Below are 57,671 nucleotides of genomic sequence, written 5' to 3' on the forward strand. Positions count from 1 at the left end.
TTTGGGTATCTCCACAATGGCTTTCAACTTGAACGGTTTCAACTTCAACCAATCGATTATCGACTCACAAGGTCGCGTCATCAACACCTGGGCTGATGTTATCAACCGCGCTAACTTGGGTATGGAAGTAATGCACGAGCGCAATGCTCACAACTTCCCACTCGACTTGGCTGCTGGCGAAACAACTCCAGTTGCTTTGGTTGCTCCTTCCATCAACGGTTAATTTTTAACCTTAGATTGACAAAAAGCGCTCCTAGAAATAGGGGCGCTTTTTGTTTGGGGAAAAATAATTTTGGGAACGATCAGACTCGGCGGTTGAAACCGCGTCTACACAAACAAAGTCTGCCTCCGCAGACTAAAGAATAGAATATTAGACTCGGCGGTTGAAACCGCGTCTGCATAAACAAAGTCTGCCTCCGCAGACTAAAGAATAGAATATTAGACTCGGCGGTTGAAACCGCGTCTACACAAACAAAGTCTGCCTCCGCAGACTAAAGAATAGAATATTAAGATAGACTCCAAGTTTTGGAAGTCGTATATTATGGAAGAGCGATCGTAAAAGGTAAGTCAAATGGTTGTCGCAATTTCTAAAGCAGGATTGGGTACAGGTGCGGCTTTCCTGTCAAACGTGACATGGGAGACTCTGGAAAAGTTGGATGCAGATTTGGCGGAAACAGGGGCGCGTTTAACTTATTTGGATGGGTGTTTAGAAATTATGGCTCCTTTATCTGATGCTCATGAAGAACCTAAAAATACTTTAGGTCAGGTTTTAGAAATGTATATGCGGACGAAAGACATTCGTTTCTATGGGCGCGGTAGTACAACTATCGGGATGAAGGAGTTGGGTGCACGGAAAGAACCAGATGAGTCTTATTGTTTGGGTACGCGCAAGTCGGTTCCAGATTTGGCGATCGAGGTGACAGTGACAAGTGGTGGAATTGATACGCTGGAAATCTATCGTCGGGTGGGTGTGCAGGAGGTTTGGTTCTGGGAGGATGGGGTAATTTCGGTTTATTGTTTGCGCTCTACGGGGTATGAGTTGGTTAGTAAGAGTGAACTTTTGCCGGAGTTGGATTTGCGATCGATCGAGTTTTATTCGCGGATGGCGGATCAATATGATGCGGTGAATGCTTTTGTGCGATCGATGATTTAACAAACCCGGCGGTTGAAACCGCGTCTACAAAAACAAAGTCTGCCTCCGCAGACTAAGAAATAAATGGGTGGAATGTTACTTGGATTGAATATATTCTTTAAATACAGGATTAATCTGAAATTGCGATCGCCCTCCTACTAACATTTTTTGCACTAAGCCACGCCGCGCTAAAGATTGTATGGCTTGCCACAATTGCGATCGGGATAATTCACTATCTGCTGGTGCGTGGGAAATATCTACCGCATCATCTTGACTTGCTAACCAGTAGAACGCCTTTTTTTCCGAGTCTGATAAACGCTCTAGGTGAGATTCTAAAAGGGGTTCTAAGTCACCTAAAAATAAATCTGTTCCATCCGCTAAAAACAGGGAAACGCTACCATCAAATAATTCCCAAATTGTTGCAGCGATGATATTTAGCCAGGAAGGATGTCCTTGATAAAAGGCGATCAAGTCTGACCATTTTTCCTCATCAGCTAATCCTTTTTCTCTGATAATTTCTGCGGCTTGTTCTCCTAAGCCTTTGAGGTGTAATGTTCGTGCGGGTCGGTTTAGTGCTTCTAAAGCAGTAATTTCTCTGGGTTTTTCCCAACTGAGGAGGATTAAACAACTCTGATGAGAGGATGTGGCAATTTGTTTGAAAAATTTGCCGTAATCTTCATAGCCTGTTAAATATTGACCTGCTAATTGACTGCTACTAAAAATATTTTGTACGTCATCAAGGATTACTAAACAGCGAGAGGATCGGAAATAATCGATGATTGTGGGTAATGGGGGTTGTGGCGATCGCCCAAAAAATTGCTTGAGTTCGGTTTGGAGGCTTAAAAGTGTGGGTGTGTTGGTGAGACTTAACCAAATAATATAATCAAATTCGGTTTGAATTTGTTCGATGAGTTTGAGGGCGATCGCGCTTTTGCCAATTCCACTTAAGCCGTAGACGGTAATCAGGCGGGTGTGGGCTTGTAATATCCATTGTTTGAGGGTGGAGAGTTCTGAGGTGCGATCGTAAAAGTAAGTTAATTCGGGTGCGTCTGTTAAATCGATGATTGGGGGTTGACTGTTGTTTTGGGGAGAGTTAGGGGGAATGGGCGATCTGATTTTTGTATCTTCAATAGTTTGTATAAATTGACCCCCGATGTTAATATTATCAATTTGTAATAAACAGTGACCTAATTGGGAAGCTTGAGAAACTCTATACTTTTTCTCTAACTTAGAACGAAAATTTAATTTATTAAGGTCTTCTCCTAATTCCTCACGCAACTTTTCCCATAACTTAGCCGCTTCTTTTTTTACGTGAGATTCACTACAATGGAAGTCTTTAGCGATTTGAGGATATTTTTGTCTTTGCCAAACACCCATCAGTATTGCTTCCTGTATAGGTGTAAGATGTTCTCCAGTTTTGTCAAAAATCGAATTATTCGCCCATTCTACAACATCTTCAACATTCATGGGTCTGGGTTGAGTGCGGTTGAATGTACTATATCCTACTAAATCCTACTTTGTCAACTGAATTGTACCAAATCCTACTAAATTGGTTCGGGATGGTTAGAAAAATTGGGTACTAAATCCGACTCTTTTGAGTTGTCAAAGCTAAAACCGACAAAATATAATCATTGAATAAAAATAAAACACAATCGAATTCAATAAAGTTGAAGTAGTGTTTTATAACCTATATAAATTATTCTGCTCTTGCTCAAGCCCAATTAATGACTTTTCTGAACAATGAGGATAGTCAAGAGAAATAACATTATGAAAAAATTGGCTATTATTGCGACCACACTCGGCTTTTTGTCTCCTCTGTTCTTTTCAGGTACAGCCCAAGCACAATCCCTTGCCTCCAAAAGAGTATGCCTCCAGAGTGGTAAGTATGTAGTCTTCGCTCAACAGCCTGTGTTTTTTGGTGCGTGGAATGTTCAGGGTTTATTGAATTACTGGCTTCCTCCAGAGCTAAGGAAACCAGGTGGAGATATATTACCAGGACAAGGTATTACAAATACGGAACTTTCCCACGAACATATCTTCTTCTGCGATAGTGGTGAGATAGTTGATAACATTGGTTTTGGTCCAGAAGGAAGGTTCAAATACTCCAAAAATTCACTTAACAGTGGGAAAGAACCTAACGGGGGTAACGTAAATAATTTCGTGCCAATCGATCGTGAGAAATATAATCCTAATATTGTGCGTTTAGTTGTGAGCGAGTTCCGTAGAATTCTTCCAGATCGATGTGTACTTCAACCAAGAGATGGTAAATACGAGCTAATCGGAAATAACTGCCAGAACTTCACAGCAAAGATTAGAGAGGAATATTGGCGTAAAATGTTTGTAGGTACATGGAGAGGAAATGGTTACACTTGTGAAAGAGGAGGATTAACAGAAGAAGTACAGATTTCTGTTAGTGGTAATTCTCTAGTTGCCAAAAAGATTATAGGTGATAACTGTGTACCAGCAGGAAATATAACTTTTCAAGGAACAATTCCCCAATCTGTATCAAAGGGTAGTTCTTTTTCTGTCACTTTTAAGACTGGTTGGCCAGATAGACCAGCTTGTTGCTCTGCTGAAAATCAGCTAAGTATTGTAGATGCAAATACATTTACTGCTTGGGGTATTAGGTTTACTAGAATTGATTAATTGAAATTAAATTCAAACTTCATAAGTAGCAGAAGAAGCGCGATCGCAATATCTATTGGTAATCAAATTGCGATCGCACTTCTTCAACAATCTCGACCAACCTCATGGGATGAAAAGCCGACTTACACCCATATAGCCATTAATACCAAGCACAATCTCTATTAGACTCTCAACACAACGTTCTCGATATTCCGAATCATTCAGTAATCTATCAGCATTTCCAATCGTAATCACAGGTAATGAATTAGGAGTATTTTCTTCGCGCATTACTTGTTCCAAAGAATCCTTACCTTTCATACTGCGATTAGCTGTGAGCAAAATCATCTTATTTTCTTGAGCAAGCCGCCAAACTACTCTATCATCGCTATTGATGGGTAATTCCATTTGTGCAAAGGTGACAAAACGAATTGGGATGATATCAAGCCAACCTTGATTAGCAATAGAACCAAAGAAAATTATGGCGTGTCCGTTGAGATTATGATCTATCAAAAAAATCATGCTTTAGCCTCACGTTTTGCCTTAGCCGCTCGAAGTTTTTCCCAAGCCACTTCCGTTCCTGGTTTTGGTGGTTGCGCCGCAATTCGAGCAATCAGATCGCGATTTTTTTCTTCGTAGTATAGTCGCAGTTCCTCAGCTTCCTTAAGAACAATTTGATACTCGGCTTCAACATCAGCGCGATTTGCCTCAATATAAGCTAAAGCTGCGTTAATTTGTTCTTCTGTAAGGTCAAATAATCCTCTGATAAACTTAGGCGGATATTGAGCCGTCACATAGTCCATGATGTCGTAGATAGTGATGCGCGTACCTGCGATGGACAGTCCTCTTTCTGTACGGATAATCGCTGTTTGTTCGTTCGATAGGGTTGTCATTTTTATAGCCTCCTAGAAGTTATTTTTATATGGCAATACGCTTGGGTTGACAAGGTAATTGCTCAGTACGCACCTTACTTAATTGAGAAATGCCATAATCTCTGCGATTGCTTCGCGGGGACAGCAATGACAAATAGCGCTAACCCAAGCCTATTTCTTTATATTGCTCGAAAACTCTGCACAAAATTCAGCCAGCGATCGACTTTATTACCAGTAATGTCTAAAATTGGGATAGAACGATTTCTCGATATTGGCCGCCCAGCCTCCTCCTGAGAATATTCGATCGCACTACGCTCTCGTTTGCCTAAACCGTAAGTGTTCGCAATATCTCCAGCCAACTGACAGGTGATTCGGAATGTCCCCATGCTAATTCTGCCATTTCCTGCCCTGTACTCCCAATCTCTAAAGCCAGCCCTAGGTATCTCCTGGCAATCAGCATAGGTCACCTCAAACATCTTAGCAATATGCACGTCATAGAGGCGCAACTGACCCCCATAGGCAGATTTTGTGGTGTCCGTCTCTGATACCGTAAGGGTATAGGTTCCTTCCCCGTGTTGCAGTCTCATCGGAAGCTTTGTCTGGGCGATCGCCCCCGGTATCCCCTCAATGACGGTGACATATCCCCAACTCATAGTAATAGCGGTCAAGCTGGTGAGGAATAATTCTTTCGCGCTTCTCATTTATCTCTTAAAAGCTATAGGCTACTTTTAACATATATTTAATTTTACTATAACTGTAATCTTTAATAAAAATTAAACCAGAAAGAATTGGTTTAAAGCCTGTCCCCGATCGGGAGAAATTAAAATCAGACTATTCATTACTCCAATCCTCGGACTTCCAGGTAGAGGTCGCTGTCCCAGGTCAACTGTCAACTGTCAACTGAATGAAGGTTATACCTAAATTTTATGTATTGAACCAACTGCCAAACTATAGGATCGTAACTATTGATGGGCAGATTTATTTCGTCAAAGGCGATCGGCTCGCTCAGCACTGAAATTGGACATCAAGAAATAATCAAACCAGGAGTGAGCCGTTGGTCAGACGCCGCTCCAAATATGCAATTTAAATGCAGAATTGTTTGCCAGCCAACGCTACTTGAATTTATCCTCAAACAAGCAACGCTGCTAACAGATTTTTTACCAGAAATAATTGGTTGAAAGCCTCTCACGAGTGAGGGAGAAATTAAAATCAGACTATTCATTACTCCAATCCTCGGACTTAAGGGTAGAAGTCGCTCTCAAACTGTCAACTGTCAACTGTCAACTGTCAACTGTTGAACACTTCCCCGCCTGAAGACACCTGGTGTTCGTGGTACTTTCTGTAACTTACGCTTTTAGGCTAAGTTAGAATGGCAAATTTCTACCAGTCTTCAAAACCATGCCATCAGCAGTACCAGTTAAGATCGTAATCACAACCCCAACCCCAACCAGCCCGGGTACCAGACCCGGAGGCTCTGCTACCGCTCGCAATGGCACCAGCGGCCCTGACTCCCTCAGCGGTACTGCCGGCGCTGACTTGATCTTCGGTTTGGGAGGCGCTGACAGCATTTTAGGTTTGGGGGGAGACGATAGCCTCTACGGCGGTGACGGCGACGACTCAATACAGGGCGACGCTGGTAATGATTTGCTGTTCGGCGGTGCAGCCCGCGACAGCGTTTTGGGCGGCGCGGGCGACGATACTTTCTACGGGGGGAAAGGTGCTGACTCGGTAAGCGGGGATGATGGCAATGATTTGCTGTTTGGCAACCAAGACAACGATACTTTGTTGGGCGGCGCGGGCAATGATACGTTTTTTGGCGGTGCCGGCGATGACTCGCTGTTTGGTGGCCTGGGCGATGATTGTTTGTCGGGCGATCGCGGCAGAGATACTTTAACTGGTGGCGCTGGGAATGATACTTTTTCGATCGGGCGATCGGCAGATGGCGATGTGATTACCGATTTTACTGTTGGTACGGATAAAATTCGCTTGAGAGCCGACCTCACTTTTGCCGAACTCACCATTTCTGCTGGGCCCGGAACCGTGCCGAGTACAATTGTTCAGTTTACAAGTACCAAGGAAACTCTGGCTACTGTATTGGGAGTTACTATCTCTCGGACGGACTTTATTTTTTAATTGGGAATGGGTAATGGGGATTGGGTAATGGCGAATTGGTAATTGGGCTGGCGGCTACTTGTAAGTTGTGAGTTGTGAGTTGTGAGTTGTTGATTAGTTAGACTAAAATGGTGCATCTCAATGCAAGCGAATATATCCGTAGGGGCGAAGCATGACCGCAGAAAATAGGAGATGATAACTAATAACTTATATCAGGTCATGCTTCGCCCTCTTCCTTGCGCCAGATGCACCCGACTAAAACTTGCCAAGGCTTGTAAGTAACGAAGTAATTTAAATAATTTTATTGTTTCTTGTTTCTTCTGCATTGTCAAGCCAGTTGTTTGATTTTCGACTATATCAATTAAACCTGTCACTACCCCTCTTCCCTTATATCCTAAGCAAAGCCTTTATAGCCCTCTTCGTTATTACCTAATTCCTTGACTCTTAAATCCGTTAAATCCGTTACATCCCGTACCTTGCTCTTGCTCGGGGAGCATCTCATTTTTGCAAAAAGCATTTTTTTTTACAGTGCGAGCTTAAGAGCTCGCGTATTGTACAATACGCGAGCTCTTAAGCTCGCACTACTACTCTCAATCTCAACAAACCTGCGGGCATGACATCTCACGACTGCGTGGGGCGAGTGCGCCGAATATTGACACTCAAACGAGTGGGGCACGGAGGAACTCTCGATCCGGCTGTGACTGGCGTTTTGCCGATCGCCCTGGGAAGAGCAACCAGACTGCTGCAATTCCTCCAACACCACAAAGCTTACCGAGGTACGATTCGGTTTGGCTTAACTACCGCTACGGACGATTTAGAAGGAGAAATCCTGAATTCTAAACCTGTCCCGGAGTTGAGTTTAGAACAAGTGCAAGCTGCACTGCCGAATTTTATCGGCAAAATAGAACAATTTCCGCCGAGTTTTAGTGCGGTTCAGGTGGGAGGAAAACGGCTTTATGAGTTAGCTAGAAAAGGCGAAACTGTGGAAGTTGCGGCTAGGAATGTTGAGGTGTTTCGGCTGGATATCTTGGATTGGCGGCCCGGCGATTTTCCAGAATTGGATTTGTCGATCGCCTGCGGGGCGGGTACTTACATTCGGGCGATCGCCCGGGACTTGGGCGCACTCTTGAATGCCGGCGGTACTTTGGCTGGTTTGACTCGCACCGAAAGCAGCGGTTTCTCGATCGACCAAAGTCTCACGTTTGAAGAATTAGAAGTGCAATTGCAGGAGAATACATTCAGCCCGATTTTGCCATCGGCGGTTTTGAGACACTTAGGTGCGATCGTCCTTTCTCCTGAATATACCAAACGCTGGTTTCAAGGACAGCGCCTCCCCATTCCCGAAATGGTGATCGCAGCAGAGGAAACTCTGAACAATTCCCCCGAAAACCCAATACCCGAACCTCCCTATCCCTTGCAGGTTTACGACCCTGATGGTAATTTTTTAGGTATTGGTCAAGTAGCAAACTCCGAAACAAGTACCATATTGTCTCCTCAAATTGTCTTTTAGCTATCCAAGAGGTAAAAATGAAAATAGGTATAATTGGCGCGGGAAATGTTGGCGGAACTCTCGGACGCATTTTAACAGCAAAAGGTCACTCCATTGTATTTGGCGTCAGAGATCCGCAGAGTGCAAAAGTGCAGTCTGCTGTGGAAGCTACAGGAGGAAATGCGCGAGCCGCTAGCGTTGGGGAAGCTGCAAGTCACGGTCAAGTTTCGATCTTAGCTACGCGTTGGAATGGCACGCAAGAGGCGATCGCACAAGCCGGAGATTTGACTGGCAAAATTATCATTGACGCAACTAACCCGATCGAGATGACACCCGCTGGACTTGCTGCTGGACTGACAATCGGATACACTACCTCCGCAGGCGAAGAAATTGCCAAATGGGCGATCGGAGCGCAAGTTGTGAAAGCGTTTAACAACATTGGCGCAAGCTGTGCGTGAAAACTTGCAGTTCGGTTCGCAAACAGCAACTGCTTTTATTTGCGGAGACAATGCAGATGCGAAGAAAATTGTCACCAATCTTGCGGAAGATATCGGATTTGAAGTTGTAGATGCAGGGACACTCAAACAAGCTAGATTGTTGGAACCTTTGGGGATGCTGTGGATTAACCTAGCTTTCAGCGGTATGGGACAAGATTTTGCGATTAATTTAATCAAGCGTTGAGGTCAAGATTGTGAAAGTATTGCTAATCGGATTAATTCGAGGCTACAAAATGGGGATTTCTCCTTATTTGCCTAACGCCTGTAGATTTCAGCCCACTTGTTCCCAATACGCGATCGAAGCCATAGAAAGATTTGGGGCGGCCCGCGGCGGAGCGATCGCAGTTAAGCGCATTTTGCGCTGTCATCCTTTTCATCCAGGGGGTTACGATCCCGTACCTCCCAAAGATAGTCATTAGTCATTAGTCATTAGTCATTAGTCATGTTTTGCTGTCCCCGCCGAGCGAACGTCCAACGTCCAACGTCATGTTTTGCCAGCGTCTCCCCCGAGCGAACGTCCAACGTCATTAGTTATTAGTCAACTGTCAACGCATCCTTATAGCTAAAACTCCCGAGGGGAATCATACCTTTTTGAGATTTGAGATTTAAGATTTCGGAATACCGGATCAATTAAGGATTTCGATCGCACTTATAGTTGCATTATTTTGGAGAAATTGTATGAATACCCGATCGGGTTAAACTAGCATCAGGTAATTTGTTATTTTGAACGCAATTCAGTAATATTACTGTTTTTTTCCCAAACTCAGCAGCGATATAATAGGGAAAACAGGAGTACAGGGAATGCGAGTTGATATGTCTGCTACCGCAATCGGGTACAAAATGCTTTCTCATACTTTGGCAGTCCTCAGCCAGAAACAAGCAACGGGAAAACTGCTATTAGAGCAAGGTGAGCAACAGTGGCAACTATACTTTTTTCAGGGTAGTTTGGTTTATGCCACAGGAGGAGCGCACAGAGCGAGGCGCTGGTACAGGGCTATTGGACAACACTGTCGCAACTTTCAAGTGGATCTTAGAGATCTCGAAGCTCGGGAACTGTGGGAATATCAACTGATTCAGCAAGGGCTAGCGGCCAGCGAAATGAGTTTGCAACAAGCTAAGGCGATCGTCCACAGCAGCGTTTCCGAAGTATTCTTTGCTCTGATCGGTCAATCGGGTTTGCGTCGGGAGTGGCGTCCGTCGGAAAAATATTTTTCTAAAGTAATCTCTTCTTTGCTGCTGTCTGTAACGGAAGTAGAACAAATTATGTACTCTACAGAACTAATTTGGCAGAAGTGGAAAGGCATGGGTTTGTGGCTGGTAGAACCAGAACAAGCACCCCTTTTAAAAGCGTCTGCCCAGTTGCAGGAAAATCGATTTAGTTCTAACTCTTTGATAGCTTTGGCTAACGTATTTAACGGCGAGAATACTCTTTGGGATATTGCATTGAAGAAAAAGCAGTGCGTGACAGTCGCAACTCGCGCTTTAGTTAATTACATGAAGCAGGGTTTAGTAAATTTCCGCACAGTACCAGACTTACCGTCGCCTATAGAACAGTGGCGCCTTGCTGCGTCGATGGCTGGGCAGGTTCGCCCTTTGATTGCCTGTATCGATGACAGTCCGACAGTATGCGAATTTTTACAGCAAATTTTATTGCCGGCGGGGTATCGAGTTCTAAAAATTCAAGATCCGATGGATGGAGTGGGCATCATTGCCAAACAAAAGCCTGCTTTAATTTTTATGGACGTGGTAATGCCGAAGACAAACGGCTTTGCTTTGTGTAATTTTTTGCGACAAACACCGAGTTTTCGGGAAACTCCGATCGTGTTTTTGACTGGTAAAGACAGTATAATCGATCGCACGCGAGCCAAACTTACAGGTGCTTCCGATTTTTTGAGCAAGCCGCCCAATCCGGAACAGGTTTTGCAAATAGCTCAGAAGTATTTAAAGGTAAAAGGCGATCGCAACCCTTTAGGAATTCGCCCCCACGATTTACTGAATTCGCGCCAACTTACTTTGGCAAATTCTTGAACCAAATTTATGCTCAAAAAGCATCGCTTATCCGGTGCGTCAGTCTCTGGCGCACCTTAGACGTATTATAATAAAGACGCAACTAGATTTGATAAATAAATCTTTGAGGCGCGAGTGTATAATTTTTCTGGATTTCACAGCCAGGGATTTTAGTAAATCCGCCCAGCCTGTATAGATTCTAATGCTTCGGACTTGATATTCATGATGAGCGATCGAACTCCGCAGGTAAGCGTGGTGATTCCGGCTTACAACTGTGCTGCTTACGTCGGCCAAGCCGTAGATAGCGTGCTGCACCAAACCTATACTGACTGGGAAATTATTGTAGTAGACGACGGTTCCCGAGACGACACCAAATTAGTTTTAGAGCAATATGGCGATCGCATTCGCTACATTTACCAACAAAATCAAGGAGTTTCCATTGCCCGAAATCGCGGCATCGAACTAGCGCAAGGAGAATTCATCGCCTTTCTCGATGCAGATGACTACTTTTTACCCGAGAAATTAGCAGCACAAATTGCTGTATTCAGAGCGCAACCAAATCTAGGAATAGTCCACAGCGGCTGGCGTCAAGTCAACAGCATAGGCGAACCTATCAAAGATGTCAAACCCTGGGAAAACGTCCCTAAATTAGACTTAGAAATGTGGCTGCGGTGGAAACCAGTATTGCCCAGCGCGATGATGTTTCGCCGCCATTGGTTAGAGCGAGCGGGCGGTTTCGATCCTCGATTTCCACCAGCCGAAGATACAGATTTAGCGCTGCGTTTAGCCTTAATGGGATGCGAAACAGAGTGGCTGCGACAAATAACAGTTTGCTACCGCCAGCACGAACAAAGTGCCATGTACAAAGGTTTACCGCAGGCTAAATCCTTGGCGGCGGTAATGGACAATTTTTTTGCGCGGCCCGAAGTGCCGGATAAAATACGTTTGTTGGAAAAGCAAATCAAGTACAGTACGTTGGTTTGGATTGCTTGGTATTTGCACCGCACCGGTCATCCTGTTGAGATGGCAGAATTTTTGCAGCGTTCTTGGAATTATACGCCTTATTTGCCAGTGGAAACAGTAATTAATTGGGCGGAGTGTTTTACGGAATTTTCGCAGGATACTGGCAATGAATTGGATGCAGATTTATTAACTCAATCTCCCGAATGGCAGCAGTTAATGCAGTGGACAATTCTCAGCAGCCATACTACAATAGGTTTGTAGTGAGGACTTTAGTCCTTCTTTCCGAGGACTAAAGTCCTCACTACGAACCTTTTTGTTACCAATTCCACCTCAGATTGGTAAATAAGGTTTTTTTAACGAACCGCGAAGACGCGAAGGACACGAAGAAAGAGAAGAGAAAAAGTGCTAAAGTTTTTTGGCAATATGAAATGCTGAAATATAGGAAGCTTTGATGATATTTTCGCAGTTTTTTGCTAACGCTTCCCGCAAACTTGCCAACAAAGAATTTTTCGTGCCATCGTCTAGCGCGATGTACTCTGAGTAAGTCTGCAAAAGATTCAGATAATCCTCAATGCTGTAGGTAATTTCACATACTAACTGTTCGTAAATTAAATCCTCGTACAGGCCTGAGTCGATGATATTTTGTCCGAGTTCTTTGATACTTTCTGCTTGATTGGCTCTTTCTTTGGCATGATATACTGCTAGAGACGGAGCTTGATTTTGATAAACTTCATCCAAAACTCGGTAAACTTCATCTTCTGGCAAAACTCCGGCATTCCAGAGCAAAATCAATGAACCTTTATCTTTTAATGCGGCGGCCGTTTTTTGATAGCGAATCTCCGGTGACACCCAATGAAAAGAAGTCGCCGCCAGTACAGCATTGAATTTATCAGCTTCTAATTCCCACTCTTCCAAAGTTTGATTTTTAATCTCTACAGATGGATAAGTTGCACAGTTTTGTTGTGCTAGCTGACAAGCTGGCTGACTGGGTTCGAGACAAAGCATTGCAAAACCTAATTCCGCAAACGGAACAGTGGCTATTCCGGGGCCACATCCGATTTCAAGAATGTTGGCATTTGAGGGGAGTTCGGCTAATTCAACAACGCGATTAATTAGTTGTTGAGGATAGCGCGGTCTAGTTTTGTGGTAGAAACCTGCGATTTGGCTGTACCAATTTTTTCGCTGTTCGTAACTGTAGGTGGCGATATATTCGCTATACCAATCTTGGGGTTTTTCTGATTTATTTGCCATTGTTAAATCTTTCTTTTCTCTTCTCCTCTCTTCCTTCGCGTCCTTTGCGTCTTCGCGGTTCGTTCAAACTACTTATATTAAAATGCGAGATTATCCTTCAGTTTCAGCTTCTGTAAAAATTGGCGGTCACAGTTCACAAATTGGCAATTCCCAACCAGGAAAAAGTTCTGATACCGTCAAAATATCTCCATTACCCAGAACAGTTGATTATTCTTTAGCAGAAAAGGAGTTGCCGCAGCTACAGCTTTGGGCTGCATTGGGATTGTGGAATCGGAAACCTCCGCCCATCAAGTCTTCTGAATAATCTAAGGTGAGCTCGTTGAGATATTTTAAGTGCTGGGGGTCGATCGCAACTTGAACTCCCTCGGACTCGCAGAGAGTGTCTTCTGGGACGGGTGCATCGTCAAATGCCATTGTATAAGACAAACCGGAACAGCCGCTCGATTCCACGCCCAGACGAAACAAAGCATTCGGGTTCGGATACTTTGACTTGAGGCGCTTTACTTCTGTCGCTGCTGTTTTGCTTAGATGAATCATTAATTTTATTTGGTTACTGGTTACTGGTTATTGGTTACTGGTTATTGGTTACTGGTTACTGATTGGTGCGAATAACAAATAACAAATAACAAATAACAAATAACCAGTTTATAGGTTATTTAGCCTTAGATTCTGTCCGCGCATAATCGTCTTGAAAGCGCACAATATCATCTTCTCCGAGATATTCACCATTCTGCACTTCAATTAAAACCAGGGGAATCACTCCCGGATTTTCCAGACGGTGAGAAATACACTGTGGAACATAGGTAGACTGATTTGTAAATAGAACTTCTTCGGTTTCGCCACAAGTAACTTTTGCAGTACCGGAAACTACGATCCAGTGTTCGCTGCGGTGGTGGTGCATTTGCAGGCTGAGGCGGTGTCCCGGCTTGACTTCGATCCGCTTAATTTTGTATCCCGGGCCTTCTTCAAGTGTTGTAAAAGAACCCCACGGGCGTGATTCTGTAGCGGAAATTCCGTTGGGTGCAGCAGATGCGAGCAGAGTTAATGTTTGAGAAAGTTCTTGAGTTTGAACCATGATTTTTTACTCCTTCGGGATTGCTTGTTGAAGCCTTTAGTAAACGATGTTGGTTTTTGAGGTGAGCTAATTAGTTGTTAAAATCGAACCTCACCTGCGCGGAAGGGTTAGCGAACTGTACATTTTACTGTGAAATCTGCTCTTCCCGATCGACCAGCCTTAACAACCATAGCAAAATCACTATATTAGTTGTCACCTGTGATGGGTGCGATCGGCCAAATCTACATCAAATCTTCATCTGGGAGTGCTGATTCTTTATTTAATGGGAACATTTTATAAGATTTATGGTTGTTTTGGATTTTTTTAACCGCAGAGGGCGCAGAGGGCGCAGAGGAAGAGCGGATGTAGCGATTTGATCCTATCACTGTTCAGCTCCCGATCGTGTCCAGCTTCATTCGGCGCGATCGCAGCTTGAATATCCTCTAGATGTGAGTCGCTATCACAATTACTCATCTCTCTTCTCTTCCTCTGCGCTCTCTGTGGCCTCTGCGGTTAAAAAAATCCAAATATCTAATTTATCAATTAATTACCAACAAACTGTTTTTTACTTATTTATGAACAGGCAAGATGCCTATTGCTGACAATGGCGTAACATCTCAGCTTTAACTATTTTTTCACCGTCACTCGATCGCACAAGCTTTGATTTTTTAGTGGATCTACCCAATGCAGTATATCCACATATAATACATGATACTAGGTCAGGGTAAGCGCACCTCAAACGCAGTTGCCATCTAGATTGTAGGACTGCTACTTTGAGAGAGTTCAGGAAGCGCTGCGACTAATACCTTCACCATATAGAACTCATTTGACATCTTTTCTTGACCGATAAGGCTTGCAAGTAAGCCGTTTGGTATAACTCAATAAACTGTTGACGATAGCTGCGTAACCAACTCTAGCAAAACAGCCAAAATCCATAGATCGCAAGGCTTGCAGTTATAGCAATATATCTCAAATGAGTTCTATGAGGCTTTGTAGATCTTAAGACCTACAAGTAGGCAAAGCCAATTGATAGTTCTGGCGTTTATGTACCCTTAACTGTCGTTTTTTTTAGGGTGCATTTATTATGTTGATTAACTAAGTTTTTTCGTAATTGCTCACCCCCCCTACGGACAAAAATAAAATCTCTGAAACCCTTTGTAGGCAAGTATTGCAAAGTTTGAACACAATTATTTCATTTTTCAGTTTCGATCGCTAAAACCCTCATTCTGTCCTTGATTTTATTGAAGAAGAAGCTTTTTGCTTAAAATTCACAATCTGAAACTGTCTCGCTTGAGGCAGTTTCAGGGGAGGGAGGGTAGTTGACCAATTACAATTCATGTTACGATCGTCCAGATTTGCTATTAAACTTAGCAAAGCCTTTTAGCACTAGCGTTTGTAACCATTTGTGTCTGAAACCCAGAAGCCCTCTCGTTCCCTAGCAGGGATTGCCGGTATTGTCGCAGTCGCCACTCTGATTAGCAAAGTCTTCGGATTGGTGCGCCAAATTGCGATCGCAGCAGCCTTTGGAGTCGGTGTCGCCGTCGATGCCTACAACTACGCCTACGTCATCCCCGGTTTCCTATTTATTTTACTGGGAGGCATTAACGGGCCATTTCACAGCGCGATCGTCAGCGTTTTAGCCCGCCGCGACAAAAAAGAAGCTGCACCCTTAGTCGAGACAATCACCACATTAGTTGGCGGCATATTGCTGTTGGTAACAATCGCTTTAATTATTTTTGCAGATCAGGCGATCGATTTAGTAGCACCCGGGTTAAATAGAACAGCAGAAGGTTTAGAAATCAAAGCAATAGCCGTCCAACAATTTCGGATTATGGCGCCGATGGCATTGCTTTCAGGCTTAATCGGCATTGGTTTCGGCACACTCAACGCCGCCGATATGTACTGGCTTCCTTCGATCAGCCCTTTATTTTCCAGCGTTGCACTTGTCGGCGGTTTAGGAATTCTCGCGCTACAACTCGGAGAAAAAATTACTCAGCCACAATACGCACTAATCGGTGGCTTAGTATTAGCTTGGGGAACTTTAGCAGGAGCAGTTTTGCAGTGGTTAGTGCAACTGGCGGCGCAGTGGCGCGCGGGATTGGGAAAATTGCGTTTGCGGTTTAATTTTAAACGCCCCGGAGTGCAAGAAGTAGTTAAGGTGATGGTTCCTGCTACCTTATCCTCGGGAATGCTGCAAATTAACGTTTATACTGACTTGTTTTTCGCATCCTACATCCCTCAAGCTGCATCTGCCATGGGCTACAGCGGCTTGTTGGTTATGACTCCTTTAGGCATTATTTCTAATGTAATTTTAGTACCATTTTTGCCAATATTTTCTCGCCTTGCCGAACCCAAAGACTGGCCGGAATTAAAAGATAAAATTCGTCAAGCTTTAATTTTGACTGCGCTGACAATGATGCCCTTAAGCGCTTTAATGGTGACACTGGCTACACCCATCGTCCGCATTGTTTACGAACGCGGTGCTTTTAATCTGTCAGCCTCGCAGTTTGTCATACCGATATTGATGGCTTACGGTATTGGAATGTTTGTGTATTTGGGCCGCGACGTTTTGGTACGGGTATTTTATGCCTTGGGAGACGGGGAAACCCCTTTTCGTGTCAGTATTATCAATATCTTTTTAAATGGGCTGCTGGATTATTTGTTAGTAGGAGCTTTCGGCGCGCCCGGATTAGTTTTGGCGACGGTGGGAGTGAATCTAGTTTCGATGATTATGTTTTTGTACTTATTAGATAAAAAGCTGGGTGGCTTGCCTTGGGGGGAGTGGAGTTTGCCTTTTTTGGGGTTAGCTTGTGGTAGTTCTCTAACTGCTTTCGTGTCCTTGGCTACTCTGCAAGGCTGTCAAAGAGTTTTGGGTACTGAAGGTTTGGTAATTCAATTAGTGCAGTTGAGTGTGGCGAGTTTGGCAGGGTTGGGAGTTTTTGCCATTTTTGTGCATCAGATGAAGTTGCCGGAAGTTGAGATGTTTGTCGATCGCATTCGCGGCCGTTTTGGTAGATAATATAGTTTCTGTTGGCATCTGAATCATGTTTTAGGAGCGTCCCACTGCCCCAGAGAATAATCTAAAAAGTCTCGACAGACAGACAAGACTTCCTGATTGACGAGGTTGACTTGCTAGCAACCCAAAGCCTCGTGAATGTTGCCGTAGTCGTTAATGGTATACTCTATTTGCAGCATCAAGCGCGGTTTCTCAGTTGGCTGCGTTCCTCTGTGAAAGCAAAGGGGATTTTCTACAAACCCAAAACCAGCTTTGCCACAGACATTCACCACATTTTCAGCGCCGTAATATTCAACAATCTTTTCGTCATCGATGTCTGCACAGCGCGTACTTATAAGCTGGTGCATCAACTTTTTGCCTTTGTGAGTTCCAGAAACATAAGTGTGCGGCCCGCTGAACATATCGACATCGGTAAGGTAGAAAAAAAACTTAATGAACCGATAGTCGTCTAAATCGTAGTGAAATACTTGGGCTGCCTTGCGTTGCTGGATGTGGTTTTCTGCTGGAACTGGGAAACTCCACGATATTTCGCTGCCCATGTGTACTGGTTCGGCACCCAGAAATTTAGCTGCAATAGCCAGTATGCCGGGGTCTTTTTCCAGTTCTTTCAGGGTTGAAGACTGGTTTCCGTTACTCATATAGCTGCAAACGCGGGCATTTTTGGGTAAGTCCGCACCTACTTTTTCTGTTCCTTTGTAGTGGTAGGGACGGTTGGCATCTCTGTTAATGTAGCCAACTGTAGAACTGGCAAATTTCAAAAGTTCTTGAACTGTATCTTCGGGTAGCTGAAGATTTTGATAACAACTATCGGTTTCGATCGTAGCAGCGATCGCATCTACATCCAACTTTCCCAGAACTGAAGCATTTTCTTGACTGATAACATGAGATTTAGCTGGACGCTTCAATAACATCGTTGCCCAGTCGCGTACAATCTCGAAACGAGCAAATTTACGCATCAAAAATAGTCGAGGGTTTTGAATCAGACATTGATAGTTTTTGACGAAATAATTGGCAAGCTTGTACCCGAAGCTTTCCGATTTCTGAATCACGCTTGTTGTGTTCATAGTTTGCGGTAGTTTTGTACAAAATTTGTTATTGTAGCTTGCACCTGTGATCTTTTTGTGATTGTAAGCTGTCTTTGTTTGCAAAAAAAAGAGATATAAAAGTTTTAGAGTTTGCCAATACTTTAGCAAACAAACTTTTAGGTCTCAAGACTTACGCATGAACCACAAAAAACATAGAGTTGAGATTGCGATGCACAGCAAAGAATGACAGATATGCGTTTTCTTGCGTAAGTCCTATATCTGTCACTTGCATTGTTCTAACCTGATTGTTTTACGTTGTCAAGTAAAACAGATTTTTTAATTATTGTTGCTCTCGATCGAGTCCATGCTTGAATTCGACTGTCTTGAATGTATTTACGGCTGGTTATTTCGCGATATCTGCTCTTGATACGATCTGAACTTATGTGTTGCTTTGTTTTAAGAAATGTTATCAGAGCGGTTTCAGTGTAGTGCCGTAAAGATATTCAGTGGAGACAAGTCAATGCCTTGTTTTTAAAGGATTTCAGGCGATCGCAAACCTCTATAATTGCGCGAGCAAATTCTGGCAAACCGCTATCTTAAAAAAATGTAAAAATATTGGGTGGCATTCCCGACAAGCCTCCCCATAGCATTTTTGATTGCAAAAATTACGCTGGATGTGACAATTAAATCTCTGGTGTCCGGGGCTATAAGGTGTATTTTTAAACTTCTCCTTCAAATTTAGATCCGCCTTGCATCCCCCTTAAAAAGAGGGACAAAAGAGGATCTTGCTTCACTCTTTTTTAGCTGTCAATTAAGTAAATGAGTATGAAAATATACAAGTATTCAAATAGCGATCGAGACGAAGTGAAGTGAAGTCAAGCAATTGCTCCCTGACACCCATACACATTCTGTTACACCGCACCGATTTATTGGCGCCTACTTACTTAGTCCCATTTTGTTTAATATTTACGATCGCGCCACCGCCCCACCATTCCCTAAATTCACCGCGATCAATAATCAGAAAAATATAAATAATTGTAAATAAGCGAACTCAATCACAGACAGTGCGATCGCACTTTGCTAATTTCCTAGTAATTAAAAGCCTAGGGTGCCATCAGCTACGAGATAGAAGTTGCAAAATGATAGTTTAATTTGCGGTAGCGGTAACAATCTATTTGTCTTAGAAGCCGATGGAGGATTTGATACGATCGCTGATTTTACCGTCAATCGAGATTCGATCGCACTAACCGATGGTTTGAGTGTTAGCCAGTTGGGAATAACTCAAAATACTCAGGGAACTCCGATCGAAAACCTCTTGACAGGGGAGCAGTTAGGTGTGATGGTTGGAGTAAGTGCGAATGCGATTACCCCTGCTAATTTCTGGTTGATTTAGGCAAATAATGAAAAGTGCGATCGCCCTTAAGTCAAATTAAGGGCGATCGCACTTAAATCCCAATCAATAATTGAGATCACATATCCCGTTGAAATTCCTCAAGAACATCCATCAATTGCACTTGACACTGCATCGGAATCAAATCTGCCAGCGGCACTTCCCGCTTACCGCCACCGAGCTTAACTGAAATACCTTGCAAAACTCGTGCAACTTTGTCATCATTTAAACTGCCATCTTCCAGCATCGGGTAAAGTTGTTGGGCAACAACGGTATGCAGGTGGGCATCACGGAGATATAAATGCCACTTGGCAATGTCAATGTAGACATTTTCGCCGATTTGGGCGGCTAAGGATTCGATCGCAACTGTAGTATTAGCCATATCTAAAAAAGCAAATTATTTGTGCTGGATTAAAACAGTTAACAAATCGCCGACAACTCCCTTCAACCAGAATCTTTGGTTAAAGGCGAATAATCGGCGATCGCAAAAATGAAAATCGCGTGGGCCAAAACTACTAGAGCCCATACACCCGTCACTGTAACTGCCCAAGGCCAATCAGCCTTTTGCAAATTTTGAACAAACCACAAACCAGAATTGGAAGCAGAAAAAAGACCGACGTGGATCGCAAAATTCATGCGATCGTCTAATTGACGGTACTCAGGGTCTTTGCGATCGGGTTTGCGGGGCCAACGAGGAGGCATAGTTTTTCACTTGATGTTAGTAGTTCTGTGCCTATTTTAAGCATAAGTGCTACTTTTTGAATTCTGCCTCCCCCCAAGGCCGGAACTTTATCCCTCTAAATTTTGATAGTCTCCCGATTTGCCGCCGCTTTTGCTTACCAGTCGAATCGATTCAATGGCGATCGACTTGGACAACCCCTTAGCCATATCGTACAGAGTCAGCGCTGCAATCGAAACCGCCGTCATCGCCTCCATTTCCACACCAGTTTCGCCCTTAATTTTCACCGTCGCCCGAATTTGATACCCCGGCAACCCAGCATCCGGTATCACCTGCACTTCCACGCTGCTAATGGGCAGAGGGTGACACAGAGGAATCAGATTCGCCGTCTGCTTAGCCGCCATAATTCCAGCCAGCCTTGCAGTGCCCAATACATCGCCTTTCGGCGCATTCCCCGCTTCGATCGCCGCAAACGTCTCCGGCAGCATCCGCACCCGCGCCGCAGCCACAGCTTGGCGCACAGTTGCCACTTTCGCCGAAACATCCACCATTTGGGCTTCCCCGCTGTTGTCGAGGTGAGTTAGCTGCGCGCGATCGGGCAATTTAGAAAAAGTTTCGGAAAGGTCTTGCATTATTTTAGTAAAGGTGTTACTGTTAGATTCTGTGAGAAAAGAACTTAATCAATTTTAGATTAAGTCTGAACTCGACAGGGGCTTGTAGCTTAGTTGGATAGAGTGCATGGCTACGAACCATGAGGTCGGGGGTTCGAATCCCTCCAAGCCCATTATCAAAAGCGACGCATCTTACAGTATTTTGTAGGGTGCGTTTGTTGTTTAAAGTTGCCAAGTGCGATCGACAACAGACAAGATTCCAAAAATAGCTAAGACGGGCTCTCCGGCCCATTCCACAAAACTTTTTTCTTGTGGGATGGGCCGGAGAGCCCGTCCCGAGACGAAGAGAGGAACGAAGCAATCGCAGAGTCTATTTTTCACATCGCTTTTACTATCTTGAGATCTTATCTAAACTGTATCGGACAATAAACAAGATTGCAAAAATAGCTAAGACGGGCAAGATGCCCATTCCATTTTTTTGTGGGATGGGCATCTTGCCCGTCCCCATCCTGTCACCTATTCAAAGCATAAACATCTTTGCCACGCCCGATCGCAAATTTAAGCGAATGAGACAAATTCTTGCTACACAAAGTAACAAAAATCAGCAAAGCCAAAGCAGCCAGAACAGCCGCCAAACCAAACATATTCCTGTAGCCAACTTGTTCAGCAACAAAACCCAAAGTCGGGCCAGCAAGCGCAATCCCCAAATCAAACCCACCAATACAAATCGAAAACAAACGACCTCTTTCTTGAGGTTCGCACCTATCCGACATCAGCGTCACCATCATTGGCATAACAGTACCGCCAGCCGTACCTTCAACCAAAGCCGCGATTAAAAAAGCACCGCTGCTGTTAGCAAAATACAACAATAACATAGACACGGCGTAACAGATTAAGCCGCCAGAAATAAACAAGCCGCGGCCGTATTTGTCCGAAGCCCGCCCCGTCACCAACCGCAAACTGAAACTGGCGATAGCCGCCGTAGAATAAAATAATCCCGGATTCAAATTAACCTTAGTTTCTTGGATAAACAAAGGCATAAAAGTGCTCAAAGTTCCGAATACCAAACCAACCAGCAATAACACCAAAGCCGGAATCCGCACCCGGGGATTCCACAGCATTTGCCAGTATTTTTGGCTGTTTTTGTCCTCAGATAGCGAGTCAGACTTTGTTAACTCAGCGAAATTCGGTTCCACAACTTTGGTGGTAATAAATAAAGCTGTGGTGGCGAAAGCCGCCGACATCGCAAACAAAGCAGGATAACCAACCCCAGCTTGGACAAATCCGCCCATCGCCGGGCCAAATGCCAAACCGATAGGGGCGGCCAAACTCATATAACCAATTAATTCGCCCCGCTTTCCGGGCGGCGACAAATCTGTCACCAAAGCGCTGTAAGCTGTAGTAAAAGCGGCGATGCTAATGCCGTGAAAAGCCCGGAGAAACAACAGTAATGGGACAGATTGAGCTAACAGGTAGCCGATAGGGGCAAGTGCAGCGACAGACACGCCTAGCAGCAAAACTTGTTTGCGCCCCCGGCTGTCGGCTATTTTACCCAACTGCGGCCTCGATAGCAAAAGCCCGATCGCAAATGCACCCATCACAAAGCCAATTTGCTGCTTGCTACCGCCCACAGATTGAACGTACAGCGGCAAAGTTGGCAGCAGCGAAGCCAAACTACACCAGAATAGCAAGCCTGCGGTAAATAAAGTTACCAAGCTGCGTTTGGGTTGGGGTTCGATGTCCCTAAAAATATTCAAGATGCAAATTCCCTTTAAATTTTATGATTACCAATTAGCAATTGCCAATTCCCATTACCAATTACCAATTACCAATTACCAATTGCCAATTCCCATTACCAATTACCAATTACCAATTACCAATTACCAATTCAGTAACTTGAGAATTGCCACATTTGTTTCTGTAAACTGTCAACCCTTCGACAAACTCAGCGCAAGCTGTCAACTATCAACTGCAAACTGTCAACTGTCAACTGTCAACTGTCAACTGTCTGTTTTACCAATCAACCTCGGCCCTTTCCTCCACCACGCGCTGATAAACCCACTCGGTTTCCATTGCCAACTTCGGCCAACTAAATCGACGTTCCAAATCCTCATAAGCATTGTCAACCAACCATCGCCCATAACCAGGATTTCTCAGTACCTCCAAAATCCCCCAGGCCAAAGAATCGCGATTGTTAGCCTCAGTAACAACACCAGTTTTTGTATGCTGCACCACCTCCGGTAAGCCACCCGCATTCGACACCACCACAGGTACTCTTGCAGCAAAGCTTTCTAATGCTACAATCCCAAAAGGTTCGTAAAGACTGGGGAAAACCGCGCAGTCAGCCACCGTCTGGAATTTGTCGAGATGTTCCTCAAACATGAAACCCGTAAAATAACACTTATTCCAAATTCCTAAATTCCAAGCCATAACTTTGAGATGGTCTGTATTGCCACCACCAACAATAACAATTTTTGCGTTACCCCCCATTTCCCTAATTACTTGAGGTGCTGCATTGAGAAATACAGCAATGCCTTTTTCGTAGCTAATTCTGCCTACATAATAAACTATTTTTTCGTCGTCTGCTGCAAACTTTCGGCGGAAATCCATCGCGTCAAATTCGTCCCTGCGCGGCTTTTTTTCCGATCTAATTCCGTTGTAAATTACCTCTATTTTGTTCCACGGAGTCGATAGTACAAGTTCGGCTTCCCGCCGCATATAGTCGCTGCAAACAATGACGCGCCAAGCGTTATAAGCGAGGTCGTTTTCCTTGGCGTTAATGTAGCGCTGCCCGTCATTGTGGAGGCCGCTGAAGCGCCCGTATTCGGTGGCGTGGATGGTGGCAATTAGCGGTACTTTAAAGGTATGCTTGAGGGCGATCGCCGCATCTCCCACCAGCCAATCGTGAGCGTGGATCAAATCAAAGGGGCCTTCTTCTAGCATTAGTTTGCCGCCTTGGTGCCCCATGCTTTGGTTGAGGTTCGCCACCCAGTGAAAAAAGTCCTTGGCGTGCCCGACTACTACACGATGCACCTCTATTCCTTCAACCACTTCGTACATCGGCGCGTGACCGAACTCTACTGTAATTAAGTGAATCGAGTGCCCTAGCTTCACCAATTCTGGATACAGTTCCGATACGTGGCGGGCGATACCGCCGACTATTCTGGGAGGAAACTCCCATGCCAATACCAAAATTTTCATCTTTCTCCCCTCCTAAGAATTTATATATCTTAATGTTTATTGTTGACTACTTTATTGTATGATCCACAGCCTAAAATGTTGATCGATCGCAAATCTATGCCCGAGGGCTGACTTTTGGCAGCAACAAGGACGGAAAATTATGCAGAAACCGGGTGTTTGCAGCAATTGCTCTCTGGCCCGGTTTCTGGAATATTTGGCCTAAACCGACAGTTTCGGGCGATCGCCCGCACCCTCAAGATTGCTTCAAAATCGGTTCCAACTCGCGGCGAAAACGATCCCAAGCAGCCACCGATGCAGAATTAGAAGCAGCGCCCTGACGCATTAAAATCGCACCGTCTTCAAAGCCAACAATTCCGTAGTCTCCAGATTTGGACATTCGATCGATCGCTGGCACGATTTGCTGCAACTGTCCGCGTTCCCGGCGAAACGCAGGTTGATACTGCTGCAACTGCCACATATCGGCAATTACATATTCCATCTTCACTGCCTCTCCCGCATCATTCCGCAGTTCAAACATCGGAAACCGGAGAATTTCCCGGCGGCTTGACAAAATCGGCACAATAGTATTCGTTGCAGCCACGCTAGCATTATCAGGAATTTGAGCTAACAGCGGGCGCACTTGAGACACGTGCTGCCACTGTCTGATGAGAGGAACCTGCACCCAAGGATCGATCGCATCGGGCAAAATAAACGAAAAAGTCCGATTAGGATTAGACGTGAAGGTAAAAAATAGCGACAAGCAGATGCAAAACCCCCAAAAGCGGCGAAACTGCGAAGACGAAGGGAAAGGAAACACCGCATTCGGAAAACGCAAAATTGTTTGTTCTCCCCTTTTAATTCTATCTTCTTCCTTTTGACGGCCAGCCCACCACAGGATTGCCCCATAAAACAGCCCCGGAACCACAGTCATCGCATAGCGAATATTAATTGCCAGCACAGATTCTCCTTTAGCTAAAAATAGCTTTAGCAGCGGGAAACCTGCGATCGTCCAAGATGCGGGCGCTACGGCAGGAACCAAAGCTAACGGCAACCACTGACCAAGTAGGTATCTAATCTTACCAAAAAAGGGCGTAAATAGCTCAGTCACCAACCGCCCGGGATTGCTAACCATTCCCCAAATAATTTCAAGAGTCGAAGCTTCATCACCATCAGCATATTGACCGAAGCGTTCCATCATAAACCGCTCGGAAATATCAGCAGAAAACAAAGGCATAATCAGATTTGTCAAAGCAATCATGTAACCAAAACTGAGAATGCACACAGCCAAGCCAGTCAGAGGATAGCGCCGACTCAAAATCATGTAAGCCCCCACCCCAAACAACACAACTCCCCCATCTTCTCGCACGGCTAACATTAAAGTTGCCAGAATCCCAAACAGCGGCCACCAGCGCTTCTCCATCGCCAGCAACAAGCCAAAAACATAAAGCGGAGTTTGGCAAGAATCATGAAAATTACCCAAAGTCGGGCCGATAACGGCGTTAGCTGCGTAATAGCTCACGACAATTGTCGCCGACAGTCGCGGTTCTAGATGGTGTCTGGCGAGAGCGTACAGGACTAAACCAGCCGCCGTAATTAAAGTCACCTGCAACACCGTCAAAGTAACAGGAGAGGGGAACAGCGAGTAAATTGGCAGCCACAGCATCAGCGCTGGGGTGAAATGCTGCCCCAACCGATAGTAAGATACAGACGGGAGCTGATTTTGGTGAACCACGTTAGTGGACAAAGCCGAAGACAGGGAACTCTCAAACAAGTGACCCCGAGTGCCGTTCCAAAAAAGTTGATTGAAAATGCCTTGGTCGTATGTAGCGTAAAAGCTGTAGTAGCGGTGCAGCGTCAGCAGCAGGCACAGCACAAAAAAGGCCGCCGCCACTTGAACCACTACCCGCAGCGACTCATTTTTCTTCCATCTCAAAAATGTCATTGGCCCGCCGTAATGAAATCATCGGACAATAGCATAAATCTAAAGTAAGTATTAAATTAAAGTAGAAGTGAAATAACTCGGCTCGGCAATGGTCAATTATTTTCACCCGATCGAAAAAGTCAACAGCGTCAATCCAACATCCGGCAACGACGACACCGACTGTTCTCCCGAACAGCCGACCAATCCTGCACCGCTTTTACAGCTTTTGCTGTTCGTAGACAAGCGTCCCTCTTCCAGGGAACAGACCAGACACATCCGCAAGTCCCTACAGGCTTTGAAGGCAGAGTGCGACTTTGAGCTTCAAGTCATCGACGTAGGAGAACAGCCGGATTTAGCCGAACACTTTAAACTTGTAGCCACTCCCTCGCTGCTCAAAATTCATCCCGATCCCCGACAAACTCTCGCCGGCAGCAATTTGATCGCCCAACTCGAACATTGGTGGCCCCGCTGGAAGCGTTCTGTAGAAGAATACGCAGCTCAGCAGCAGTCTACCTCGGCTCTGGCTGCCAATCTGGCCGACCCAAAACCCATCTATTCGGTTGCTTGCGCCACCGAACTCGTGCAGCTTGCGGATGAAGTTTTTCGGCTCAAACAGGAAAAAGAACACCTGCAAGAGCAGTTGCAGTTGAAAGACAGGATTATTGCGATGCTGGCTCACGACTTGCGAAATCCCTTAACGGCCGCATCTTTGGCTTTGGAGACTTTGGAGTCAAATCAGAAGGTAAAGGAGGGGCAAAAGTCCCGTTTGACACCGACTCTGGCGGCTCATTTGATGAAACAAGCCCGCCGCCAAATCCGAATTGTCGATCGCATGATTACAGATATCCTGCAAGCAGCACGGGGTACTAACGCTCAACTCCACATGGAACCCAAAAAAATCGAACTGAGGGCGATTTGTCAAGATGTAATCCTGCAATTTCAAGACAAATTTCAGGCTAAAAGTCTGAATTTAGAAACAGACATTCCCGCAGATTTGCCCTTGGTTTATGCCGATCCCGATCGCATCAAACAAGTCATAGTCAACCTGCTGGACAACGCCAGCAAGTACACGCCAGAGCAAGGAACTGTAAGTATTTCCATACTGCACCGCACTGCTTACAAAGTTCAAGTCAGCATTGGTAACAGCGGGCCGGGAATTCCTGAAGAAGATTGTGCGAGCATTTTTGAAGACAGCTATCGCTTGCAGCGAGATAAATCAACAGACGGTTACGGCATTGGGCTGTCTTTGTGCCAAGGCATCATCCGCGCCCACTACGGTCAAATTTGGGTAGACTCAGTACCCGATCGAGGCAGTTGTTTTCACTTTACCCTGCCCATTCAGCGGTAAACAATGCCAATTAAATATCACGAACGGTCGCGAAGAGGGTAGAGAAGTTTTCGCGATCGCGCATTTGCCAGTTGGGCGATCGATCGGCAGAAATTGCAGCCCACATTCCGGCTGAAATAAAGCGGTAGACAACCTTGGCATCCCCACCAATATCTCTCGTCAGTCCGCTCCAGCGCGTTGTTGTGCTGCTGTCACTAACGGCGCGATTATGGCTTTACTGCTTTTAATTTTACCGGATTAACGACTGCAAAGATTGACTGAATACTTTCACCTGCGAAATCAAAGCTGAAAATGCTATGTGGCTTGCCGTCCACAATATTTACAATTCCAGGCTGACCATTTATTTCCACAACTTGAGGGACTAACTCAGGTGTCAATCGGCTGCGTCGAATTGAGATTAGAAAACGAGCTACTTTCAGGCAGCCATGAAACGGTTTTTGGGCTGCTACAACTTTCCCTCCTCCATCCGACAAAAATGTTACATCTTCTGCCATGAGAGCAATAAGTCCCTGTAAATCCCCTTGGTTCCAACAAGTGAGAAATTGCTCGATCGCGGTGTCTTTATCAGGAGAATTAGAGCTAATTGTGGGTCTGCGTAGAGCCAGATGCTGACGAGCACGACGAACAATCTGGCGGCAATTTGAACTACTTTTGCCGACAGTGTTAGCGATCGCCTCATAGTCATAATCGAAAACTTCGCGTAACAGGAAAACGGCTCTTTCAGTTGGGGATAAGCATTCCAGCAGCATGAGAAATGCAAATGAAAGAGATTCTGCTAATTCAGTGCAGTCCTTGGCATCAATTGATTCTGTCATCAGCGGCTCTGGCAGCCATGTGCCTATGTACTGCTCTCGCTTCACGCGGGCGGATCGCAGATGATCGATACACAAACGAGTCACGGTACGTGACAGAAACGCTTTAGGAGACTGCACAATGCTCTTCGTATTCTGCCAGCGAATCCAAGCTTCCTGAACGATATCTTCTGCCTCGGTCACGCTACCCAGCATTCGATAGGCGATCGCAAACATGAGCGATCGATACTGATTGAACAGGTCTAATCGGTTCATAAATTACCAAGTTGCCGCTAAGTTCATCAGCTTGGCGCGTGCCTGTTCAATTGACTGTTGCCGAATTGCATCGGGCATGAACTGATTGGGAACAGCCACAATTGTCATGTCTTCAATGCCAATAAAGCTTAGAATTGCTCGCAAATAGGTTTCACAAAAATTCATACTTCTCATTGGTGTATCGGGCGCAAAATTTCCGGCACTTGGGGTAATCACTAATGCCTTTTTGTCGGTCGCAAGTCCTTCAAAGGTAAAACTGGCTGGATCGAAGGCAAAGGTGCGATTAACTCGAACGATATTATCCACATACGCCTTAAAAGTTGATGGCACACTGAAGTTATACATAGGCACACCAAGTAATACGCGATCGGCCCATAGCAATTCCCCGATCAGTTGCTCGGATTCAGTCAGTGCCGTTTCCATTTCTGAGGTACGACTGTCTGAAGGAACATAGTTCGCAGTTGTCCATAGTTCTGTTGGATGAGCCGGAGGATTCATCCCCACATCTCGCTGTTGGTATCGTCCATCAGGATTGGATTTCTGCCATGTTTGAATAAATTCGTGACTGAGGGTGCGGGAAATTGATTTTTCTAATCGCACACTGGATTGAACTTCAAGTAGTTTCATAGGTACTGTGCCGTAAATTTATGTTCAACGATTTAGCGTTGGAATTGTTGGTAAAGTTGCTCAAACTGCGTCGGATCGAGTTCGCAATCGATAGCATTCATTAAAGTCTCTTGGCTCGCTGCGAGCGGTTGAATACCCTGCTGACAAACTCCGGTCAAAAATGCAATTAGTTCGCTCAATCGGCTAAATTGAGGCTGAGTTGATAAAAATGATTCAGTTACGCTCATCGGCGGCAGTTTTGTCCCGTTGGCACAATAGATGATGGGATTCTCTGGAGCTAAACGCATCATGCAATAAATCGTATTGTTGCCATCAGTCAAGATCGAAAAAGGGAGTAGATCTATTTGGCATCTGCCCAGTTTCAGATGGCGATGTCCTGCCAAGGCGTAATCCAATGGCAAGAATTTGGCAACGATCGCGCGATTTTCCAGTTTCAGATGCACTTCATTCTCTCGACCGGATAACTCTCCATGCCATTTTCCTTTAACCCTGAGTAGTTTTTCCACCAAATTCAACTTTCCTGGCTTGCCAGATAGCCCATTATGCCGTTGATACAGGTCGAAAGCATCCTGGGGAAACTCCCATGAGAATGAAACGATTTGTACCTCAATTTCCGCACGGGTTAATCCGCGCTGTAGGTGGCTGGCAATGTTCGGGGCTGTTTGGGTTAGCACAGTGTCAAAACGATCGAGTATTTCGAGTAGTTCGGGCATGGCGATCGCTCACAGTTAGAGATTGGCTTACTCAATTAAGACGAGAGAGGCACTGGATTTGTGACAAGCCAATACTCACCAAATTTGCTCATCTCAAGATATGCCGGGGGATATGATAAAAACAATAGTTCAATAAAAAGCTTGAAAATTTTTCTAAAAACCTAGCAAGTATAAACATAAGAATCCTCGTCCTTCTAAGACGATCGATTCTCAAGCAAGGCAGCAATAATCTGTTCGTTTGCCTTGGGAAAAGTAAATTGGTCAATTTCGTCCAGTGTCACCCAGCGAATTTCATCGCATTCGATCGTTTGCGGTTCCCCGCTGATGTAGCGGCAGTGGTGCACGTAAAGCCTAACTGTAAATTTAGTGTAGTCGTGGTCAATTGTAATCAGGCGATCGCCAACTTCTACCACAATCCCCAACTCCTCCATAATTTCCCTTTGTATGCAAGCTTCGATCGTTTCTCCCGGCTCTATTTTACCGCCCGGAAACTCCCAGAAACCGCCGTGCAGTCCGTGTTGTCGGCGCTTGTCAATCAAAATTTCTTGGCGATCGTTCCAGATCGCAGCAACGCCGATAACTTTGTGGGCCACAGGAGAAAGAGACATATTAATTGGGAATTGGGAATTGGGAATTGGGAATTGGTGATTGGTAATTTTGACGCACTGCTAGTTTCGTACTTAGGGACTTGCGTAGAAATAAAATCCCAGCCATGCAATTGTATTGTCGAAGGAGTAGCCAAATGATTGGTATAGTATTAAGCTGCAAGCCCCTTACCGTTTTTTTAACCGCAACTGTGGGCTGTAACGAAGTATTACGGTGAAACAACCAGCTAGATGGCAACCCGTGCGATCTATTGTAATTAAAAATTAATAATTTAATCATATTATCAATTTTATTAACAAATCACAAGTGACAACTAATACCGTCTCATAAAAGTCTGGCTGCAAACTTTCGTGTTGGGTTTCAATTCAGCAATCTACCCATCCAAAATCCAAAATCTAAAATCTAAAAATTTAAGCCCCCATCTTCCGAAGGGGGCTTGACACTTGTACGATTTAAATGTTAATAATCAACTAATCATCCGAGCCGTGTCTCTCACTAGCTTGGATGGACTTTTCAAAAGTCATTCGCTGTTCGGCATTTTTGAGAAAATAGCCGCTAATCATAGCCGAGGCGAGCAATCTACCCAAATGTTCGCGACTGGTAGTCACTGTCACCCCGAAGTGTTCCGAAGGTAAATTCCCCAAAAGCCCGACAATATTTCGCTCCATTACTTGAAACACTTCGTGAGAAGTCGGCTTAGACAACTGAGAAACAGTGTCGGGAGCCATTGACTGCACGTATTGCCATAATAAATTAGCATTTTCTCCGTCTTCTTCAAAGAATTCAGGGGATTTATTAGATGAGTTGCTCACGAGTACCTCCGTTTCAGAGACAGCTTGTTATTTTAGACGCGGGCGGTTAAATTAAATAACCCTTATCCGATCGCTGCTGCTATTTATTACCAAGTAATTACTAATGTAGCAGGACAGTCGCAGCAACCAAGTGGGTACAACCGAATTAAAGGCGGCGGTTTTTACGATTTTAGATTGGAAAATGGCGATCGCCTGTGTCCCGATCGCCATTCCCATCTAGCTAGCTGGCGAGATAATCGTTAATATCTTGCTTGCGCTTGCGGAGTTTGGTTAAAGCTTCCCGTTCAATTTGACGCACCCGTTCCCGACTGATGTTCAGACGATCGCCTATTTTTGCCAAAGTTAAAGTTTGCCCGTCTTCTAAACCGAACCGCAAAGCAAGGACTTCTCGCTGTTGCTGAGTCAGTTCCGCCATTAGGTGGTCTAAGTCAGTCCGCAGGGAAGCTTGCAGGGCAAAATCTTCTGGAGTAGTACCCGTATCTTCCAACAAATCGCCCAACTCAGTATCTTGATTGTCTCCCACGCGCAAGTCCAGTGAAAGTGGCAGGCGCGCGCGATCGAGATATTCGCGAATTTGCTTGGGAGTCAAATCTAACTCTGACGCCAATTCAGCAGCAGTAGCCGCGCGGCCGAGCTGTTGAGCTAGCAGGCGCTGAGCCTTTTTAATTTTGTTGAGTTTTTCGGTAATGTGGATCGGCAAGCGGATGGTGCGACCTTTTTCGGCGATCGCCCGGGTAATTGCCTGACGAATCCACCAATAAGCATAAGTTGAAAATCTGTAGCCCTTAGTCGGGTCAAATTTTTCTACTCCCCGCTGCATCCCGATCGTACCTTCCTGAATTAGGTCGAGTAAATCTACATTGCGCTTGATATATTTTTTGGCAACAGACACAACCAGGCGCAGGTTAGCTTCCACCATGTGGCGCTTTGCCCTTTCGCCATTGTCGATCGTCCGCTGCAACTGTGCCTCAGACAGCCCGACTGTCTGTGCCCATTCAGCCGCCGTCGGGTCGCGGCCTAACTCTTCGGCTAAAATATTTTTTTCCTGATGCAGTGCGGCTGAGCGCTGTACCTGTTTCCCGAAGAGTATTTCTTGCTCATGGGTCAACAGCGGAACGCGACCGATTTCCCGCAAGTAAGCGCGAACAGAATCTGTATCTGAGGACTTAAGAGTTTTCATGAGCTTTTCCCGCTGAGGATCTGTGCCTCTAAAGGTTTGTCGGATAGCAAACCTCTAGCTTTAGCTGGGAAGGAAAGCGGGCGGGGACTTGCGCTTTCCTTCCATTTAAAGAGGCTTAATTTTATGGTAGCTAGCTGTTACTCCCAGTCAGAACCCTCTCAGGTTAGGTTTTGGTTGGGGGTGCACAATGCTACTTATGTTAAGAATCTTAACATTTGTGAGAGCAGTTGGCTACACTTCTTTACATTTATTTCATGGAAGCCTGCAATGTTGGTACGAGAGTACCCGCAAACAAGCTTTGCAGTTGCATCATGTTAAACAAAATGCGCTAAATCTCAGAGGGGTAGAGGGGTAGAGGGGGAGATGGGGAGATGGGGAGATGGGGGGTAGAGGGAAGAGGGGGAGAGGGGGAGAGGGGGAGATGGGGAGATGGGGAGATGCTTTCGGACAACGCAATTAAAAAATACACTTTAAATGCCCAGCAGCTTTTCAATACCGCCCCAACAGATAATGACTAATGACTAATGACTAATGACTGATGACTAATGACTTCTTTGCCGTTGAGCTTCGTACAAGATGAGGGCTCCGGCGATCGACACATTGAGAGATTCTACGCCGCGGCCGAGGGGGATTTGGATTTGTCGATCGGCTAAACTTCTCAATTCTGGCGACAATCCAGAACCTTCGTTGCCCAAAACGATCAGAGTCGGCACTCGCAAATCAACTTCCCAATAAGTTAAACTGGCGCCGGCAACGGTTGCTAAAATTTGCATCCCGCGATTTTTATACCCGGAGACTTCGGCGGTTAAATCTGGAGTGACTGCTACTGGCAGCTTAAACCAAGCTCCTGCTGAGGCGCGCAGCACCTTGGGATGGTCTAAATCAGCGCTGTCTGAACTCAGCAGCAAGCCGTCGGCATTAGCAGCAGCGGCGGTGCGGACGATCGCCCCCAAGTTGCCGGGATCTTGGATGGTTTCTAAAGCTATACCTAAAGTTGAGATTTCTGCGGGTTGTGTGGCGATACGGGGTGCGGTGGCGATAATGCCGTCGGGTTGGACTGTAGTGGCGATCGACTCTAAGACTTTGGCACTGACTAATTCTGTGCGATCGGCTAAACCAACAATTTGTTCCCACAATTTCCCATGCTGATCCAGCCATTCGGGAGTGCAGCAAACCGTTGCTAACGGGTATTTGGCCGCGCAAGCTTCTTCGAGCAAATGCGTACCTTCGAGTAAAAATAATTGTTGTTCCCTGCGTCCCTTAGAGCTGTGGAGTTTGCGGATTTCTTTTACTAAGGGGTTTTGAATACTTGTGAGCATTTTCTTAATTCAGCAGAGCGAATGGGGTTATTACCTGTATCGGGTCAACCCCAAACTTTTTTCTGCCTTGGGAATGCGGAACCCGGGACTTGAACCCGGAAGGCTTGCACCACATGAACCTGAATCATGCGCGTCTACCAATTCCGCCAGTTCCGCATTGGTCACGAATTACTACTATCGGGTATGCTCGCCAGTTTGTCAAGTGTTTTGGGAAATATTTTTTTATTCTAGCTGCGAGTAATATCAAGTCCGTTGGCAAAGGAAGAAGAAAGAAAATCTTCCTTCTTCCTTTTTCCCAATTCCCAATTTTATAAAGGCGAAGATGCCCCATGCCCCATGCCCCATGCCCCATGCCCCATGCCCCTTCTGTTATAGTTGTTGTGGCAGATAGTTCTCACCTCGACTACCTATGTCTGAGCCATTAACCCTCGATCCGAGTCAGTTGCCAGATATTAGCAACTTAGTTCTAGAAGACGATACTCCTTTGGACAGCTTCATCAACGAAAAACAGCAGCGATTGCTGACAACGGTTTTATATAGCGGTGGCGATACGGGGATTACCGTTCCCTTTATTGCGGCGGCAAATGTCGGTTTGTTCAGCAGCGTGCGTCAGCCGGGAGTCGCCCCGGATGTTTTTCTGAGTATCAATATTACTGGTGCTGAGGATTGGTGGGAAAGACAAGTGCGATCGTATTTATTTTGGGAATTTGGCAAACCTCCCGAAATTGCGATCGAAATTGTTTCTCCAACTCCAAGTAACGAATTGGGCAGCAAATTAATAGATTACGCTCGAATGCGAATCCCGTATTATGTTGTGTACGATCCGCTACGCGAGTTGAGAGGCAGTACGCTGCGAATCTTTGAATTGCACAATCAATCTTACGTGCCTAAAACTGATGCTTGGTTTCCCGAAGTCGGTTTGGGACTAACTCTGTGGCAAGGTGAATTTGAAAATGTTACTGGTACTTGGTTGCGCTGGTGCTCTGCTGGTGGCGCTTCCATTCCTACAGGCGACGAACTGGCGGTACAAAAAAATACTCAGTTATCTCAAAAAGATGCTCAGTTATCTCAAAAAGATGCTCAGTTATCTCAAAAAGATGCTCAGTTATTGGAGGAACGGGCGCGCACTAAACAAGCATTTATCCAGACGATCGAACTCGGTTTAAGACTGAAATTCGGAGATGAAGGATTGCTGCTGCTTGAGGAAATTTTGGAAATTTCTGATGTGGGTGTTTTGCAGGCGATCGCCTCTGATATGCTCGCAGCCAACAACCTGGACGAAATTCGGCAAATTTATCAATCGTAATCTTACAAGGTTAGTAATCTCATCTCTGTTTATAATTTTAAGTGTTGCTTAATTTGCTGTGAGTTGAGATATTAGCTGGCGTCGAAATTGTTAAATATTGTGGAGTCATAGGTGGCTTACTTACTGCTAATTGCTGATTTTTACCAGAAAGAATTGGTTGAAAGCCCCAAGCTTGCTCTGGAGAAATTATCAGTTCCCTTGTGTTAGTTGCGGGTGCAGAATGTGGGTTGATGGGCCCGGGCGATCGCCCGCCGCGCCGGGGCCCCCTACCTCAACCACCGCCAAAAACTCAGAATTGCCACAAAAATTCAAAATCTCAAACCCAAAACTGCCCAACCCCAGTACGATCGATCTAGTTAGCAAAAAATAAGTAAAAACACTACCGGAGTAAATTATATGGATCTGGTCGTACTCCAGAACTGGCTGGACAACATCTCCTTTGCCATCTTGTTCGCAACAATGCTCATTTACTGGGTGGGTACAGCATTCCCCGGCATTCCCTACCTGTGGGCCTTGGGAACCGCAGGGATGGCTGTCGCCAACCTCTCCATCGCCGCTTTACTCGGTTCTAGGTGGATAGAAGCCGGCTACTTCCCACTCAGCAACCTTTACGAATCCCTATTTTTCTTAGTTTGGGGAATCACCACCATCCACCTAGTCGCGGAAAACATGAGCCGTTCCCGCCTAGTTGGAGCAGCCACATCCCCCGTAGCAATGGCAATATCCGCCTTTGCAGCCCTGACTCTGCCCGACACCATGCAATCGGCAGAGCCCCTAGTACCAGCCCTCAAATCCAACTGGCTGATGATGCACGTTAGCGTCATGATGCTCAGTTACTCAACTTTAATGGTAGGAGCATTGCTGGCGATCGCATTTTTAATCGTCACCCGCGGCCAAAAAATCGAACTCACAGGTAGTTCCTTCGGCACCAACGGCAACCGCAACGGCAACTACCGCCTGCAACGCCCACAAAATCCCGAACCTCAAACCCTCGAAACAGTAGGCGACAGCGCGTTAGCTTTCAGCGAACCGTCTTTCAACTCCAACAATAACGGTTTTGGCGCCACCGCAGTCCTAGAATCAGCAACAATTCAAACCGCATCAACCGCGGCAACTCAAACCTCAGAACTTCTCTCGCCCCAGCGCTTGAATCTAGCAGAAACTCTTGATAACATTAGCTATCGCATCATCGGTTTAGGATTTCCCTTACTAACAATTGGGATTATTGCCGGTGCCGTTTGGGCTAACGAAGCTTGGGGATCTTACTGGAGTTGGGATCCGAAAGAAACTTGGGCGCTGATTACTTGGTTAGTATTTGCAGCCTACCTGCACGCCCGCATCACTCGCGGCTGGCAGGGAAGACGCCCAGCAATTTTAGCCGCCACAGGTTTTGTAGTAGTTTGGATTTGCTATCTAGGCGTCAATCTGTTAGGCAAAGGTTTGCATTCCTACGGTTGGTTTTTCTAATTTCTGAACCACAAATCAGTCCCAGAGAAACAGAATAAATCACCGAATAGGGATTAATATAATCTCCAGTTGTAGGCAGCTATTTCCAGCAAAGTGTGTCAATTTAAGCCTAAAATCCTTTGTATCTATTCCTGTCCTCCCTTCTTAAGGGCTAGGCAAGGTTACAGATAGGTACGTAGTTGGGCTTTAGCCCTCTTTCTTTATACGCATAAAGAGGGCTAAAGCCCAACTACGTACCTTAGACCATTACTACGTTTGATATTAAGTTGACACAAAGGCAATGCCCACTTTGCTAAACTACTGAGACTGTAAAATTTTACTCCCTCTTCCTTCTTCCTTCTTCCTTCTTCCTTCTTCCTTCTTCCTTCTTCCTTCTTCCTTCTTCCTTCATTAAAATGACAATTGATATGGACGATTCACAAATATTTCTCAAAGAAGACGATGTTTTGTCGGCTCCTACCAGCGCTTTGATGTATCAATGTACGTTCAAAGTCAACGAATATATGACCATTCTGAATTCAAGATTGCTAGAAGAAAGATTATTGTCAGATGGCATGGATTGCGAGCTGTTAAGTTCAGGAAAAGGCTGGACACAAGGAAAAGTTAGATTGCGCCTGGAGTTCATTCCCATCGAACCTGAGGTGAAAGAACAAAAAGCTCTTCCCGCCGCACCGGAAGAATCAGACACCGCCCAAAACAACGCCGAAGATAGCTCCGACTCAGAGCAAATTGATACAAATGAGCCATTAGATGTCACGGACTCAACAGAAATAAGTAATGATTTTCCTATTTCTAGGTATCCAGACAGCAACCCCCACAGTCGAGGAATGTGGAGCTAAGCTGCTACTTACAGGGAGGGAAAGCAGGAAGATTTTTAAATTTTAAGTTGAGAGTTTTGAGTTGAGGAGCTTCTAATTGCATCCTTCATACAACTGACAACTAACAACTGATACCAATTAAAAAATCCTTGCTACAACGCTCTTAGGAACGAAAATTTAATAACTTACACAAGTTTGTGGGGTGTCCCGCCCGCTGGCCCTTTTTGGACGGGCGGGACGCCCATCCCACAATAAGTAGTTAAAATTATAAGTTATTTAATTCGCGATCCTTAGTTGAGTTTGTGTAGTCAAATATTGTCGGTGGTGCGTCGCTCGATCGATTTTCTGTCTTTTGTTGGGTAGTATCGATGGCGACACACCCTACGACTACTGACAAGCTGACAACTGACAACTGCTAACTATCAACTGTAATGCCTGAATCTTCCAATTGGACGCGCCTCCACGCTCAACTGCACCGGACACTGCTGCAACGACAAATCTTGCCCTCAAATCAGCGATTGTTAGTAGCAGTATCCGGCGGGCAAGATTCTCTGTGTACGCTCAAATTACTGCTGGATTTGCAGCCCAAATGGGGGTGGAATCTAGCCATTGCTCATTGCGATCACTGCTGGCGTTCTGATTCCCAATCTAATGCAAATCATGTAGAAAATTTAGCTAAAAATTTCGGAATATCCTATTATTTGCAAACAGCCTCGGACATCCCCAAAACCGAAGCAGCGGCCAGAAAGTGGCGGTATCAAGCTTTAACCGAAGTTGCGATCGCCCACAACTACCCCTACATTGTCACAGGCCACACAGCCAGCGATCGCGCGGAAACACTCCTCTACAACCTAATTCGCGGTAGTGGCGCCGACGGACTTTCCGCCCTGACTTGGACGCGCCCCCTTGCCGATTTGCGATTGCCGATTTTAGATTTTAGATTGGGAGATTCTGGCGACAATCCCAATTTCCAAATATCTGCCGATTTGCGATCGCACAATTTAGATCAAACTCCCCAATCAAAAATCCCAAATCCCAAATCTAAAATCTACTTGGTTCGTCCGTTGCTGGAAATCACCCGATCGCAAACAGGTCAATTTTGTCAAGAGCAAAAACTACCAATTTGGGAAGATTCCACTAATCAAGATTTGCAATATGCGCGCAACCGAATTCGATCGCAATTATTGCCTTATTTAGAAACTCATTTCAACCCAAAAACCCAACAAGCCCTCGCCCAAACAGCCGAACTCCTCCGCGCCGATGTCGAATATCTCGAAATTGCAGCCAGTGAATTACTACAGCGAGCCATCTCTCCAACTACAGACAACCCGCAGTTGCAAATTCAACTCCCCGTCAAGTTAAATCGCCCAATTTTGCGAGAAGCACCCCTGTCATTGCAACGGCGAGCAATGCGACAGGTATTGCTACAAATATTGCCCTGTGCACCCAGTTTTGACAGCGTAGAAAAACTCAGCAGCTTAATCGCAGCGCCCAACCGATCGCAAACCGATCCATTTCCTGGAGGAGCGATCGCCCGAGTTGAAAACCCTTGGATCGCGATCGATATTTAATTTTAGGCGCTTGGCAGAAAACTCGAAAGAGCTTGCCGCAGATCCGAAACAACCCGATCTTGCTGCTCTCCAGTTTGCTGTACGCGATCGAGTTCTCCCCCCACCGCTTCCAGCTTTTGGCGCAGCCCGCTCAAATTGTCCTGCACCGGTTGCAACATTTCTTGATAAACATTCACCCGGCCCCAGAGTTCCGCCACAGCACCTTTCTGGCTGAACAAAGTCTGCTCTAACTGCTTAAGTTCATTGCGTTTCGCTTCACTTTCCCCATTTTGACGGTTGACATTTCCCTCAATTTGAGATATTGACTCCCGCACCTGCTGAATTTCGGTTTCCAGCCGTTGCAATTCTTGGCTTTGCTGCTGGCGTTGAGTATTGAGCTGTGTGACGATCGGCCCCAAATCAATCTGTCCAGGTTCTGTTTTTTGAGGATTAGCAGTACCCAAGCGACGCCACAGCACCGCCTGATGCTGCTTCAAAACATTTTCCCGTTCCTGCAAGCGGAGGCGCTGTCCCACCAAAGTTTCATTCAACATCTGATAACTTTCGAGTTCATCGGCCATTTCATTTTCCAAAGCCATGCGATCGTACTCGGAAGCCGCTTGAATTTTGGCTTGCAACTCCTCGATTGTTTCCCGCTGGAGAGTCAACTCCTCCTCTTGATCGTTAACAAACCGGAACACCTTTTCCAAATCCTCTTGCAGGTGTTGCACCAGCCCCTGTAATTCCTCAACCGGCATCCGCTCCAGAGCAGACACATCTACTACCTGCTCCACAGCCCCAGCACCCGAACCAGACGCCAGCCCGGAGATTTGCTGGTACATAGTCTCAACAGCCTTCACCTGGACAGACATAGACTGAGCCTGCTCCTGCTTAGCGCCGAGGGTACATTGCTGCCCTTTCAGTTGGGCCCGAGCTTGCGCCAAAGCATCTTGGGATTGATACCATTCCTGCCAGCGGCTTTGGAGGCTCTGATTTTGTCGATCGACCTCTTCCTGCTGTTGCTGAGCGTTTGTGCGTTTTTGCTCCAACTGCTGCCAGTGCAAATCCAGAATTGCCTGCTGAGCGCCCACAACACCAAAAGACTGATTCAGTTGTTCCCGAACTCCTTGGGCCGCAGAAATTGCTCCTCCCAGCTTGTTCATCAACTCCTGAATTCTCAATGCCTGCTGCTCGTCAACAACTGCCCCCTGAGGAGCCTGAGACTGCTGGTGAGCCACCTGCTGCTGTTCGCCCCGCAACTGTTCCCAAGCCGTCTCCATCTCCGCGCGGCTGCGATCGACCTCTTCTCGCAGTCGGTTAGCTTCATCTCGAGTATTTTCAATTTCCGAGCGTTGAGCCTCCAGGCGCTCCAACTCCTCCTCCATTTGAGCCAACTGCTCTTCGCGGGCTTGCATTTCCATTTCCCGGCGATTGAGTTCCTGACTCGAAAACGTCAGAGAAGCCTTCCACTGCTCAATTTCCTCTTCCTTATCCTTAAACTTGTCCTGCAAGCGGGAGAAATTTTGCAGAATGCTCACCAACTGGCGGGCAGCCTCCTGAATCCGCTGCACTTGCTTGTTAGCGCTCAACTCCACCAGCACCAGCGTGCCGTCGTTAAACTTATTAGCTTCCTCAACTGGGATCGCGTCATCGCCCGGTACGGCGCTCCAGTTGTGTTCGCCCCGCTGACAAGCTAGCAGTTTCAGTTCAGCCTTACCGCCACCGAGACCAAAGCCGCTTCTCTGTTTTTGTACTTCTGCTAGATACAGCACACTAATAGTCCTCTCTTTGGTGTCGTTTGCCCGATCGGGAATAGCATCCTTGAACAACTGTCTTCAGCACTCGCCGACAGCACTGCTTCTCTCGCACTGCGTCTAGAAAGCACTGCCGCCGCCTGCTTTCTGAACCAATGGGAGAGCAGTATCAATGCCGCTTGATTCAAGACTAGCAAAACTGGGGGGACTGCCATAGCCCAAAGCCGAAAAAGATCAGTCAGTCAAAAACTTTCATTGATTGTATCAGGCTTTCGGTGCGGGTCGATCGCCATCTCGTCCTTTAATTACCCAGCATCGGGTCTCCTCCGCAGGCGGACTAGGGATTTGAACCGCGCTGCCTTAGAATAGTGGAATCACGCGAGCCTGTCATCGAGATCTACTCTTGAGCAAAAAGGTCAATGCTTTAAGACAGAACCCAACCGCAAGGACGCACAGCGCAAGGTAAACGTCAAAATTTTGGCGGTCGAAGACTTGAACCAGTCGTCCCTGCCAGCGTTGGACGACGATCGAAAAGCCCAGACAATTGTGTGTGTCATAAACCCCACGCACCAATGCCGGGGTGATGACTGTTAACAATTTACCTAGATTTACCCAGGATTTAGTAGTTAGATTCTCGGTAAGCCAATGGATAGATTGATGAGTATTGGCGAGTTAGCAGAGCTTTAAAGCTGTTAACATACGAAGAGATAAACACATTGAGAGGTCGAATCAATGGCTACCCTAACTTATTGCAAAGGCTTGCCCACACCAGTACACGAACTCAACGAACTAGGATTTACAGATTTCGAGATGTTCTTAGAAGCTTACGCCCAGATTTTTAGGGCTGCAAGCATTGAAACAGTTGACCGCTTACTTTTAGGTACAGAATTCAAGAAATCAGATTGGAACAAGCATTTACAGCAAACCTACGGCATCAATAAGCGCCACGCAAATGGTGTAATCAGTTCTGCCAAGGGTCGTGTAGATGGTGCTAAAGAACACAGGATTTTACATCTAAAAGCTCTTGAAGGAAAAATTAAATCTATTGGTGCGTGGGTCAAGAAAGCCGAAAGCAAGTTGGTATTAGCTCGTAAGTTCTATGCCAAGAAAAAATGGCAGAAATCAAAAACAGGTTGCAATTTCCCCCTAGCCTGCTCACTTCAATATAAATCCACAAACTGGCAGAATTTGCGCTTTCAAATTCACAACAAAAAGCGTAAACTGACTGGGTTAATTAACAGAGTAGAACATTTAAGGCTTTCGCCAGTCAAAGTCTTCATCCCGATGAGGGATATTTTTGTTGTCGGCTCTAAGGATGAGTCTTTTGGCAATCAAGTCTGCCAGTGGAATGGGGATAAAATAACTTTTAGAGTCCCCAAATGCTTAGAGTCACGATTTGGAAAAACTGTGTCCTCTGAGATTGGTGATTTCAGCCGCAACATCAACAGACTGCCAGAATGCGGTGCTAAAACCTGGCATTTCTACCGTAAGAATGGAAAGTGGGTTGCTGCTGTGCAGTTTACCCCAAATCCCGCGAAGCAGGTTTCGAGAGAGAGAATGTACGGTTGCATTGGTATCGACATAAATCCCGGTTCTATTGGGTGGGTGTATGTCGATTCTGAAGGGAATCTCAAAGCCAAAGGGCAGATCCCATTGCAGATAGGTTTACCCTCCGGCAAGCAACAGGCTCAAATTGTTGATGCTTGTCTGCAACTAGCTGCAAAAGCCACAGAATTTGAATGTCCTGTGGTTTGTGAAGAACTTGATTTCTCAACAAAAAAGCAATCGCTGCGAGAGAAAGGTAGAAAGTATGCTCGAATGTTGTCGGGTTGGGCGTATAGTGAGTTTTATAAACAACTCAGTTCTATTTTGTCGAATCGTGGGATTGAGTTGACAACGGTCAATCCAGCTTATTCAAGCATTATCAGCTTGGTGAAATACCTGAGAATGTATGGCTTAGCTAGTGACGAAGCGGCTGCACTGGTAATTGCTCGTAGGGCACGCAAGTTAAGTGAAAAAATACCTTGCTCCTTAACCGCCTATTCTGAAGTGAATTCAGAAAAGCACGTTTGGAGCGAGTGGAACAAACTGAATAAAAAAATCAAACGTTCCGCTATGATATCACGTCGTTGTGATTATTACAGTGTTTCTAACTGGAGTTTCTTGGTCAACCTCGATACTGAGGAAGCGTAAAGCGCTAAGAAAGAATGTTTCAAACTTATACCGCAGAGTTTACCTAGGTTTGCCTAGGTTTTTATAAGCGGCTTGTAAGACTTAATTCTAGACAGGCTGATGCCTGAAATTGCTGCCCGAAGCTCAAAATCCCCAGGCCTCCATAGCTGGGGAGTATGTCAACAAGAGAAAATCGCCCTTTCGTCAATTCCTAATTGTGCCAGTGGCATCAAGCCCTTCATTCAGTTGACAGTTGACAGTTGACAGTTGACAGGTAAATTATTGACAGAAACTAAAGTCAATATGAGCGCGATCGCACAGTCTTTCCGATTTCAGACGCCAACGGTTTTAAGGAGGATACTTTAGCTGCATGCAGGGAAATTTGAGTGAAATTGACATCCGCAGCATCCTGCAATTAATTGAGTTAGGTCAGCGCACCGGAGAACTGTTCGTAGAGGCCTACAGCTTCATCGGCAACTCGGGTAATCTACCTACCCAGCGCTCCCCTGCAGGACAATCCTGGTATGTCTTCTGCTTCAACGGTCAGATTATTTACGCTACCCAGAGTGCGGGCAGTTTGTTTCGCTTGCGCGACTACCTGCGCCGCTACAAAGCAGACACCGCCCTTGACAAAATCCAAGTTCCCTATATGGCATCTACCAATGCCCCAGAATACGCCTACCTGTGGGCCCTGCTAGAAAACCACACCCTCACCCCAGCTCAAGGGCGCAACATCATCCACAGCATGATCCACGAAACCCTGTTTGACTTGCTCAGCCTCCACCAGGGTTCCTTCACTTTTGAAATGGGATCGGCATTGGCTCCTCAACTCACCAGCTTAGAAATTAGCTCGCTGCTGGCGAAGATTGTCCAACAGGTGCAGCAGTGGAAGCAGTTTCACCCTCACATTCAGTCGCCCAACCAATGCCCGATGATTTCAGATCCCGCCCAGCTCCGAGTCGCGCTCCCTGCCAATACCTTTAATACTCTCAGACGCTGGGCCGACGGTCACACTTCGATCCGCCAAATGGCGCGCTACCTCAACCGAGACGTGCTGACTGTCGCCAAGGCGATTTACCCTTTCGTGCAGCAGGGATTGGTGCAAGTATTTTTCCAGCCTTCTGTTGTCCCTGGCAACAACAAAATAGAATGGTCTTCTCCAGAAACCAAGGTCAAGAGAGTTGTCTGTATAGACGATGACAATGTGATTCGCAAAACAGTTGAGTCAATTTTAAACGAACAGGGTTACGAAGCTACTGGCATCAGCAATCCCCTCGAAGCCCTGAGTTTAGTTTTTAAACTCAAACCCGATTTAATTTTGTGCGACATCGCCATGCCCGAACTCGACGGCTACGAAATTTGCGCGATGCTGCGAAATTCTAGTGCTTTCCGGCACACGCCCATTGTCATGTTGACAGGGATCGACGGATTTATCGATCGCGTTCAAGCCCGCATGGCGGGGGCGACTGACTACTTCACCAAACCTTTTGGCGAAAGCGAGTTATTAATGCTGGTAGAAAAATATGTAGGCCCGGGCTATCCTCCGGCCAATCTCTCGGAAAAATTATTAAGCCGATCGCTAGAACACGAATTATAAGCCAATAAATTCCGCACTGATGGCACGGGAGGTTTTTTGTATCCCAGCAACCCAGGGCAGTCCCGGCAGTCACAGAGAGAAAGCTCCTTGCTGCGGGCGATCGCACCATCAACTAGAATGTATAAATTTGCGAGCTGGCCGTCCGGCGTCAGTAAAACTCAGTTCAATTTCTCGATCGCTGTCGGGCCGAAGTCGCTCAAAGTGCAAATATAATATATTTGTTCTCCACTTGCTGCCGATCGCCAAAACCGATGGGCACAGCAACGACTCCTTGAATTTCAAATCTCAAGCAGACTGAATTATCTGAACAGAAAAGACATCTTCTGTTAAATTTCCCAAGTAAAGCAAACGCTGGCTTTATGGCTAAACCGACATCGGCTCAGGACTCAAATTCAAAAGAAAAGACCTTCAAACCAAACTGGAATCCGTTTTGTCAAATGAAGTCGGATTGGTTGTCATTGCCTGCAAAGCTGGTTGGTGCAGGTTTGGATTCAATTTTATCTCATGTCCGAACCTGCCCACAAAAACTGAGATATTGGTTCTCAAATCTGGCTACTTTAGCCCGATTTAAGAAATCGTTGAAGATGTCCTCGCCATCATCCACATCTTTAGTTACAGCCTGGGCGCGATACTCAGAAAATACCAATAGCAAGTATGCCGAGACCGTTAGTTACCAAGTTTACCCGTGCCAGAAATTAGGGGTAATCCGGAAAAAGTGGGTGAGCGCTGTTCGCAAAGTTTACAACATTTTAATTGCTTACCTAGACGAACATCAAGGTTTTATCAAAATCGGCAAGGGTCGAGGAAAGCGAGGTTTGAAAATGGTGCTAAAAACATCAGGTTTAATTCCTAAATGGTGCATCCCTAGAACATTGGCAGCATTCAAAACCAGGATTCATGATTTAGGTTGGGAATGTGACAAACAAATTGCTTCTGCTTTTGCCACAACTTACGATTTTATATTTTTTCCGACATTTGAGATGTATAAAAGAGTAATTCAAAAAAATCGCATTTTAAGGAGTAAAACGGCGACATCAATGATGAATTTGGCTGGCAAAAATCCAGGAAAACCTTACAAAACTTGTGTTGCCTTGACGGTTCCAAGTTAGTTGGGAGCAAAGACGAACCCACCTCTAAAACATTCGTGCCGTGGGAAAAATTATACTTAAAATTGGGTGGTTGCCCAAATTGTAAGTTTCCTGACTGTGGGTATGAAATTTCTAGAGATTCCCCGGTTGTAAAGATTTTGGGGAAAGCTTTGTGGGATAAAATATCGATCGCTAATGTCCGAGCTCGCTCGTGTTGTACTTAGCATCTAGCAGGAAGTCTAAAATTATCCCAATCTTCAGGGTAAAAGTATCAGATAGTTAATAGCAGCAACAAAATAGGGAATTATGTAGAAAAAAGGCAACCTGCACCAGTGGAAGTTTTAAGGTCTCAACCCCAGCAGGATTGGTGCAAGGAATTAGTCATAAATACTGCCAACACATTTACAAAAAGGACGGTTATAGTTATGTTTCATAGACCGAGCTCCCATTTTCCTCCCAACACCGACTTGAGTAGGGGTACGATGTGGGTTTCCCAGAGAGAAGAATTATGATTAGTGGCAGCCCAGACTTTATATTACCAGGACAAGGCATAGATCAGGCTCCGGAATTCCAGGAACTAGAAACTCCCGAAGGCGAGCTGCACCTGCGGTTCTACGTTCCTTCGGGGAACGAGTTCGCACTGCCGGCAACAGGGATTAGAGAGGTGCTATCCCCCTCCCCAGACCGAATGACACCCATTCCTAACGTTTCCTCCTTGCTTTTAGGTACGCTAAACATGAGAGGACGAGTGATTTGGGTGGCAGATCTGGGCCAATTTCTGGGAGACCAAACACCTCTGAACACCGATCGACCCGAAATCCCGATCGTGGCTGTGGAAGACCAAGATACGATTTTGGGGCTGGCAGTCGATCGAATTGTGGGGATGGACTGGCTCGACGTAGACCAACTGCACTCTCAGAACAATGCACCAGACGGCATGATTCCATTTCTGAGGGGAGAATGGATGTTAGGTGCACCAGCGACTAAAGTGCTCCGACTGCTAGATCAAGTGAAAATTCTGCGCTCTGCGCGGTGGGCAGCGTGAAATCGATTTTAGATTTGCGATTTGCGATTTTCGATTGGGGTCTAACTATCAACAGTCACAGGACTTGAGGCACGCATCTAAACATTCAAGCAAGATAAAAATCTAAAATCTCAAATCTAAAATCTAAAATCAAAAGAGGGCGGCAAATGGCAACAAGTACCAACTTTCAGCAGGATTACCAACGGGCAGAAGCGGCCTACATGGATGGCAACTATTCAGAAGCCGCGGCCCTAGTTTATCAATTAGTAGAAGATTTTCCCGAAGACCCCAGCGCTCGGCTGCTATGCGGGCACATCTACTGTTACGGACTGCAACAGTATGAGGTGGCACGGGAACAGTACATGGTGGTGCTGAGCCTGAGTGACGACCCGAGTTTGGTCGAACACGCTCACGGCGGTATTAGCCACACAGACCAATTTTTATCCGGAGAACTGCACACGGAAAGTTTCGAGGCTTTGTCTGCGGAAACTGAATTGGAATTCTACCCAGACTTGTCTATGGAGGAAGGGTTGGAAGACCCGGATTTAGCACTTTTCCAAGGGAATTCTCCATCCATGTCCTATGGGAGTCAATCGCCACAGGACATGGAAAACGAGGACTTGGCAGATTTGGGGATGAGCGGGTTGGAGTGGGAACCACAAGACAGCAGTAGCAGTGCTGCAACCTCTCTCGAAGATTTAACTAACCCCTTTGCTGGCGACAGCGGCGCAATGGCAGCTTATGCTGATGCGTCCGAGCCGCTAGACATGGACGAATTTGGCTCGGACTTGGGAGATCCTTTTGGCTTAGATGACCCAGGGTTTGATGCTGGTGACTTGTCTGATAGCAAAGTTTCTGGTTCCAAGGCGCCTTATTCAGGAGAGTTGTTTTCAGAAGCTCCAACTCAGGTACTCAACGGTCAAAGTTTTGCTGGTTCTGAAACCGGGAATTCCTTCGATTCGGAGCAATTAGACTCCCCCACTGGGCCGTCTGACAATTTTGGCGAACCTTTTGCGCCGCTCGATTTGCCAGACGAACTCGACCTGAATGATGACGACTACGACTATCAATCCCCGCCCGTGACCGGGCAAAATCAAGGTCAGAAGCCACCTCTGCCAGAAGAGGCAGACCCTTTTGCTCAGCCGATGTCCTCGGGTTTTGGGTCTTCTCGATCTCAAAGCAAGCAGCCGAATATTGACTCGGAATACTCGTCAAATTATTCGCTGGCGGAAGACGAAACGCTGTTGATGGGAGGTGCTGTCCCCAATTCTCAGAGTCAAAGGTCGAGCCGGGGACAATTTAATTCGGCCGATCGCTCAAACTCTAACAGCAATGGTTACGGCGACTCGGAACCGCAGGCATTTGGCTCCATGGACAGCTTTGAGCTAGATGCTTTTGATGACGACGCTTTCAGCGATTCTTTCTCTCTCGACGAAAACGAGCAAGCGACTGCTTTCGGGGCTGCCACCAAGAACAGCAGCGACTGGTCGTCAAGAACTGGGAACGCTCAAGAACACAGCGGCTTTTTAGACGAATTTGACGATTTTGACGATTTGGGCAATTTGCCGGATTTTGATATCTCAGAAGATGCCAACAGTTCGATCCTGACTAGAGGTAACACCAATTTCGGCAACTCGACCAGCGGCATGATGGGTACGAGCGGCAGCGGTCTGGACTTTGACAATAGCGACGGCTCGGCAATTCGAGACGATGAGATTTTTAGCATTTCCGGCCCTGCTGATGCGTCGGTGCCGACTTTTGCTCCGACAGAAAGTGAGGCGATCGATAGTTCGGTGACTGTAGAACAGGGCGGACTGGCTTTCTTGGAAAATGCCCCTCTGTTTACCAAACAGTTGTACACGGCAATCGGGGCTGGATTGGTTTCTCTGGTAGCTGTGGCTTTCGTGACTAACATTGCCTCCTATCAAGCTCTGAAGCAAGACAAGCCGGAGGCGATCGTTTACCTGCGCCAAACAGGCTGGGTAATGACGGCTGCCGCAGGCTTTACGAGCTTTTTGACTTCTTGGGGTATCGGCCAGTTGATCGCCAAGCAGGTACGCAAGTCCTCGGACAATTTGCAAGCTCAGTTCGATGCGGTATCTCAAGGAACTTTGGACGCTCGGGCAACGATTTACTCGGAAGATGAATTTGGCAAAATGGCTGCTAAATTCAACCACATGGCGAAGGTGATCCAAACTACGATTAGCGATACCAGACGCAAGTCTGACGAACAGGAACAGGCAAAAGAAGACTTGCAGCGCCAAGTGATTCGCTTGCTAGATGACGTGGAAGGAGCGGCTCGGGGTGACTTGACGGTGACGGCGGAAGTGACGGCAGACGTTTTGGGTGCTGTTGCTGACTCGTTTAACTTGACAATTCAAAACCTCCGCGAAATCGTCCATCAGGTGAAGCAGGCGGCTCGGGAGGTTAGCAAAGGCGCTACGGATAGTGCCAAGTTTGCGGGCGATTTGTCTTCTGATGCGCTGCGGCAGGCTGAGGAACTGGCGGCGACGCTGAATTCGGTGCAAGTCCTCACCGATGCGATTCAGCGGGTCGCAGAGAGTGCTAGAGAGGCGGAAGAAGTGGCCCGGGGCGCGGCGGCAACGGCTCTGAAAGGGGGCGAGGCTGTGGAGCGGACGGTGGCCGGGATTTTGGAAATTCGAGAAACGGTAGCAGAAACCACGAGAAAAGTCAAGCGGTTGGCGGAAGCTTCTCAAGAAATTTCTAAGATTGTGGGTTTGATTGCGGCGATCGCCTCTCGGACGAATTTGTTGGCTCTCAACGCTAGTATTGAGGCGGCGAGAGCTGGGGAATCGGGTAGGGGTTTTGCGATCGTGGCGGATGAGGTGCGGCAGTTGGCAGATCGATCGGCGAAGTCTTTGAAAGAAATTGAGCAGATCGTGATGCAAATTCAAAGTGAAACCGGCGCGGTAATGACGGCGATGGAAGAAGGGACGCAGCAGGTGATTGAGGGGACAAGATTGGCAGAACAGGCGAAGCGATCGCTTGAAGATATCATTCAAGTTACCAATCGCATTGACGTGTTAGTGCGATCGATTACGGCGGACACTGTGGAGCAGAACGAAACAGCTCGTTCGGTGGCCGCTGTGATGCAAGCTGTCGAGTTAACTGCTCAGGAAACGTCCCAAGAAGCGCAGCGAGTTTCCGGTGCTTTGCAAAATTTGGTAGGCGTTGCTCGCGACCTTTTGACATCGGTGGAAAGGTTCCGAGTAGAAACAGCAGAAAGACAATAATTGATTGTTTAATGCTTTTTTTACTTCCTGATTTACAAGCACCTTAGTGTGGCAATGATGGCAAACAAAAAGCAACCTCGCAGTCTTGAAACGATTGCGGGGATGCCAATCCAGCACCTAAATAAACTAGGAGTTGTACAGATGAACGATAACATAGTAGAGGTAATTCCTGGTATTTTTGGTGAAATTCAGCCGAATGGCTGTATTATCTCTACTTTAACCAAGTCTAGCAGGGGCTATGCCAACAAAAGACTTAAGATTGACGGTGAATGGAAAACGTTTACAGTTCACCGTTTAGTATTAGAAAATATCTTAGGTCGTCCGATTAGATCAGAATACTTTTCTTGTCATACTTGCGATGTCCGTAACTGCATTAATCCCAACCATTTATGGGAAGGTTCTAGGCTGGAAAATTCTCAAGATAGGTTTAGAAAAGGACGGGTTAAAGATGTAGGAAGCACATCTGCTCCTAAACCTCAAAAAGTACCGCGAGGCATAGAAGTAATTCCCGGCATTCGGGCCGAAATACAGCCAAATGGCTGCATGATTTGTATCCTGGCTAAAAGAAGTGATGGTTACGCCATTAAGGGTACTAAAATTAATGGCAAAACTAAAAGTTTCTACGCTCACAGACTGGTACTGGAAAACAAACTGGGACGATCGATCAAACCGGGTTATTTTGCCTGTCACAGTTGCGACGATCGCGGTTGTGTCAACCCCGATCATTTGTGGGAAGGAACTCCCGCCGATAACTCCCGCGATTCTATAGAAAAAAACCGCTTTCCTTTCGTTCCCGGCAATATAAATCCTAACCGCAAGCTAAAACCCGAACAGGTGCAGCAGATTCGCTATCTTTTAGGTGAGGGGATATCGAAAAGAGAAATAGCCAGGACATTTGCCATATCTCGCAGTCAGATTATTCTCTTGTCAAGGGGACAGATTTACAAAGACATTCTCTAAGACTCCTAAAATAGACAAAATACAATAACGCTTAAAATCAGGAATAAAACTATGCTGCCGGAGCAACAACAGAGGATCATGGGCTACTTTATTGAGGAGGCAAAAGACCACCTCAATACGATCGAACAAGGCTTGCTCAACCTACAAGCGACGATCGAAGACCCAGAACTGGTTAACGAAGTATTTAGGGCTGCTCACTCTGTCAAAGGAGGAGCCGCAATGCTTGGCCTGACTAGCATTCAGCAAACATCTCACCGACTAGAAGATAGTTTTAAAATTTTAAAAGAGTGCAGCGTTAAAGTAGACCAACAGCTAGAGTCGCTGTTTTTGCGAATTTTTGACACGTTACAAGGGCTGTTAGAGCAACTGTCGGGGCCTTTTGGGCTGACAGAGGAATTGGGAGAGCAGATGGTTCGAGAATTAGAACCTGTATTTGAAGAACTCAACGGGCACTTGGGGGGACTCGTCGGACACTGCGCTAACGATTCAGACGAAAGCAGCCCGCTGCCAATACCACAAACAGTTATGGCCCGAATGGGAGCCGGGACGTTTAACTCATCGATGAGTTTTGCGGACTCGGATTCAGCTTACGCATCCGATCTCACAGAAACGGAAGAAACCGCGCTGCATCTGGTATTTGACTCGGATGTGCCGGCGAGGATGCGGGAAATGCTGCAAGAGTTCAAACAGCCTGAGGGTTCTGACAGCAGGCGACAACTTAGGAATATTTGTCGGAACTTGAAAATGGCGGGGGAGGAATTTGAACTGCCCGAGTGGATAGAATTGATCGCTGTGGTAGAAAAGGCGATCGCCAACTCAGAAAATACCTACCGCACCTTAGCCCCAACGGTCATCAAAGACATCAAACAAGCCCAAGAACAGGTACTTTTGGGTCAATCTGGGTCGATCGCACCCAGCGCCAAACTTCTGGCGCTGGTGCCGACGGTTGTGGTTCCGGAAACAGATTTTGAAGACTTGCTGGCATTCGCTCAACCGGGTACGTTGGGTTCAAATGCGGTCTCTGTTGAAGATGCGGCCTGGGATCTGGCTTTGGGCGGCGATTCCCCGGATGGATCGAACAAGTTGCTGCCAACAATTTCTGGGCTGAGCATAGACGAGCTGTTCGAGCAACTCGACGGCGACGAAAGTGACGATTACGCCGGAGGTCTATCGCCGTTGGACAATTCCCCAGGGTTCGGAGAATCAGATGTAGAGACAGGTTCTTTTAGAATCTCGACGCGCACGGGCCCGGAAGTGGGGGCGGCCGAACTCAACACTTTAGCAGACTTGTTTGAAGGCGAATCTCCAGATCTCGACGGCGCTTGGGAAGAAGAAGATGATCTGGACTACGTACAATCTGCTTCTAGGATGCCGACGGGGGGAATCATGGAATTAGATGATGATGACAATTCCGGCGATTTTACTGATTTGTTGTTTGACGAATACGGTGAGGAAAATTCGGAAACGAATGCGAGGACTCCTTTAGAGGATCTCACGAGTTTGTTTGGGGACGATTTGCTGTTTGGAGGTGAGGCTGATGGTTCGGCGGTGGCAGCCGATCGCGAAAATGCGGGTTTAAAGCAGCCGCCAACTCGCAAACAGCTTGAAACAAACAGGCAGGGTTTGGATCGGGGAGAGGGCAGGGTCGGCATTACCAGGAGGCAAGCTGATGAAGATGCTCTCGGTACGCTTTTGGACGAAGTGGCGGCCCAAACTTCTGTTGTGACGGCAGATGCTGATTTGGATAACTTGTTCGGCGATTTAGGCTCATCTGAGGAAGCGACTGTGCCGGCAGTTTCCGAGGAGTATGCTCTCAACCCGGATGCTTTCGACGCAGAATTTTCGGATCTACTAGCAGGTGGTGGCAATGATTCAGGGGATGCAGAAAAACCGACTGTAGCCGAAATAGATGATTTCGAGTTGCTCTCTGGGGTGGAGGAAGACTCGGATTTCAGCGAGCTGTTGAGCATTACTTCTGATTTCCTTTCTTCTGAAGGTGAAGCTGGGGAGAGCAGGGGCGATCGATCTTTAGCTACTGGCAGCACACCAAATGAGGAAAGTGGCAGCGTTTTTAATATGACATCAAATTCTGATTCTGATTCTGATTTAGATATTTCTGCGGATGGAGATTGGCTAGAAGATGCTTTTGGCCTGGAAGACGAGTCTGTGCAATCGACCAACCTGGATCTGGAGGATACCGATTTAGATGCGCTGTTTGGGGAGATTACGTCGGACTCGATTTCTGAGGATGAGGAGACTGGGCGCGATCGGCAGGCGGTTCATTCCCAAGAAGCGGCGAATTTGGCAGATCTGTTCGGTTCTGTACCTACGGGTACTGAGTATGACGGGGAAGCTTCGCCAGAAGTCGATGGGGATTGGTTGAATTTAAATGGAGATTCTCAATTGCCCAGTGCTGGTACGGCAGCGGATGAGGGGGACTTGGCGAGTTTGTTCTCGGACTCGGAGGCTACTGTTTCGGAGGCAGGCTTGACAGATTTGGCAGCGGCTGAATTGGGGCTATTGTCCGATCGTCCTGATGCGGAAATTGCCAGTGTCGAGTCTGATGAGGGCACTTTCGATTTGTTGGAGGATATGTTTGGCGAAGCGCCTCCACCGTCGGTGGATGCCGAAGCTGGTTTTGATTTGCAGGAGTTGTCGGCCGAAGTTCCTGAGAGTTTGTTCGATCGAGCCCAAACAGATGCGGCAAGTGAATCCGACGAGGAGGAAGATGATTTGTTTGGCGCGCTGGAAACGGATTTTGCGGCTGGCGATTTAGAGGTGATGTCGTCAGAATCTCTCGATGATATGTTTGAGGGCGATGCTGATTTGCTAGCAGCTCTGGAAACCGGGGCGACTCTCAACACCGAAGAGTTGGATGCTTTTGATGATTTGTTGGATTCGCTAGATGCTGGGCCTCTGGTGACTTCGGAACTGACGGGCTTTGGCGACGAAGAAGAAGAATTGAGCGAAGCCGATGCAGCACAGTTGGAAGATGAGTCGCTGGCGGACTTTTTTAGCGACATTCAATCAGGTACTGAGGATTCCGAAGGCAATTTTGACGATTTAGAAGCGCTGTTAATCGCAGGCGGTGCTGGGGTCGCAATGGCAGCCTCTGGGGGTGCAAATCCGAGTCCGGTAACGACGGAAGTTTTCTCCGATCTTGAAGATCTGCTGAGCGAGAGCGCAACTATGCCGGAAATTCCAGCACCGGCGAAAACTGCCCGCAAAGCACCACCCGCTCCTGCTGCGGAGAGCGACGACGAATTTGGCGACTTAGAAAAACTGCTGGAAGATCCAAAGGACAGCGGCCGTCAAAGCGAAACCAATATCGGACAGTCGTCGGTCAATAACAGACCCAGGCGGAATGCCCGCGCGGGCGGGTTCGGCGACCAAACCATGCGCGTACCGGTCAAGCAACTGGACAACCTCAGCAACTTGATGGGGGAACTGGTAGTCAACCGCAACAGTTTGGAGCAAGACCAAGAACGGATGCGGCAGTTTTTGGACAATTTGCTGCACCAAGTGACGCTGCTGAGCGATGTCAGCCAACGGACTCAGGATTTCTACGAGCGGAGTCTTTTGGAGATTGCTTTGCTGGCAAACCGCCAGGGACATCGATCGGCATGGCGCACCGAAGAGTCGTCCCACCAACGCGAAAGCGCTTGGAGACCAGAGGAAATGGACAGGTTTACTCCTTTCCACAGTTTGGCTCAGGAGATTATTGAGCTGATCGTGCGGGTGCGGGAGTCGGCGGCGGACATTGAGTTTTTGGTGGATGAGGCGGATCAGGTGACTCGCCAATTGCGCCAAGTCACGACTCAACTGCAAGAAGGTTTGACTCGCGCCCGGATGAAGCCGTTTGCGGAGACGACGGACAGGCTGTTCCGGGCGGTGCGGGAAATTGGGATTAAGTGCGGGAAGCAGGCTCAGTTGCAGGTTGAGGGTAAGGATATTTTGATCGACAAGATGATTGTGGATCAACTTTATGACCCGATGACTCACTTGGTGAACAATGCGATTACCCACGGGATCGAAGCGCCGGAGGTGCGTTTGGCAGCCGGGAAGCCTGCGATGGGCAGGATTACGATTCGGGCTTTCCACCAAGGGAATCAAACGGTGGTTTCGGTTTCTGACGATGGGGCGGGAATTGACCCGCAAAAGGTGAAGGCGAAGGCGATCAAGCAGAATTTGTTGACGGCGGCTCAGGCTCAGAGGATGTCTCGCTCGGAAGTTTACAATTTGCTGTTTATGCCCGGTTTCAGCACTCAGGAACAGGCGACGGAGTACGCCGGCCGGGGGGTCGGTATGAACGTCGTGGAGACCTCCTTGCACGAAATTCGGGGGACTGTGGGGATTGATTCGACGATCGGCAAAGGCACTGTATTTACCATCCGTTTACCTCTGGTGTTGAGTATTTCTAAGGCTCTGACTTGCATTAGCGATCGAGCTCGGATTGCTTTCCCGATGGACGGGGTGGAGGACATGATCGATGTACCTCGCGATCAGGTGACGACTGGGGCAGACGGTTTGCCTTGCATTGAGTGGCGGGGTTCGATTTTGCCGTTCCGCCCGCTGCGGGATTTGCTGGGTTACAACCGCCATTTGGGCCGGGGCAGTGTTTACGGGTTTAATACTGACGATGACATGATTTCGGTGATCGTGCTGCGCTCTGCTGGGAATTTCTTGGCGGTGCAGGTGGATCAGGTTTCGACGGAACAGGAAATCGTGATCAAGCAGTTGGAGGGGCCTGTGCCGAAGCCGATCGGGATTGCGGGTGCTACGGTACTCGGGGACGGCAAAATTGTGGCGATTGCCGATGTTCTGGAATTGATTGATTTGGCTACTGGCAGGCTGCGGAAGGAAGCTGGCGGTACGCTTTGGGATGAAAGTGGCGATCGGGCTGCTGCGGAGGCTGCTGAGGAGAAGACTGAGCCAACTGTGCTGATTGTGGACGATTCGATTACAGTGCGATCGCTCTTGTCGATTACTTTTGAAAAAGCTGGCTACCGTGTTGAAGAAGCTCGCGACGGTAAGGAAGCTTGGGAAAAGATGAAATCCGGCCTGCCTTGCGATATCGTGTTCTGCGATATTGAGATGCCGAGAATGGATGGTTTAGAACTGCTTTCTCGGATGCAGAAGGATGCGGTTTTGTGCGAATTGCCGATCGCGATGCTAACTTCTCGCGGTGCTGACAGACACCGCCAAATGGCTTACAGTTTGGGCGCAAAAGGCTATTTCACTAAGCCTTATTTGGAGGAACAGTTGATGGATGCTGCTGCTCGGATGCTGAAGGGTGAGGTTGTTGGTGCTCCGGCTGTTGTCTAGGTTGGGTAATGTTTGAATGGGTATGAGTTCTGTGAGGGCTAAACTCCTCGCAGGACTTTTGAGCGATCGGGTTAATTAACGGCCATACTTGTAATATCATGTCCGGTCAATTGACCGAAATAAGTAAGGTTCGTAGTGCGGACTTCAGTCCGCAACATACTGCGGACTAAAGTCCACACTACGAACGGTTTTTGTTATGGTAATCGACCGGACGTGATATGATATCGTGTCCAAGAACCGGAGATTGAAAAAAGTACAAATCAAGCAAAAAGTTTTGAACGTGACTGCTGGTAGTTTAGATTAATTAGCAACTGGATGAATCATGAAGAAACGATTATTTTTGAAAGCTGGTATAGCGACAGTAAACATGGCATGGTTATCATCCTGTTTGCCTGGTAAGTCAGATGTTATGGCTGCTAGTAATGGTGTTTTTGAAGTTACTAAAACTGAGGAAGAGTGGCGCAAACTTTTGACTCCGGCACAGTTTAATGTGTTGCGAAAACACGCTACTGAACGCTCTCATACTAGCATTCTCGACAAGCAATACGGTTCGGGAATTTATGCGTGTGCTGGGTGTAATTTGCCAGTTTTTGCGTCGCAAACTAAATTTGATAGCGGTACTGGTTGGCCAAGTTTTTACGATCCGATCAAAGGGGCGATCGCCACATCGATCGATAATTCGCTGTTTGGGACTAGAATTGAGGTGCATTGCCGTCGCTGTGGCGGGCATTTGGGTCATGTATTTGATGACGGCCCTGCACCTACTGGCAAACGTTACTGCATGAATGGTGTTGCGATGAAGTTTATTGCTGGCTGAGGTTCTTTCACTGCGCGGGGGTTCAGAAACCGGGTTTCTTCCTACAATCTTAGCTACGATGCTTAAATTATCGTAGAAACCCGGTTTCTTGCACGCGGGGTGTGGAATCCCATAATCATCTGCGCGCAAAATGGCAGGTGCAGGCGGATTCGTGCGGATGGTATAGTGATTTTTGGGACGAAAGGGCGATCGAGGTTATGAATGGACGCTGAAGAACTTTTAGAAAGATACGCTAAAGGCGAACGAAACTTTCATTCAGCTATGCTGAGAGGTGTAGACCTCAAAGGTGCAGACTTGAGTGGGATCGACTTAAGCTCTGCAAACTTGACAGCAGCAGAGTTGAATGAGGCAAACCTAACCGGAGCAACGCTTAATAGTACAAACCTCACGAAGGCATCTCTGAAAGGTGCAAATTTGAGCGGGTTACGAGCTTCTTCTGCAAACTTCACTGATGCAGATTTGTGCGGTGCTGATTTAAGTAAATCTGATTTGAATTATGCTAATTTTAGTAATGCCAACTTGAATGAAGCAAACCTAAGTGATGCCAAACTACCTTCTGCAAAGTTCACTGAAGCATCCTTGATTGAAGTGTGTTTGAGCAGAGCGAACCTCACCGGTGCAAACCTGACTAAAGCAAACTTGACTGAAGCAGACTTAAGTCGGGCAGATATAACTGGCCTAAAAATCAAAGATACTAATCTTCAGGGAGCCAAGCTGCGCGGTGTCAATTTGTCTCAGCAGGACTTGTCGGGTATGAATCTAGCAAATGCGGATTTAGCTGGAGCCGAATTGATAGAAGTAAATCTAAGAAACGCTTGTTTGCGAGGTGCAAATTTAGAGAGAACAGGTCTTCAAAGAGCTAATTTGATCCGAGCAAATCTGGAGGGAGCTAAATTTAAGAGAGCAGATTTGACTGATGCCAATACTTATGGTATGAACATCAAGAATGCAGACTTCACTGGTACAATCATGCCTGATGGAGAATTTTACAAACCAGAAACCAATCAACAAGAATCTCAAACAGGAACATCTATGACGCGCAAAAT

At 46.5% G+C, this 57,671-nt stretch carries 50 protein-coding genes, 2 tRNA genes and 2 pseudogenes (1 of these 54 running past the window's edge); 29 read left to right on the top strand and 25 right to left on the bottom strand.

Features of this window, described 5'->3' with window-relative positions; all coding sequences use genetic code 11:
• Together JGK11_RS06865 and JGK11_RS06870 are read left to right on the top strand one after the other, a co-directional pair.
• Positions 1 to 223: pseudogene (locus JGK11_RS06865) on the top strand (photosystem II q(b) protein); the annotation flags it as partial.
• Positions 224 to 571: 348 nt separating this feature from the next.
• Positions 572 to 1,153: a Uma2 family endonuclease gene (locus JGK11_RS06870; protein ID WP_293196437.1), complete on the top strand. Its 582-nt coding sequence runs from the start codon at positions 572 to 574 to the stop codon at positions 1,151 to 1,153.
• Between the two features lie 75 nt (positions 1,154 to 1,228).
• Here the strand turns inward: JGK11_RS06870 and JGK11_RS06875 are convergent, their stop codons facing one another.
• The gene (locus JGK11_RS06875; RefSeq protein ID WP_293211074.1) at positions 1,229 to 2,599 is read right to left on the bottom strand and encodes an ATP-binding protein; all 1,371 of its coding nucleotides are present in this window, start codon (positions 2,597 to 2,599) and stop codon (positions 1,229 to 1,231) included.
• Positions 2,600 to 2,899: 300 nt separating this feature from the next.
• Here JGK11_RS06875 and JGK11_RS06880 point away from each other — a divergent pair, with 300 nt between their 5' ends.
• Complete coding sequence (locus tag JGK11_RS06880) at positions 2,900 to 3,778, top strand: hypothetical protein (protein ID WP_293180785.1); 879 nt, start codon at positions 2,900 to 2,902, stop codon at positions 3,776 to 3,778.
• Positions 3,779 to 3,880: 102 nt separating this feature from the next.
• On the opposite strand, the gene JGK11_RS06885 is transcribed toward JGK11_RS06880, so the two are convergent.
• From JGK11_RS06885 to JGK11_RS06895, 3 genes are all read right to left on the bottom strand, one after another.
• Entirely contained in the window at positions 3,881 to 4,276 is a 396-nt protein-coding gene (locus tag JGK11_RS06885; protein ID WP_293180782.1) for an ACP S-malonyltransferase, read from the bottom strand.
• Positions 4,273 to 4,647 (bottom strand): DUF433 domain-containing protein, encoded by a 375-nt coding sequence (locus JGK11_RS06890; RefSeq protein WP_293180779.1) that lies wholly within the window; start codon positions 4,645 to 4,647, stop codon positions 4,273 to 4,275. The genes JGK11_RS06885 and JGK11_RS06890 overlap by 4 nt, the downstream gene beginning before the upstream one ends.
• 158 nt (positions 4,648 to 4,805) lie before the next feature.
• The gene (locus JGK11_RS06895) at positions 4,806 to 5,327 is read right to left on the bottom strand and encodes a hypothetical protein (RefSeq protein WP_293211076.1); all 522 of its coding nucleotides are present in this window, start codon (positions 5,325 to 5,327) and stop codon (positions 4,806 to 4,808) included.
• Positions 5,328 to 5,594: 267 nt separating this feature from the next.
• Between JGK11_RS06895 and JGK11_RS06900 the strand changes: the two genes are divergently transcribed.
• Together JGK11_RS06900 and JGK11_RS06905 are read left to right on the top strand one after the other, a co-directional pair.
• Positions 5,595 to 5,804: a hypothetical protein gene (locus JGK11_RS06900; protein WP_293180773.1), complete on the top strand. Its 210-nt coding sequence runs from the start codon at positions 5,595 to 5,597 to the stop codon at positions 5,802 to 5,804.
• A gap of 220 nt (positions 5,805 to 6,024) precedes the next feature.
• Positions 6,025 to 6,759 (top strand): calcium-binding protein, encoded by a 735-nt coding sequence (locus tag JGK11_RS06905; RefSeq protein WP_293180770.1) that lies wholly within the window; start codon positions 6,025 to 6,027, stop codon positions 6,757 to 6,759.
• 191 nt (positions 6,760 to 6,950) lie between these two features.
• Here the strand turns inward: JGK11_RS06905 and JGK11_RS06910 are convergent, their stop codons facing one another.
• Positions 6,951 to 7,112, bottom strand: coding sequence for a hypothetical protein (locus JGK11_RS06910; protein WP_293211078.1), 162 nt, complete (start codon positions 7,110 to 7,112; stop codon positions 6,951 to 6,953).
• 215 nt (positions 7,113 to 7,327) lie between these two features.
• Between JGK11_RS06910 and truB the strand changes: the two are divergent.
• From truB to JGK11_RS06940, 6 genes and pseudogenes are all read left to right on the top strand, one after another.
• A pseudogene (gene truB, locus JGK11_RS06915) lies at positions 7,328 to 8,248 on the top strand (tRNA pseudouridine(55) synthase TruB); the annotation flags it as partial.
• Between the two features lie 17 nt (positions 8,249 to 8,265).
• Positions 8,266 to 8,685 (top strand): NAD(P)-binding domain-containing protein, encoded by a 420-nt coding sequence (locus JGK11_RS06920; protein WP_293180761.1) that lies wholly within the window; start codon positions 8,266 to 8,268, stop codon positions 8,683 to 8,685.
• Positions 8,678 to 8,908 (top strand): hypothetical protein, encoded by a 231-nt coding sequence (locus tag JGK11_RS06925; protein WP_293180758.1) that lies wholly within the window; start codon positions 8,678 to 8,680, stop codon positions 8,906 to 8,908. The genes JGK11_RS06920 and JGK11_RS06925 overlap by 8 nt, the downstream gene beginning before the upstream one ends.
• Before the next feature lie 10 nt (positions 8,909 to 8,918).
• Positions 8,919 to 9,143, top strand: coding sequence for a membrane protein insertion efficiency factor YidD (gene yidD / locus JGK11_RS06930; RefSeq protein ID WP_293180755.1), 225 nt, complete (start codon positions 8,919 to 8,921; stop codon positions 9,141 to 9,143).
• Positions 9,144 to 9,537: 394 nt separating this feature from the next.
• The gene (locus JGK11_RS06935; RefSeq protein ID WP_293180752.1) at positions 9,538 to 10,752 is read left to right on the top strand and encodes a response regulator; all 1,215 of its coding nucleotides are present in this window, start codon (positions 9,538 to 9,540) and stop codon (positions 10,750 to 10,752) included.
• Between the two features lie 204 nt (positions 10,753 to 10,956).
• Positions 10,957 to 11,955 carry a glycosyltransferase gene (locus JGK11_RS06940; protein WP_293180806.1) on the top strand — a complete coding sequence of 333 codons (999 nt, stop codon included), beginning with the start codon at positions 10,957 to 10,959 and terminating at the stop codon, positions 11,953 to 11,955.
• 144 nt (positions 11,956 to 12,099) lie between these two features.
• Here the strand turns inward: JGK11_RS06940 and JGK11_RS06945 are convergent, their stop codons facing one another.
• The 4 genes from JGK11_RS06945 to JGK11_RS06960 all read right to left on the bottom strand — a co-directional run bounded on the left by JGK11_RS06945 (position 12,100) and on the right by JGK11_RS06960 (position 14,473).
• Positions 12,100 to 12,945: a class I SAM-dependent methyltransferase gene (locus JGK11_RS06945; protein ID WP_293180749.1), complete on the bottom strand. Its 846-nt coding sequence runs from the start codon at positions 12,943 to 12,945 to the stop codon at positions 12,100 to 12,102.
• Positions 12,946 to 13,152: 207 nt separating this feature from the next.
• Positions 13,153 to 13,482, bottom strand: coding sequence for an iron-sulfur cluster assembly accessory protein (locus JGK11_RS06950; RefSeq protein ID WP_293180746.1), 330 nt, complete (start codon positions 13,480 to 13,482; stop codon positions 13,153 to 13,155).
• A gap of 115 nt (positions 13,483 to 13,597) precedes the next feature.
• The gene (locus JGK11_RS06955) at positions 13,598 to 14,020 is read right to left on the bottom strand and encodes a phosphomannose isomerase type II C-terminal cupin domain (RefSeq protein ID WP_293180743.1); all 423 of its coding nucleotides are present in this window, start codon (positions 14,018 to 14,020) and stop codon (positions 13,598 to 13,600) included.
• A gap of 303 nt (positions 14,021 to 14,323) precedes the next feature.
• A complete protein-coding gene (locus JGK11_RS06960; protein ID WP_293180740.1) occupies positions 14,324 to 14,473 on the bottom strand; it encodes a hypothetical protein in 150 nt (49 codons plus the stop codon).
• Between the two features lie 931 nt (positions 14,474 to 15,404).
• Here JGK11_RS06960 and murJ point away from each other — a divergent pair.
• Complete coding sequence (gene murJ, locus JGK11_RS06965) at positions 15,405 to 17,018, top strand: murein biosynthesis integral membrane protein MurJ (protein ID WP_293180737.1); 1,614 nt, start codon at positions 15,405 to 15,407, stop codon at positions 17,016 to 17,018.
• Between the two features lie 113 nt (positions 17,019 to 17,131).
• Here the strand turns inward: murJ and JGK11_RS06970 are convergent, their stop codons facing one another.
• A complete protein-coding gene (locus tag JGK11_RS06970) occupies positions 17,132 to 18,079 on the bottom strand; it encodes a phytanoyl-CoA dioxygenase family protein (protein WP_293208109.1) in 948 nt (315 codons plus the stop codon).
• 1,093 nt (positions 18,080 to 19,172) lie between these two features.
• Here JGK11_RS06970 and JGK11_RS06975 point away from each other — a divergent pair.
• The gene (locus tag JGK11_RS06975; RefSeq protein WP_293180731.1) at positions 19,173 to 19,433 is read left to right on the top strand and encodes a hypothetical protein; all 261 of its coding nucleotides are present in this window, start codon (positions 19,173 to 19,175) and stop codon (positions 19,431 to 19,433) included.
• Between the two features lie 76 nt (positions 19,434 to 19,509).
• Here the strand turns inward: JGK11_RS06975 and JGK11_RS06980 are convergent, their stop codons facing one another.
• The 3 genes from JGK11_RS06980 to moaC form a co-directional block, all read right to left on the bottom strand.
• Positions 19,510 to 19,812: a DUF3181 family protein gene (locus tag JGK11_RS06980; RefSeq protein ID WP_293180728.1), complete on the bottom strand. Its 303-nt coding sequence runs from the start codon at positions 19,810 to 19,812 to the stop codon at positions 19,510 to 19,512.
• A gap of 62 nt (positions 19,813 to 19,874) precedes the next feature.
• The gene (locus JGK11_RS06985; protein WP_293157023.1) at positions 19,875 to 20,132 is read right to left on the bottom strand and encodes a 2TM domain-containing protein; all 258 of its coding nucleotides are present in this window, start codon (positions 20,130 to 20,132) and stop codon (positions 19,875 to 19,877) included.
• Positions 20,133 to 20,219: 87 nt separating this feature from the next.
• Positions 20,220 to 20,741, bottom strand: a complete 522-nt coding sequence (moaC, locus tag JGK11_RS06990) for a cyclic pyranopterin monophosphate synthase MoaC (RefSeq protein ID WP_293180725.1) — start codon at positions 20,739 to 20,741, stop codon at positions 20,220 to 20,222.
• Between the two features lie 78 nt (positions 20,742 to 20,819).
• Here moaC and JGK11_RS06995 point away from each other — a divergent pair.
• A tRNA-Arg gene (locus JGK11_RS06995) sits at positions 20,820 to 20,893 on the top strand.
• Between the two features lie 339 nt (positions 20,894 to 21,232).
• On the opposite strand, the gene JGK11_RS07000 is transcribed toward JGK11_RS06995, so the two are convergent.
• From JGK11_RS07000 to JGK11_RS07010, 3 genes are all read right to left on the bottom strand, one after another.
• A complete protein-coding gene (locus JGK11_RS07000) occupies positions 21,233 to 22,477 on the bottom strand; it encodes an MFS transporter (RefSeq protein WP_293180722.1) in 1,245 nt (414 codons plus the stop codon).
• 256 nt (positions 22,478 to 22,733) lie between these two features.
• A complete protein-coding gene (locus tag JGK11_RS07005; RefSeq protein WP_293180719.1) occupies positions 22,734 to 23,921 on the bottom strand; it encodes a glycosyltransferase family 4 protein in 1,188 nt (395 codons plus the stop codon).
• A gap of 232 nt (positions 23,922 to 24,153) precedes the next feature.
• A complete protein-coding gene (locus tag JGK11_RS07010) occupies positions 24,154 to 25,842 on the bottom strand; it encodes a DUF2079 domain-containing protein (RefSeq protein ID WP_293180716.1) in 1,689 nt (562 codons plus the stop codon).
• A gap of 88 nt (positions 25,843 to 25,930) precedes the next feature.
• On the opposite strand from JGK11_RS07010, the gene JGK11_RS07015 reads away from it, so the two are divergent.
• On the top strand, positions 25,931 to 27,169 hold the full coding sequence (locus tag JGK11_RS07015; RefSeq protein ID WP_293211080.1) for a histidine kinase: 1,239 nt from the start codon (positions 25,931 to 25,933) through the stop codon (positions 27,167 to 27,169).
• A 206-nt stretch (positions 27,170 to 27,375) separates the two neighbouring features.
• Here the strand turns inward: JGK11_RS07015 and JGK11_RS07020 are convergent, their stop codons facing one another.
• The 8 genes from JGK11_RS07020 to JGK11_RS07055 form a co-directional block, all read right to left on the bottom strand.
• Positions 27,376 to 28,236: an RNA polymerase sigma-70 factor gene (locus tag JGK11_RS07020; RefSeq protein WP_293211082.1), complete on the bottom strand. Its 861-nt coding sequence runs from the start codon at positions 28,234 to 28,236 to the stop codon at positions 27,376 to 27,378.
• A gap of 3 nt (positions 28,237 to 28,239) precedes the next feature.
• Complete coding sequence (locus tag JGK11_RS07025) at positions 28,240 to 28,863, bottom strand: NAD(P)H-dependent oxidoreductase (RefSeq protein ID WP_293211084.1); 624 nt, start codon at positions 28,861 to 28,863, stop codon at positions 28,240 to 28,242.
• Positions 28,864 to 28,895: 32 nt separating this feature from the next.
• On the bottom strand, positions 28,896 to 29,576 hold the full coding sequence (locus JGK11_RS07030; RefSeq protein ID WP_293211086.1) for a hypothetical protein: 681 nt from the start codon (positions 29,574 to 29,576) through the stop codon (positions 28,896 to 28,898).
• Between the two features lie 194 nt (positions 29,577 to 29,770).
• Positions 29,771 to 30,184, bottom strand: coding sequence for an 8-oxo-dGTP diphosphatase MutT (gene mutT, locus JGK11_RS07035; protein WP_293211089.1), 414 nt, complete (start codon positions 30,182 to 30,184; stop codon positions 29,771 to 29,773).
• Positions 30,185 to 30,652: 468 nt separating this feature from the next.
• Entirely contained in the window at positions 30,653 to 30,994 is a 342-nt protein-coding gene (locus JGK11_RS07040; protein ID WP_172187001.1) for a DUF760 domain-containing protein, read from the bottom strand.
• Positions 30,995 to 31,214: 220 nt separating this feature from the next.
• The gene (locus JGK11_RS07045; protein WP_293180704.1) at positions 31,215 to 32,174 is read right to left on the bottom strand and encodes an RNA polymerase sigma factor, RpoD/SigA family; all 960 of its coding nucleotides are present in this window, start codon (positions 32,172 to 32,174) and stop codon (positions 31,215 to 31,217) included.
• A gap of 542 nt (positions 32,175 to 32,716) precedes the next feature.
• Positions 32,717 to 33,493, bottom strand: coding sequence for an RNA methyltransferase (locus tag JGK11_RS07050; RefSeq protein ID WP_293180701.1), 777 nt, complete (start codon positions 33,491 to 33,493; stop codon positions 32,717 to 32,719).
• 74 nt (positions 33,494 to 33,567) lie between these two features.
• Positions 33,568 to 33,649, bottom strand: a tRNA-Leu gene (locus JGK11_RS07055).
• Positions 33,650 to 33,902: 253 nt separating this feature from the next.
• On the opposite strand from JGK11_RS07055, the gene JGK11_RS07060 reads away from it, so the two are divergent.
• The 4 genes from JGK11_RS07060 (at position 33,903) to tilS (ending at position 38,655) form a co-directional block, all read left to right on the top strand.
• Entirely contained in the window at positions 33,903 to 34,799 is an 897-nt protein-coding gene (locus tag JGK11_RS07060) for a Uma2 family endonuclease (RefSeq protein WP_293180698.1), read from the top strand.
• A gap of 396 nt (positions 34,800 to 35,195) precedes the next feature.
• The gene (gene ccsB / locus JGK11_RS07065; RefSeq protein WP_293180695.1) at positions 35,196 to 36,266 is read left to right on the top strand and encodes a c-type cytochrome biogenesis protein CcsB; all 1,071 of its coding nucleotides are present in this window, start codon (positions 35,196 to 35,198) and stop codon (positions 36,264 to 36,266) included.
• 407 nt (positions 36,267 to 36,673) lie between these two features.
• Entirely contained in the window at positions 36,674 to 37,105 is a 432-nt protein-coding gene (locus JGK11_RS07070) for a KGK domain-containing protein (RefSeq protein ID WP_293180692.1), read from the top strand.
• A 410-nt stretch (positions 37,106 to 37,515) separates the two neighbouring features.
• Positions 37,516 to 38,655 carry a tRNA lysidine(34) synthetase TilS gene (gene tilS, locus JGK11_RS07075; protein WP_293196420.1) on the top strand — a complete coding sequence of 380 codons (1,140 nt, stop codon included), beginning with the start codon at positions 37,516 to 37,518 and terminating at the stop codon, positions 38,653 to 38,655.
• A gap of 2 nt (positions 38,656 to 38,657) precedes the next feature.
• Here the strand turns inward: tilS and hmpF are convergent, their stop codons facing one another.
• Positions 38,658 to 40,463 (bottom strand): pilus motility taxis protein HmpF, encoded by a 1,806-nt coding sequence (hmpF, locus tag JGK11_RS07080; RefSeq protein ID WP_325315127.1) that lies wholly within the window; start codon positions 40,461 to 40,463, stop codon positions 38,658 to 38,660.
• A 735-nt stretch (positions 40,464 to 41,198) separates the two neighbouring features.
• On the opposite strand from hmpF, the gene JGK11_RS07085 reads away from it, so the two are divergent.
• The 10 genes from JGK11_RS07085 to JGK11_RS07130 form a co-directional block, all read left to right on the top strand.
• On the top strand, positions 41,199 to 42,581 hold the full coding sequence (locus JGK11_RS07085; protein ID WP_293211091.1) for an IS200/IS605 family accessory protein TnpB-related protein: 1,383 nt from the start codon (positions 41,199 to 41,201) through the stop codon (positions 42,579 to 42,581).
• A 349-nt stretch (positions 42,582 to 42,930) separates the two neighbouring features.
• Positions 42,931 to 44,157, top strand: coding sequence for a response regulator (locus JGK11_RS07090; protein WP_293180683.1), 1,227 nt, complete (start codon positions 42,931 to 42,933; stop codon positions 44,155 to 44,157).
• 19 nt (positions 44,158 to 44,176) lie between these two features.
• Positions 44,177 to 44,455, top strand: a complete 279-nt coding sequence (locus JGK11_RS07095) for a hypothetical protein (protein WP_293190144.1) — start codon at positions 44,177 to 44,179, stop codon at positions 44,453 to 44,455.
• A gap of 421 nt (positions 44,456 to 44,876) precedes the next feature.
• Complete coding sequence (locus tag JGK11_RS07100) at positions 44,877 to 45,266, top strand: hypothetical protein (protein ID WP_293190142.1); 390 nt, start codon at positions 44,877 to 44,879, stop codon at positions 45,264 to 45,266.
• A gap of 490 nt (positions 45,267 to 45,756) precedes the next feature.
• Entirely contained in the window at positions 45,757 to 46,290 is a 534-nt protein-coding gene (locus JGK11_RS07105; RefSeq protein ID WP_293180800.1) for a chemotaxis protein CheW, read from the top strand.
• 146 nt (positions 46,291 to 46,436) lie between these two features.
• Complete coding sequence (locus tag JGK11_RS07110; RefSeq protein WP_293180677.1) at positions 46,437 to 49,523, top strand: methyl-accepting chemotaxis protein; 3,087 nt, start codon at positions 46,437 to 46,439, stop codon at positions 49,521 to 49,523.
• Between the two features lie 141 nt (positions 49,524 to 49,664).
• Positions 49,665 to 50,483 carry an HNH endonuclease gene (locus JGK11_RS07115; protein WP_293180674.1) on the top strand — a complete coding sequence of 273 codons (819 nt, stop codon included), beginning with the start codon at positions 49,665 to 49,667 and terminating at the stop codon, positions 50,481 to 50,483.
• A gap of 51 nt (positions 50,484 to 50,534) precedes the next feature.
• Complete coding sequence (locus JGK11_RS07120) at positions 50,535 to 55,808, top strand: response regulator (protein ID WP_293211093.1); 5,274 nt, start codon at positions 50,535 to 50,537, stop codon at positions 55,806 to 55,808.
• Positions 55,809 to 56,130: 322 nt separating this feature from the next.
• Positions 56,131 to 56,625, top strand: coding sequence for a peptide-methionine (R)-S-oxide reductase MsrB (gene msrB / locus JGK11_RS07125; protein ID WP_366053479.1), 495 nt, complete (start codon positions 56,131 to 56,133; stop codon positions 56,623 to 56,625).
• A gap of 201 nt (positions 56,626 to 56,826) precedes the next feature.
• Positions 56,827 to 57,671, top strand: partial view of a Rid family detoxifying hydrolase gene (locus JGK11_RS07130; RefSeq protein WP_293211095.1) — the 5' portion only. 376 nt of this gene lie beyond the right edge of the window; only the first 845 of its 1,221 coding nucleotides appear in the window; the start codon lies at positions 56,827 to 56,829; its stop codon lies beyond the right edge, outside the window.

Origin of the sequence: Microcoleus sp. PH2017_34_RAT_O_A (genome assembly GCF_020737885.1) — a bacterium.
Classification (GTDB): Bacteria; Cyanobacteriota; Cyanobacteriia; order Cyanobacteriales; family Microcoleaceae; genus Microcoleus.

What these genes read in the sequence shown, in the direction of transcription:
- JGK11_RS06955 (WP_293180743.1), bottom strand. Translation starts at nt 14,020, where the DNA reads ATGGTTCAAACTCAAGAACTTTCTCAAACATTAACTCTGCTCGCATCT.
- JGK11_RS07025 (WP_293211084.1), bottom strand. Translation starts at nt 28,863, where the DNA reads ATGAAACTACTTGAAGTTCAATCCAGTGTGCGATTAGAAAAATCAATT.
- JGK11_RS06940 (WP_293180806.1), top strand. Translation starts at nt 10,957, where the DNA reads ATGAGCGATCGAACTCCGCAGGTAAGCGTGGTGATTCCGGCTTACAAC.
- JGK11_RS07030 (WP_293211086.1), bottom strand. Translation starts at nt 29,576, where the DNA reads ATGCCCGAACTACTCGAAATACTCGATCGTTTTGACACTGTGCTAACC.
- JGK11_RS07005 (WP_293180719.1), bottom strand. Translation starts at nt 23,921, where the DNA reads ATGAAAATTTTGGTATTGGCATGGGAGTTTCCTCCCAGAATAGTCGGC.
- JGK11_RS07070 (WP_293180692.1), top strand. Translation starts at nt 36,674, where the DNA reads ATGGACGATTCACAAATATTTCTCAAAGAAGACGATGTTTTGTCGGCT.
- JGK11_RS06905 (WP_293180770.1), top strand. Translation starts at nt 6,025, where the DNA reads ATGCCATCAGCAGTACCAGTTAAGATCGTAATCACAACCCCAACCCCA.
- JGK11_RS07060 (WP_293180698.1), top strand. Translation starts at nt 33,903, where the DNA reads ATGTCTGAGCCATTAACCCTCGATCCGAGTCAGTTGCCAGATATTAGC.
- JGK11_RS07015 (WP_293211080.1), top strand. Translation starts at nt 25,931, where the DNA reads ATGGTCAATTATTTTCACCCGATCGAAAAAGTCAACAGCGTCAATCCA.
- JGK11_RS07010 (WP_293180716.1), bottom strand. Translation starts at nt 25,842, where the DNA reads ATGACATTTTTGAGATGGAAGAAAAATGAGTCGCTGCGGGTAGTGGTT.
- JGK11_RS07045 (WP_293180704.1), bottom strand. Translation starts at nt 32,174, where the DNA reads ATGAAAACTCTTAAGTCCTCAGATACAGATTCTGTTCGCGCTTACTTG.
- moaC (WP_293180725.1), bottom strand. Translation starts at nt 20,741, where the DNA reads ATGCAAGACCTTTCCGAAACTTTTTCTAAATTGCCCGATCGCGCGCAG.
- JGK11_RS06920 (WP_293180761.1), top strand. Translation starts at nt 8,266, where the DNA reads ATGAAAATAGGTATAATTGGCGCGGGAAATGTTGGCGGAACTCTCGGA.
- JGK11_RS07120 (WP_293211093.1), top strand. Translation starts at nt 50,535, where the DNA reads ATGCTGCCGGAGCAACAACAGAGGATCATGGGCTACTTTATTGAGGAG.
- JGK11_RS06985 (WP_293157023.1), bottom strand. Translation starts at nt 20,132, where the DNA reads ATGCCTCCTCGTTGGCCCCGCAAACCCGATCGCAAAGACCCTGAGTAC.
- JGK11_RS07020 (WP_293211082.1), bottom strand. Translation starts at nt 28,236, where the DNA reads ATGAACCGATTAGACCTGTTCAATCAGTATCGATCGCTCATGTTTGCG.
- JGK11_RS07115 (WP_293180674.1), top strand. Translation starts at nt 49,665, where the DNA reads ATGAACGATAACATAGTAGAGGTAATTCCTGGTATTTTTGGTGAAATT.
- JGK11_RS06960 (WP_293180740.1), bottom strand. Translation starts at nt 14,473, where the DNA reads ATGAGTAATTGTGATAGCGACTCACATCTAGAGGATATTCAAGCTGCG.
- JGK11_RS07095 (WP_293190144.1), top strand. Translation starts at nt 44,177, where the DNA reads ATGGCACGGGAGGTTTTTTGTATCCCAGCAACCCAGGGCAGTCCCGGC.
- JGK11_RS07090 (WP_293180683.1), top strand. Translation starts at nt 42,931, where the DNA reads ATGCAGGGAAATTTGAGTGAAATTGACATCCGCAGCATCCTGCAATTA.
- mutT (WP_293211089.1), bottom strand. Translation starts at nt 30,184, where the DNA reads ATGTCTCTTTCTCCTGTGGCCCACAAAGTTATCGGCGTTGCTGCGATC.
- JGK11_RS06970 (WP_293208109.1), bottom strand. Translation starts at nt 18,079, where the DNA reads ATGAACACAACAAGCGTGATTCAGAAATCGGAAAGCTTCGGGTACAAG.
- JGK11_RS07085 (WP_293211091.1), top strand. Translation starts at nt 41,199, where the DNA reads ATGTTCTTAGAAGCTTACGCCCAGATTTTTAGGGCTGCAAGCATTGAA.
- JGK11_RS06890 (WP_293180779.1), bottom strand. Translation starts at nt 4,647, where the DNA reads ATGACAACCCTATCGAACGAACAAACAGCGATTATCCGTACAGAAAGA.
- JGK11_RS06950 (WP_293180746.1), bottom strand. Translation starts at nt 13,482, where the DNA reads ATGATTCATCTAAGCAAAACAGCAGCGACAGAAGTAAAGCGCCTCAAG.
- JGK11_RS06945 (WP_293180749.1), bottom strand. Translation starts at nt 12,945, where the DNA reads ATGGCAAATAAATCAGAAAAACCCCAAGATTGGTATAGCGAATATATC.
- JGK11_RS07110 (WP_293180677.1), top strand. Translation starts at nt 46,437, where the DNA reads ATGGCAACAAGTACCAACTTTCAGCAGGATTACCAACGGGCAGAAGCG.
- ccsB (WP_293180695.1), top strand. Translation starts at nt 35,196, where the DNA reads ATGGATCTGGTCGTACTCCAGAACTGGCTGGACAACATCTCCTTTGCC.
- JGK11_RS06885 (WP_293180782.1), bottom strand. Translation starts at nt 4,276, where the DNA reads ATGATTTTTTTGATAGATCATAATCTCAACGGACACGCCATAATTTTC.
- JGK11_RS06875 (WP_293211074.1), bottom strand. Translation starts at nt 2,599, where the DNA reads ATGAATGTTGAAGATGTTGTAGAATGGGCGAATAATTCGATTTTTGAC.
- JGK11_RS06880 (WP_293180785.1), top strand. Translation starts at nt 2,900, where the DNA reads ATGAAAAAATTGGCTATTATTGCGACCACACTCGGCTTTTTGTCTCCT.
- JGK11_RS06870 (WP_293196437.1), top strand. Translation starts at nt 572, where the DNA reads ATGGTTGTCGCAATTTCTAAAGCAGGATTGGGTACAGGTGCGGCTTTC.
- tilS (WP_293196420.1), top strand. Translation starts at nt 37,516, where the DNA reads ATGCCTGAATCTTCCAATTGGACGCGCCTCCACGCTCAACTGCACCGG.
- JGK11_RS06935 (WP_293180752.1), top strand. Translation starts at nt 9,538, where the DNA reads ATGTCTGCTACCGCAATCGGGTACAAAATGCTTTCTCATACTTTGGCA.
- JGK11_RS06980 (WP_293180728.1), bottom strand. Translation starts at nt 19,812, where the DNA reads ATGGCTAATACTACAGTTGCGATCGAATCCTTAGCCGCCCAAATCGGC.
- msrB (WP_366053479.1), top strand. Translation starts at nt 56,131, where the DNA reads ATGAAGAAACGATTATTTTTGAAAGCTGGTATAGCGACAGTAAACATG.
- JGK11_RS06895 (WP_293211076.1), bottom strand. Translation starts at nt 5,327, where the DNA reads ATGAGAAGCGCGAAAGAATTATTCCTCACCAGCTTGACCGCTATTACT.
- JGK11_RS07050 (WP_293180701.1), bottom strand. Translation starts at nt 33,493, where the DNA reads ATGCTCACAAGTATTCAAAACCCCTTAGTAAAAGAAATCCGCAAACTC.
- JGK11_RS06900 (WP_293180773.1), top strand. Translation starts at nt 5,595, where the DNA reads ATGGGCAGATTTATTTCGTCAAAGGCGATCGGCTCGCTCAGCACTGAA.